The sequence below is a fragment of the Halomonas stenophila genome, from assembly GCF_014192275.1.
GTDB classification, from domain to species: domain Bacteria; phylum Pseudomonadota; class Gammaproteobacteria; order Pseudomonadales; family Halomonadaceae; genus Halomonas; species Halomonas stenophila.
Genome location: NZ_JACHXR010000007.1, coordinates 1 through 51,634, shown reverse-complemented (window position 1 = coordinate 51,634; position 51,634 = coordinate 1). Strand labels below are relative to the sequence as shown.

Genomic DNA, 51,634 nt, shown 5'->3' with positions numbered 1-51,634 from the left:
CCGAGGCGACAGAAGCCGAGCCGGTCGCCGAGCCTCAGGCCAATACCCCTGAAACGCGCCAGTTGACCGATGCCCAGCGCAAGGTGATGGGCGCCCGGGTGGCCTTCGTTCGCGAGATCGAGCGCATGACTCGGATGGTCAGCCAGCAGCGCGCCATCGAAACGTTAGTCGCCCTGGCTCAGGCCGACGATCTAACGCCGTATCTCGCCGAGCGGGTAGTGGTCGCCAACGATCGCAAGACCGACACCCGCACCCTTTCCGAGCGGACTCTCAAGCGTTGGGTGTCGGCCTTCAAGAAAGAGGGCGAGCGCGGCCTGGCCCCCAAGCGACGCAAGGCCGACATGAGCGTGCCGCCCTGGGCCGGCGACTTCCTCAAGCGCTACCAGCGCCCGCAGAAGCCGTCGGTCGAGGCCGCCTACCAGCAGCTGGTCGAGCAAACCGAGCCGCCGCACCCCAGCATCCACCAGGTGCGTCGCTGGCTGGCCAAGCTCAGCCCCGAGGCCCGCGAGCGCGGCCGCATGGGGCCGCGCGAGCTCAAGGCGCTGCAGCCGTTCAAGCGTCGCACCACCGAAGGCCTGTGGCCCAACGATGTGTGGGTCGCCGACGGCCACACCTTCGACGCCGAGGTAATCAACCCGCTGACCGGCCAGGCTTTCCGCCCCGAGGTCACGATGATCATCGACTGGGCCACGCGCCGCATCGTCGGCTTCGCCATCAACCTGGCGGAGAGCACCCTGGCCACCCTGGATGCCCTACGCGACGCCGTCAGCCGCGTCGGCATGTTCAACGTCTTCTACGTCGACAACGGCAGCGGCTTCGACAACGCCAGCGTCTACGAGGTGATCGATCGCCTGGGCGGCACCATCACCCACTCGCTGCCTTACAACTCCCAGGCCCGCGGCGTCATCGAGCGCGCCCACCAGTCGACCCTGGTGCGACTCGCCAAGGACATGCCCAGCTATATCGGCGCCGACATGGACCCCGAGGCCGCCGGCCGGGTGCACAAGCTGTCGCGCCGCGACATCGCCCAGGGCCTCAAGCCGGCCCAGCTGCCCACCTTTCAGGAATTCTTCGATCGCCTCTGCGCCGCCCTGGCCGCCTACGACCATCGCCCCCAAAAGGGCCTGGCGAAGATCCGCGACCTGGAGACCGGCCGGATGCGCCACCAGAGCCCCATGGAGGCCTGGGCATCGGCCTGCGCCGAGGGCTTCGAGGCGCTGACCGCCCCGGCCGATGTGGTCGCCTCGCTGATGCGCCCCCAGGAGATCCGCAAGACGAACCGCGGCGAGGTACGCATCAATTCCGGCATCTACTTCCTGGACGCGCTGCGCGACTTCCACGGCGAAGAGGTCAAGGTGGCCTGGGACTACCGCGATACCGCGGCCGTGGGCATCTACACCCTGGAGGGCGAGTGGATCGGCGAGGCACACCTCGACGGCAATGCCACCCCGGCGATGCCGGCCAGCATGATCCAGCGCGCCGCCGACAAGCGCGAGCAGGGCCAGCTCAACCGCCTGGTCAAGAAGGCCAAGACCATCACCGGCCAGGACGTGGAGATCCGCACCCTCGAGCCGGCGTCCCCGGCCGCGAGCAACGATCGGCAGCTCGAGGCCGGCCGCGCCAAGGCACGCGAGCTGGCCGCACCCCAGGCGCCGACCTTCCAGATTCCGCAGGACCCCACCCAGCGCTATCGGCTGTGGCAACAGCTCGATGCCCGGCTGAATGCCGGCGAAGCGCTGGGGGAAAGAGAGCAGCAGTGGTGGCAGAGCTACCCGAAGACCCCTGGATTCCGGGCGATCAAGAAGCTGCACGAGTTGGATGCCGGGGGACGGCAATCCCCCGGCACCCGGCGGGCCATGTAAGGGCATGGCCCATGACACCCAAGACCTCAAAAGGATGATGAGATGAGCGTCAATACCATTGTACCACTGACCAACGTGGGCCTCCTGGCGCAAGCCGTGGAGAGCGCCGCCAGCCGGCCGCCGGAACTGCCGGGCCTGGTGGTGATGTACGGCCCCAGCGGCTACGGCAAGAGCCTTGCCGCGGCCCGCTCCGCCAACCTGCATCGCGCCTACTACGTGGAGTGCCGCGAGAGCTGGACCAAGAAGGCCTTCCTGACCGCGATCCTGCGCGAGATGGGGATCATCCCCACGCGCACGCTCAGCGAGATGGTCGACCAGGTCGCCGAGCAGCTCAGCCGCTCCGGCCGGCCGCTGATCGTCGACGACGTCCAGTACGTGATCGACAAGGCCGCCGCCAACGTCCTCACCGACATCTACAACGCCAGCCAGGGCACGCTGATCCTGATCGGCGAGGAGCGCGTGCCGGCCTCCATGGCTCGCCTGGAACGCCTGCACAACCGGGTGCTGGAGTGGGTGCCCGCCCAGCCGGCCAACCTCGACGACGTTCGCCAGCTCGCCGAGAGCAGCTACCCCGACCTGGAGATCGACGACGACCTGCTCGACACCGTGGTGGCGAGGGTGCGCGGCTGCCTGCGCCGCGTGGCGGTCAACCTCTACCAGATCCACAGCGAGGCCCTGGCCAACGGCTGGAACCGGGTCGACCTGGACACCTGGGGGGATCGCGAGATCCACACTGGCCAACCGCCGGCGCGGAGGGGGTGAGCATGAGTCGCAAGCCCGTGCATCTCGAAGCGCAAGGCCCCAAGGGCAGCCGCCAGGCGATGTGGGAGGAAATCCGCCGCCTTCACCTGGCCGGCGAGCCGATCAACGCCCCCGACGTGCGGGGGCACCTCCAGGAGGTGGTGCCGGTCGGCCGCGTTCGCGACTACCTGACCGGCCTGGAGAAGGCCGGCTACCTGGGCCGCATCGCCGAGCCCCGGAAGAGCGGTCAGCCGGTGCAATACACCCTGGTGCGCGACGTGGGCGTGGAGGCCCCCCGCGTGCGCCGCGACGGCAGCGAGCCCGCCCAGGGCCGCGGCCGGGAACAGATGTGGCGCACCCTGCGCATCCTCGGCGAGTTCAGCGCCCGCCAGCTGGCCAGCGCCGCCAGCACCCCGGCGGTACCGGTGGCCGAGGCCACGGCCAGCGAGTACTGCCGCTACCTCAAGGCCGGCGGCTACCTGCAAACCGCCCGTTCGTCGGCCCCCGGCCAGGCGGAACGCTTCCGGCTGGTGGCCAGCCGCTGGAGCGGCCCCCGGGCGCCGATGATCCAGCGGGTCAAGCAACTCTACGACCCCAACACCGGCAAGGTTGTCGTGACCCGCGGCCTCCAGGGAGAGAACGGCGACAACGGCGACGGAGGTGACGCATGACGGCAACCGCATCGCATCGCACGCGTCCCGTGGACACCTCCGCCTGGGGCGACGAGCCCCCGCGTTGGATCCAGCTGCTGGCCGCCGAGGTGGAGGCCACCAGCCGCACCCTGGCCGGGCAGCGGATCGGCATGTCGCGCAGCGCGGTGTCTTTGGCACTGGCCAACCGCTACCCGAGCCCCAGCACCGCCGGGGTAGAGCGGCGCGTGCTCGCGGCCCTGGACGGCATCGAATGCCCCGCCCAGGGCGAGACCATCAGCACCCAGCAGTGCCGGGAGTACCGCGATCGCCCGGCCCCCACCCACAACCCCATGGCCATGCGCATCTGGCGTACCTGCCAGAGCTGCCCGCACAACCCCGACTGCCAGCAGGGAGGTGAGTCATGAACACCGTGCAGCCTCAGATTCAGCCCCGCACCAGCTACGCCGTGATCGGCGAGCCCGGCAATACCCACGGCACCCCGATCGGCCTGCTGATGGGACGAGACGGCGATGGCCAGAGGGAGCACGCCCTCTACGACCTGAGCCTCGAGCAGGCCAAGCGCCTGGCCGCCGAGCTGCAGAACACCATCTGGACTGCCGAGATGGAGATGGCAGGCCGTCGGGGAGGTGATTCATGAGCATCCGCGGTATCTGCCCCGAGTGCGGCTTCGGCGCCGACATGGCCGCCTTCGTCGCCCAGGGCGAACACAACCAGGCGCTGGCGGCGGCCCTGGAGATCCCCGCCCCGCTCGGCCCGCGCATCGTCCGCTACCTGGGCCTGTTCCGGCCGCCGAGCCGGGCGCTGGCCGGCGCCAAGGCGCTGCGCCTGCTGAGCGAACTGCGCGACACCATCGCCAGCGGCCAGATCGAGCGCAAGGGGCTCACTCGCCCCGCGCCGGTACCGGTGTGGGCCGCCGCCCTGGACCAGATCCTGGAGCGCCCGCCGACCAAGCTGCCGCTGAATGGCCACGGCTACCTGTTCGAGGTGGTGATGACGATGGCCGACAAGGCCGACGCCGAGCGCGAACGCAAGCGTGAGGAGGCGGCCCGTGGCGGTGCCAAACAGACCGTGAACGCCACCCCCGCGGTGACCCGCCATGAGCGTTCCACCGAGGACGTGCTCGCCGAGCATCGCCGCCTCGCCGGCCAGGGGCAGGCCAAGCCCCAGCCGCAACCGGGTGGCCCAAAACGGCTTGGCCAGCTGCTGGAGGACGCGCCGCGTCAGGAAGAACAACAAGAGGAGCGTGAGTCATGAGCATCGAGTCGGTTCCGATCATCCGCAATCCGTACAACCCACTGGCGCCGGCCGCCCGCCGCCCCCGCTACGCCTGCCCCGAGCATGGGCCGCTGGGCAGCAACGAGTACGACCTCGACCACCGCTGCACGCACTGCGGTCGGCCGATCCTCGCCATCCGCAAGCTCCGCGAGCGCCACGACAGCCTGGCACTGCCGCGCCACGACCTGGAGCGGATCCTCGACGAGTGCCGCTGCGCTCACACCGCCAACGCCCTGCGCGAGCTGATGGAGGCCCACGATGAGCATCTATAGCAACCCCGCGGTGGAGCACTACGCCGACCGCTTCATGCTGCTCGGCTTGGCCCGGGCCGGCATCAACCTGCTGCAGTACTTCGCCAATCCCAAGCGCTGCGAGGCCTGGGCGCGCTACCAGCAGCTGCGCCTCGAGCGGCACGGCTTCAGCTTTGACCAGTACCTGGCCGACCCCGAGCTCGGTGAGGAGCGGGCCCTGGAGCCGGAGCCGCCGCTGCAAGCCCAGCACGCCGCGATCCTGCGGCTCTGGGCCGGGCAGGACACCGGCTTGGCGCCGCGCGGCCACGAAGAGGGCGCCGCCACCCTGCCGGCCGGCTACCCGCCGCACCCCGAGGACTACCAGGACTGGCGCGAGCTGCTCGCCCAGTGGCGTGCCGAGGCCGAGCACGCCGAGCGGCCGCTGGCCCATCTGCCCCAGCGCAACGGCGCCTATGTGGAGCCGCTTCACCACCACCGTCATTGCCGCAGCGCCGCGGCCAACTTTGCCAAGCGAGGTGCCTGAGATGACATCCGTCAATCCCGCCCTGCGCCTGATCGAGGCCACCGAGATCGGTGAGGCCAGCGTCAGCCAGATGCTGCGCGACCTGGGGGCCGAACAGCGCGAACAGATCGCCGTGGCCATCGTCAGCAGCCACCAGTTCCAGCCCCGTGCCGCCTTCGTCTGCCTGCACGGGCCGCATACCCAGCGCTACCTGGACGCCATCGAACAGGTACGCCGTGACATCAAACTCGACCAGCGATATGGAGGTGCCAAATGAACGCCCCGAACCCTAAACGAGAGCAACAGATCCCCGAGGGCTATCGCCTGGATGCCAAGAGCCGCCTGATCCCCGAGGACCAGATCAAGCCGGTCGACAAGCTCCGCGACGAGCTGGTGCTGGCCATCGTCGGTCGCGCCACCGAGCTGCGCGACCAGCTGCGCGACTTCAAGGGCGACACCTTCACCGAGATCGAGGCCTTCGTGGAGACCTCGGCCAAGGAGTACGACGTCCAGATCGGCGGCAAGAAGGGCAACGTCCAGCTGGTCAGCTTCGACGGCCGCTACAAGGTGGTCCGCGCCATCCAGGAGAGCATCACCTTCGACGAGCGCCTCCAGGCCGCCAAGGGGCTGATCGACGAGTGCCTGCGCGAGTGGACCGCCGATGCCCGGCCCGAGGTGGCCACCATCGTCCAGGACGCCTTCCGGGTCGACTCGGCCGGCAACATCCGCACCGGCCAGGTGCTCGGCCTGCGCCGCCTAAACATCCAGGACAAGCGCTGGCTCAACGCCATGGACGCAATCAGCGATGCCGTCCAGGTGACCGGCTCCAAGAGCTACGTGCGGATCTACGAGCGGGTCGGCGACAGCGACCAGTACCGTCCGATCAGCCTTGATATTGCGGGGGTGTGAGATGGGACGCGAGCAACACAAGGGCGCCGACCTCAAGGCGAACTACCAGCGCCTGCGCGCCGATGTGCAGGCCGCCCGCGACAAGATCGGCGACACCCCGATGCCGTCCGCCGGATCCACCGCCGTTGCCCTGCTCGAGCAGGTGCTGCAGCGCCACCCGATCCACCCCATGGAGGACCAGCCGTCATGAATCCGATCGATCAACCACCACTCGATATGCGGGCCGATCCCGAAGAGGTCTCTCAGGCTTTCCAGGCGGCTACGCCCATCACCATCCGCGTGCGCCGCGCCGGCGGCGATGGCTACGCCGCCAGCGGCGGCGGGAAACGTGCCACCTGCACCTGGAGCCAGGAAGAGGCCGCCAAGCGGGTCGCCGGCAAGCTCTACGGCGAGGGCGGCTTCGAGCTGTTCCCCGCAGAGCTCACCGAGCGTGATGCAGAGAAGGGCGTGCTGAACATATACCGCGCCAACCTGCGACAGGACTCCTGAGCGAAACGCCCCCGCGCGGGGCGTCGTCCGGCGGTGGTGCGCTGGGCCTGATGAGCAGCCAGAGAGGTGACGTGTGAACAAGTGGCAGCAGCTCGAGGAGCAACTCAAGGGCGTATTCGGGGGCGCGACGATCCTGGCCGATGGCCACGAGGTGACCCTGCAGAAGCGCCTCGACGGCGAGAAGCTGGTGATCCAGGTCGGTGTGGACGGCTGGATCAGGGGCAAGTGGATGGACGTCGACGACCAGGGCAACCCGACGCACCCCGAGGGGCGCTTCTACTGCCCAATGCGCCGTCGCGCCTGGAAGCTCAAGGAGTACGCGAAGCTCAAGCGGGTGTTCGGCAAGAAGAAGGCCGACGAGATGACGGCACTGCGTACCGTGCTTGTCGCCCCTCACTGGAACAGCCCGAAGACGCTGATCAGCCACCTGCGCAAGCACTTCCCCGATCTCGAGCTGAAGGCACGCGACGAGGTGGCGTCATGAGCAGGGTTCGATTCACCGAGCTGGGACCTGAGCGCTGCTGCAGCAAGTGCGACGAGTGGTGGCCGGACGATGCCGAGTTCTACTACCAGAGCCGCGGCAAGAGTCGCCAACCGTGCAAGGCCTGCTATGAGCAACTGCCCTCTGTGATTGCCAAGAAACAGCGCCGCATGGTGGCCCAAGGAGTCCGCTCATGATCTCCCGCGGCAAGCTGGCCCAGATCCATATCGCCAAGGCGCAGCTGGGCCTCAGTGACGACGAGTATCGGGCGATCCTGGCGCGCACCGCTGGGGTGAGCAGTGCCAAACAGCTCACCAATCGCAACGTGGGCGCGGTGCTGCATGAGTTCCGGCGCCTGGGCTGGCAGCCCAAGCCGGCAAAGAAGGCGGGCCGCAAGGCGCCGCGCCCGCCGGCCACCCGCCGGGTGGTGATGGGCAAGATCGAGGCGCTGCTGGCCGATGCCGGGCGCCCCTGGGCCTACGCCGACGGCATGGCCCGGCACATGTTCCGGGTCGAGCGGGTCGATTGGCTCGACGACGACCAGCTGCAGCGCCTGATGCAGGCGCTGATCATCGACAACAAGCGGCATGGAGGTGAAGGCTGATGGCGGACGACAACCTGGACATGGGTTTCGAGATCCCCGAGGACGCCCTGGAGCGCCTCCAGGATCCCGAGATCCTGCGCAAGTGGCCGCAGGGGCTCTCGGACATGGTGACGGTGATCAGCGCCGCCCACCGCCGCGCCGGCGACGACGAGACCACCGCCCGGGCCCGCGCCTTTCGGGCGGTGCGGGCGCTGGCCCAGTATGCCGGCGGCCGCAGCCTCTACGTGCCCAAGGGCGAGGCGCTGGATCGCGCCCTGCGCGACCGGGGCATCTGGGAGCACTTCGACGGTACCAACATCACGGCGCTGGCGGCCCAGCACGACCTCACCGAAGTGCAGATCTACGCCATCCTGGCCGAGCAGCGAAAGCTGGCCCGGGCCCGGGTGCAATCCGAGCTGTTCTGATACGCTCAATTAGGTAGGCATCACAAACAGAATTCGGCAGGGGGCTTCACCATGAGTCACAGCGAGCGAGAGCGGCGTCACGGTATCAAGGGGCTCGATGTGATGGGCATCGTGCTGATTCTGCTGAGCGTGGTGCTGCTGCTGGCCTTCGGCCAGCCACAATCGGATCCGGTGCTGGGCGGCTATAGCCCTGGCGAGCTTGCGCCGCTGCTCCCCGCCGTGATCGGGGGCTGCCTGGTGATCGTGGCCCGGTTCAAAAAATAGACGTCACCTACAGGTTCCGATCAATTAGCATCAAGATGATGCCAATTCCCATCGATAGAAAACCTAGCCGTTCACGCCTGGTGTAGGCTCTCAGCATTTGCCTTGCTTTTTCGAGGGCGTCACCAGTTTTTTTAACTACAACAGTATCTTCTGTGCTTGCATCGTTGTTTCGAGGGATGCCAAATACTGCTACAAGGGCGACCCCCATTGCCTCGAGTACCATCCCGGCATTCGTCAAGTCGGAAAAAAAATCTGCGACGATCCAAACAATTTCCATGTCTGCGCCCTTACCCTGAAGTTAGGCATACCTTAGCTCAACAGGTATTGCCCCCGCAGCCTCGCCGCCAGACGCTCTAATACTTACGGTGCTTCTTGCATAAAGCGCCTGAATTCCGCGCCATCCCGAATCCTCCCTAGCCTGAAGGCTCACGACACCCGTTGAGCCATCTCCTTCCTCATCAGGCGAGGGCACCATGCTTCCCCATACACCTATCAACATGCTGTGCGCCGCCCCCCAGCCAAATGGCGTGGGGGTGTGATGTGGCCATTGATCGCCGGACCATTCTGGCCGCCATCGCCGCCGAGACCGCCGAGCGCAGCGGCCCCATGCCGGCCTGGCTGGTGCCCATCGCCGTCAACGCCAAGAGCAAGGCCGAGCAGAACGCCGTGGATGCCGAGCTGGTCGCCCTGCGCGCCGCGGGCCTGATCGACTATCACCGCGACGGCGGTACCGGCAGTGGCCTGGAGCTGACCGCCGAGGGTCGCCAGGCCCTCAAGGACCTCAACCAGGGCAAGCCAGAGATCACGCCACAGCCCAAGGCCGAACCGAAGGTGAAGCCCGATGCAGCCCGGCGTCAGTCGGCCGTCTCGGCGGTGGACCAATCGCCGGTCCCGCCCAAGAAACTAGGCCAGTACGCCTCCAAGCCATTGACTCGCCAGGGCTCCGAGGTGGACGAGTCGTCACCGGCCCCTGCACCGGCACCACCGCCGCCCCCTCCCGAGCCACCGGCGCCGCCCGCCGATCCCGAGCGGGTCGACCCCGAGCATCAACCCGAGCTGGCCGTGCTGCTCTGCGATATGGCCGGGCATCTCGCCGACGGCCTGCGCTCGGCCAGGATCGCCGGCGACCTCGAGCAGACCCAGCGCCTGAGCCAGCTGGCTCGCCGCCTGCAACGCCACACCGGAGGACCACGACCGTGACGCTTTCTACACACTTCTCGCGTAGCGAATTCGCCTGCGGCTGCGGCTGCGGCTTCGACACCGTCGACGCGGCCACCCTCGAGATCCTCGAGGCGGTGCGCACCCACTTCGGCGCCCCGGTGATCGTCACCAGCGGCTGCCGCTGCCCCGACCATAACGCCGCCGTGGGTGGGGCCTCCCACAGCCAGCACCTCTACGGCCGTGCCGCCGACATCAAGGTGCGCAACGCCACGCCCGCCACCGTGCATGGCTATATCGCCCGCCACTTCCCCGACGCCAGCCTGGGGCTGTACGGCACCTTCGTCCACGTCGACACGCGCAGCGATGGCCCCGCGCGCTGGGAGGGATGAGATGGATGAGTGGAACTGGAAGGATGCCGTCGCCGAGGTCGCCAAGGTCGCGCCCGCCGTGGCCACTGCGATTGGCGGGCCTCCTGCTGGTGGCATCACTGCTGGCGCCGCCCGCATGGTCACTGGCCTGCTGGGTGTCGAGAACGCTCCTGGCGGCCTGGTGGCAGCGGCTCAGGACCCGCAGAAACGCGCCGAACTGATCCGCATCGACCAGGAACACCGCCGCGAGCTGGAGAAGCTGCGCCTGGAGGCCGAGGCCGCCCAGGCCCAGGAAGAGACCAAGCGGCTCGCCGAGATCAATCAGACCATGCGCGCCGAGGCCGCCAGCCAGGACGGCTATGTGCGCCGCTGGCGACCGACCTTCGGCTACCTGGTGGCCATCGCCTGGGCGGTGCTCACCCTGGCCATCGCCGGGTCCATCGTCATGGCGCCGGGCGAGGCCGGCATCGTGGCCCAGGCCATCACCGCGCTGACGCCGATGTGGTCGGTGGCACTGGCGATCCTGGGCATCAACGTGAGCAAGCGCAGCCAGGACAAGCAGGTCGCCGCCGGGCAGTCGCCGGCGCCGGGCTTCATGGGCGCGATCGCCACCCGCCTGGCGGGCCGGCCGAAAGAACGATAACCAGGGACGCGGGGGAATGATGGATTCGATCGACTGGACAGCCGCCAAGTTTTTGTTCGACGTGCTCCAGGCGCTGTTCATGGCCGGGTTGGGCTTCTACGTCTGGTGGGCCAACAAGCACCGGGCCACGGGCAAGGCGATCGCGGAGGTCAATGGACGCATCGACGACCTCGACAAGCACGTCTCCCGGATCGAGCAGACGCTCGACAACCGACCGGGCTACTCCGAGATCGAGCAACTGCGCACCGAGATGGCCACCATGAACCGCGGCGTGGCCGAGCTGGCGGCACAGATGCAGAGCACCACGTCGCTGCTCAACCGCGTGCACGAGTACCTGCTGACCGAGAAGGGGAATCGACAGTGAACGACTACCAGGACTTCGAGACAGAGGGCCGCCGCTTGGGGATCCTGCGCATCCTGGCCCGGCGCAACCAGTACACCACCAACGAGTACTCGCTCAACGACGAGCTCAAGGGGGCCTATGCGCATATCGTCTCCCGGGATCGGCTGCACGCCGACCTGGCCTGGCTGGAGGAGCAGGGCCTGGTGATCACCCAGCAGCCCCGCGCCGGCTGGGTGATCACGCTGACCGCTCGCGGGGCCGACGTGGCCGAGGGCAACGCCCAGGTGCCCGGGGTGGCTCGTCCGCGCCCGGGCATCACCTGAGGAGGCCGCCATGCCCCCACGCAACAAGGTCTACGACCTGCCGCCGGAGATCCGCGAGGAGCTCAACGAGCGCCTGGTCAGCACCGGCTTCCAGGGCTACACGTCGCTGGCCGAATGGCTGGAGGAGCGCGGCTATAACGTCTCCCGCAGCTCGGTGCATCGCTATGGCCAGGACCTCCAGGAGGAGTTCGAGGAGGCCATGGGCGACGTGCGCAAGACCACAGAGCTGGCCCGGGCCATGACGGCGGAACAGGACGACGAGGGCGGCGCGCTGATCGACGCTACCGCCCGCATCGTCCAGGACCAGCTGCTGCGCATCACCATCGCCATGCGCAAGGCCGAGCACGAGCCGGAGAAGGCCGCCAAGCACCTGGCCAGCGTGACCCGCGCCCTGGCCGACATCGGCCGGGTGAGCCTGGGCCAGAAGAAGTGGGCTCGGGAACTGCGCCAGGAGGTCGCCCAGGAAGCCGCCGAGGCCGCCGAGGGGGCGCTGGCCGGCCAGGGCATGACCCGCGAGGCCATCGACAGCATCAAGCGCGACATCCTGGGGATCGCCTGATGACCCAAGCCCTTGCGGAAACAGCCATGCCCGAATCCGTCCTGCTGCCCTACCAGCAGACCTGGGTCGAGGACGAGGCCGACCTCAAGATCGCCGAGAAGAGCCGCCGAACCGGTATCACCTGGGCCGAGGCGGCCGATGCCGTGCTCTCGGCCAGCGCCTCCCGGGCCGCCGGCGGTACCAACCACTTCTACGTCGGCTCCAACAAGGACATGGCCATCGAGTTCATCGATGCCTGCGCCATGTGGGCCAAGGCGTTCGATCGGGCGGCCTCGACCATCCAGGAGGAGGTCCTCGAGGACGAGGACAAGGACATCCTCACCTTCAACATCCACTTCGCCAGCGGCTTCAAGATCCAGGCGCTGAGCTCGCGGCCCTCCAACATGCGCGGCCGCCAGGGCAACGTGACCATCGACGAGGCGGCCTTCCACGAGCAGCTCGCCGAGGTGCTCAAGGCCGCCCTGGCGCTGACCATGTGGGGCGCCAAGGTGCGGCTGATCAGCACCCACAACGGCGTCGACAACCTCTTCAACGAGCTGATCCAGGACAGCCGCGCCGGCAAGAAGCGCTACAGCGTGCATCGCATCACCCTGGATGACGCCTGCGAGCAGGGTCTCTACCAGCGCATCTGCCAGGTGCGCGGCAAGCCCTGGAGCCAGGCCGCGGAGGACGAGTGGAAGGCCAACCTGCTGGCCGACACCGCCACCCGCGAGGACGCCCTAGAGGAGTACTACTGCGTGCCCAAGGCCGGCGGCGGGGCCTACCTGTCCCGGGCGCTGATCGAGGCGCGCATGGTCGAGGCGCCGGTGGTGCGCTTCGAGGGCTCGGCGGAGTTCAACGCGGTACCGGAGCACTACCGCGCCTTGGAGATCGAGGACTGGTGCCAGCGCGAACTCGCCCCGCTACTCGAGCAGCTCAACCCCCGCGATGCCCACGCCTTCGGCGAGGACTTCGGCCGCACGGGCGACCTCACGGTGATCGCCCCCATGGCCATCACCGCCCAGCTGCTACGCCGCGTGCCCTTCCTGGTGGAACTGCGCAACGTGCCCTTCAAGCAGCAGGAGCAGGTGCTGTTCTATGTCGTCGATCGGCTGCCGCGCCTCCAGGCCGGCGCCCTGGACGCCCGGGGCAACGGCCAGTACCTGGCCGAACAGGCCGTGGATAGCTACGGCGCCGGGCGCATCGAGGCGGTGATGCTCTCCCAGGGCTGGTACCTGGAGCACATGCCGCCCTTCAAGGCCGCCTTCGAGGACGCCGGCATCGAGATCCCCCGCGATCGCGACGTGGCCGACGACCTGCGGGCCCTGCAGGTGATCAAGGGCATCCCCAAGCTGCCCGACGGCAAGACCGGCGACGCCAAGGCCCGCCACGGCGACGCGGCCATCGCCCTGGCCCTGGCGCACAGCGCGAGCCTGATGGATACCACCGAGATCGACTTCATCCGAGTGCCGCGCGGCGGCCCCGCGGATCTGCATGACGAGGACGACGATATGAGCGACGGCTTTGGCATAGGAGGTGGCGCATGGTAGCCATCAAGGGGATGCTCAATCGCCTGTTCGGCGGCGGCCGCGAGGCCCTCGAGCAGCAGCAGACCGAGGAAGAGGACGGCGTCGGCGCGGCCCGGGTGGGCCAATTGAAGCGCGAATTCGCCGAGCACCCGAGTAAGGGCCTGACCCCGGCGCGTCTCTACCAGATCCTCGAGGAGGCCGAGCAGGGCCACCTCAAGGCCCAGAGCGAGCTGTTCGAGGACATGGAAGAGAAGGACGCCCAGATCGGCGCCGATCTCGGCAAGCGCCGCCAGCTCGCCGCCGAGCTCGAGTGGCAGATCGTGCCGCCGGACAACGCCTCCGCCGCCGAGCGACGCGCCGCCGACCAGGCCGCCGAGGTGTTCGCCGGCCTCGAGGTGGAGGACCTGATCCTAGATCTCGGTACCGGCATCGGCCACGGCTGGGCGAATCTCGAGCTGCCCTGGGCGCGCGACGGCGCCATGCGCTATGTCGATCAGCCGATCCTGCGCCCGCACTCCTGGTTTCGCTTGCACCCCGACGACCAGAACGTCATCACCCTGCGCGACCACTCTGCCACCGGCGCCGAGCTGTGGCCGCTGGGGTGGATCGAGCACCGCCACCGCGCCAAGCCGGGCTATGTGGCGCGCATGGGCATCCACCGCATGCTGGCCTGGCCCTATCTGTTCCAGAACTACGCCCTGGGCGACCTGGCCACGCTGCTGGAGATCTACGGCATGCCGGCGCGGCTCGGCAAGTACCCCAAGAACGCCACCGACCGTGAGAAGGCCACGCTGCTCAAGGCCGTGGTGGCCATGGGCAAGGATGCCGCCGGCATCATCCCCGACGGCATGTCGATGGAGTTCCTGGAGGCGGCCGGCAAGGGCAGCTCGGCGGACGTCTACAAGGTGATGATGGACTGGTGCGAGCGCGCCAAGGCCAAGGCGATCCTCGGCGGCACGCTCACCTCCGGGACCGGCGAGGGCACCAACACCAACGCCCTGGGCAACGTCCACGAGCGCGGCCAGGCCAGCCTGATCCGCTCGGACGTGCGCCAGTACGCCGGCGGCATCCAGCGCTATGTGCTCTGGCCGATGGCCGCCTTGAACTTCGGCATCGAGGATCGCCGCCGGGCGCCGCGCTTCTACCTGGACCTCGGCGAGACCGAGGACTTCAAGGCCCTGGCCGACACCCTGCCCACCTTCGTCGACATGGGGGCGCGGATCCCCACCTGGTGGTTCCACGAGAAGACCCGCATCCCCAAGGCCAGCGACCAGGAGGAGATCCTCCAGCCAAGGGCCAAGGCCCAGCCGGTGCCCTCGGCGGCGACCTCGCGGCGCCTGGCCGCCGCCCGTGAGGCACTGCCGACGGTGCGTGACGTCTCCGAGGCCCAGCGCGAACGCCTGCAAGCCGAAGGCGACGCCGCCCTGGAGCCCTGGATCGAGCGGATCCGCGACGCGGTGGAGGCCGCCGCCGACCTCGAGGACCTGCGCGATCGGCTGGCCGGGCTGGCCGACGAGTTGCCGCTGGAGGACTTCGGGGCAGTGATGACCGAGGCCCTGGCCGCCGCCCACCTGGCCGGTCGCTACGACATCCTGGAGGGCGCCTGATGGTCGCCGCCCGCTATGGCTCGCTACCGTTCCGCGAACAGATCGCGGCCTTCCGGGAACGGGTATCGATCCCGACCCGGGCCTGGGACGACGTCTACGGCCGCGAGAACGACCAGGCCTTCGCCGTCGCCGGCGCCTCACGCCAGGCGATCGTCGAGGACTTCGCCGAGGCGGTGGGCCGCGCCATCGAGGAAGGCCGTACCCTGGAGGACTTCCGCCGCGACTTCGACGATATCGTCGCCCGTCACGGCTGGGCCTATAACGGCAGCCGCGGCTGGCGCAGCCGGGTGATCTACGACACTAACTTGCGCCAGAGCTACGCCGCCGGGCGCGAGGCGCAGATGGCCGATCCCGACCTGCGCCGCGCCCGGCCCTATGGCCTCTACCGCCATGGCGGCAGCGAGAACCCTCGTCCACATCACATCGCCAAGGACGGCTGGGTGGTGCCGATCGACGACCCCTGGTGGGATACCTGGACGCCACAGAACGGCTGGGGCTGCAGCTGCAAGAAGTTCATGCTGAGCCAGGCCGACGTCGATCGCCTGGGCCTGGCGGTGAAAGACGCGCCCGAGATCGAGTACGAGGAGCGCGTGGTCGGTGCCAACGGCCCCAACCCGCGCACCGTGGAGGTGCCGGTGGGCATCGACCCCGGCTTCGAGCATCGCCCCGGCGTGGCCCGCCTGCGTGGCATCACCCCCCGGCTGCTGCGCGAGCCGGTACCGACGGCGCGCACCGCCCCGGCACGGCCGGCGGTCGATCCGCCTCCGGTACCGCGCCCGGCCCCGGAGCCACCGGCGGTAAGCGGCGCCGAGGCCGAGGTGGGCGCCTTCCTGGCCCGGTTTGGTGTGGAGAGGGGCGCCGATGCCGACGGCGTGACCTTCCACCCCGACGCCCTGGGCGAGATCCTGCCGCTCTCCCGCCAGCTGTTCGTGGACGACGCCGGCGAGTTGGCTCTGGAGCAGCTCACCGGCAACCTCTACTTGGTGGCCGAGACGCTGGCCACCCCGGACGAGATCTGGACGGCGCTAGTCTATGACGAGGCGGCCAGCCGCTGGCGACTGCGCCGCCGCTACCTGGCGTGGTTCCAGGGCGGGGCGGTGATGATGGACTGGGGCCGCGCCGGATGGGCCGCCTGGATCGGCAGCCCGGGCAGCGCGCGATTCGATGAGTGGCGCCGTGGTGTGCGGCTATATAGACGCGGCGAGGAGGACTGACATGGCCGGTGCCCGCATCCAGCTCGACATCGAGGCCCGCTCGGCCCTCGAGGCCCTGGGCGAGCTGCTCGACCGGGTCGAGGATCCTCGGCCCGCGTTCCGCGAGATCGGCGAGTACCTGGATCTCGCCCATCGCGATCGCTGGGACGCCCAGCGCGCCCCGGACGGCACGCCCTGGGCGCCACTGAGCGACGCCACCAAGGCGCGCAAGAAGAAGAACCGCGACAAGATCCTGGTCCAGGATGGCCACCTGCGTGACCTGCTGCGCTACGACGTCTCCCTCGAGGAGCTGCTCTTCGGTACCGACCGCAAGTACGGTGCCGTCCAGCATTTTGGCGCCGAGCAAGGCGCATTCGGCCAGACCAGCCGCGGCACGCCGATCCCCTGGGGCGACATCCCCGCCCGCGAGTGGCTGGGCCTGGCCGACGACGAAGAGCAGCCGGTGCTGGAGATCCTCGAGCGGCATCTGCTCGGCGGCTGATTGCGGCGCTAGGGCGAAAGGACGAGAATGGCCCTGTAAGCCTCTCAGGGCCCTCATGCGCTACGCTGGCCCGCCCTGGTAGGGGCAAGCGGCACAGGCGAAATTCTAACGCGCGTCTAACGCCATCCCGACCTCGTCGCCCCCCTTGCCGGCGCATCACTTCCCCTCGAAAGCCCTTCGAAAACTACCAAGACGCTTTAAATCCGGCCCCCGCGCATGACCCGCCATGCTGCGGGCATGATCACTCAGCGCACCATCTCACCCCTGGCCGCCTCGCCGGCATCCCGCCCCGGGCATCCGGTGGCGGTGTGTGCCCTGGCCGTCACCAGCGGCGCCGACAAGACCCGGCTGATCCCTGCCGGGCAGTTCGACGCCCCGCGCGGATCGATGCGGGGCGGTGGCCCCTGGCGCCTCGAGGAGGCCCAGGCGCGGCGGATCATCCAACTGGCCGCCAACCGCAACACCGACATCGTCGTCGACTACGAGCACCAGACGCTGCTCAGCGAGCAGAATGGCCAGCCGGCACCGGCGGCCGGCTGGGTCGACCCGCAATCGCTGGAGTGGCGAGCCGATGGGCTCTACGGCCGCATCCAGTGGACCGCCGCCGCCAAGACGGCGGTCACGCCGGGCCCGGAGGGCGAGCCCCCGGAGTACCGCTACCTCTCTCCCGTGTTCCCGTATGACGCCGAGACCGGCGCCGTACAGGACCTGCTGCACCTGTCCCTGACCAACAATCCCGCCATCAGCGATGGCGATGCCGTGCTGGCTGCCGCCCGGCGGGCGTCTGCCGCTCCCCAGCAAGATGAGGATTCCACCGTGAACCGCGAGCAACTGATCAAGGCGCTGGGCCTCATGGCCGACGCCACCGACGAGCAGATCGACGGCGCCATCGCCGCGCTGAAGGCCAAGGCCGGCGAGGCCGATGGCGTGCGCCAGGCGCTGGCGCTGAAGGACGACGACAAGCCCGCCGAGGCGGTCGCCGCGCTCAAGTCCAAGGTCGATGCTCAGCCGGCGGCGGCCGAGCCAGACCCCGCCAAGTTCGTGCCCAAGGCCGTCTACGACGAGGCCGTGGCCGCGCTCTCCGCCGCCAAGCAGGGCGAGGACCAGGAGATGGACCGCCTGATCGACGAAGGCCTGAAGGATGGCCGGATCGCCGGAAAGGCCACCGCCGACTGGCTACGTCAGCAGGGGATGGCCGCCCTCAAGGCCCACATGAAGGACGCGCCGAGCATCGCCGCGCTCAAGGGCGGTACCCAGACCGCCGGCAAGTCGCCCCAGGCAGGCGACAAGCCGAAGGACGGCGAGCTCTCCGAGGCCGAGCTGGCCGTCTGCAAGTCGATGGACCTCACGCCCGAGCAGTACCGCCAGGCCAACCCGGTCGAGGACGCCGAGTAACGGCCCGCCACGTCACTGAGAGGAGAGCGAGACCATGGTCGCCGCTACCAAGAACCGCAACACCCCGACCCGCGCCGGCAACCGGCGTAGCGCCCCCGTCGCCGCCGGGGCCCTGTGCTACGCCGGCGCCATCGCCGTAGGCAACGCCACCGGCTACGCCGAGCCGGCCAGCACCGCCACCGGCCTCACCGCCCTGGGCGTGTTCCACCACTACCAGGACAACGTCGGTGGCGCCGATGGCGACCAGGCCGTCGAGATCGAGCGCGGCTATTTCCACTTCGCCAACGACGGCGGCGACCCGATCGATCGCACCATGATCGGCTCGGCCTGCTACCTGGTCGACGACCAGACCGTGGCCGCCACCGATGGTACCGGCACCCGCTCAGCCGCCGGCGTCGTCGACGACGTCGACGACAACGGGGTCTGGGTCCGCATCGATCCCACCGCCTGATAGGAGCCCGACATGGATCTCACATCCGCCAATCTCCAGGCCCTGTTCAAGGCCTATCGCACGAACTTCCAGCAGGGCTTCAACAGCCTGGGCGAGGAAGGCGCGCTCTACGAGCTGTTCTGCACCACGGTCAACAGCACCACCGCCGTGGAGGTCTACCCCTGGCTCAAGACGCTGCCGCGCATGCGCGAGTGGCTGGGCGACCGGGTCGTGCATGGCCTCGAGGGCGCCGACTTCAGCATCAAGAACCGCAAGTTCGAGCTGACCGCCGGCGTGCCCCGTGATGCCATCGAGGACGACACCTACGGCCTCTATGCGCCCACCTTCGAGGAGTTCGGCCGCAGCTCCCGGGAACATCCCAACGAGCTGTCCGTCGAGGTGCTGGAAGCCAACCCGCTCTGTTACGACGGCCAGAACCTGTTCGACACCGACCACCCGGTGCTGGACGCCAGCGGCGCCGAGACCTCGGTCTCCAACGACATGGGCGGCAGCGGCCCGGCCTGGTACGTGATGGACCTCTCGCGGGCCATCAAGCCGATGATCTTCCAGCGCCGCCGCGCTTACGACTTCCGCGCCCTGACCGACCTGATGGACTCCAAGGTGTTCCTCACCGACGACTTCCTCTTCGGTACCGACGCGCGGGTCAACGCCGGCCCGGGGCTGTGGCAGCTGGTGGTGCGCTCCAAGCAGACGTTCAACGCGGCCAACTACAAGGCAGCCCGCGAGCGCCTGACGACCCTCAAGGGAGATCACGGCCGCCCGCTGGGGCTGCGCCACACCCACACCATGGTGCCCAACACCCTGGAGGGCGATGCCCGCGTGATCCTCATGAACGAGCGCGACGCGGCCGGTGCCACCAACCCCTGGCAGAACACCTCGCAGTTGGTTCTCAACGCCTGGCTGGCCAACGCCTGACGTTGAGCGACGCCCGAGGCTGAGCGTCAGCCAATGACCCGGCGCCACGCCCGCCTGATGCGGGCGTGGCTTGAGGAGAGAGACGATGACGACCCGCAAGCCGACCAGCAAGACCGCCTCCAAGGCTGCCCAGCCCAAGGCGCAGGCCGCCGAGGAGAAGGCCCAGCCGCAGGGCCAGGATACCCAGGCCGCGCCCGTCCAGGACGAGGCCACCCAGACCAAGGACGCCGCCACCCAGGAATCGGCCACGAATGCGCCCGCCAAGGATGGCCCCTCACAAGGCGAGGCTATCCAGGTCGATGCCAAAACGGCCGCGAAGGACCCGAAAGACAGTCGCACCCCGGGCGAGATCCCCGCGGTATTCGTGCGCACCCGCAAGCGCTATGGCTCACGCCGGCGGGCCGGCTTCCGCTTCACTCGCGAGGGCCACGGCATCGCGCTCTCGGCGCTGACCGACGAGCAGCTCGAGCAGCTGCATGCCGACCCCACCCTCGAGGTCGAGGAATGCACTTTCCCGGCCGAGGACGACGGCGAGCCGGAGGCCTAACCGATGCCGTACATCACCCTCCAGGATCTCATCGATCGCTTCGGCCAGGACGAGCTGCTGCAGCTCGCCGACGACGGGGCCGGCGCCATCGACCAGGGCGAGATCGATCTGGCCATCAGCGACGCCGGCGGCGAGATCGACGGGCGGGTGGCGGCCGGGGGCTACGACGTGCCGCTGGATCCGGTGCCGAGCATCATCCAGGCCTACGCCTGCGACATCGCCCGCTACCGGCTCTACGACGAGCACGCCACCGACCAGGTCACCAAGCGCTACGAGGATGCCATCAAGTTCCTGCGTGCGGTGGCCAAGGGCGAGGTGCTGCTGGGGATCGGCGGCGACGCTGACGAGCCCACCGCCGGCAGCGCCGACTTCCAGAGCGCCGGCCGGGTGATGCCGGGAGGGGGCTTCTGATGAACAGCGATTACCTTGCCGCCGAGCCGGCGATCATTGCCCGCCTCGAGAGTGAGCTGCAGGGCGTGACGATCCTTACCGCGCCGGATCTCGCCGGCGTCGCCCAGGGCCGGCAGGTCACCCCGGCGGTGATCGTGCTCTACGCCGGCGACCAGGTGCCCGGCGGCGATGCCGTCGACCAGGGCGACTACCACCGCATCACCCAGCGCTGGATGACCGTGGTCTCGGTGCGCTCCGCCAAGGGCCAGCACAGCGGCGAGGGCGTGCGCGAGGCCGCCGGGCCGCTGATTACCAAGGTCATCCAGGCCCTGGGCGGCTGGAAACCGGCCAAGGGGTTCGGGCGCATGGTGCGCGAGAGCGCCCCACGCCCGGCCTTCACGCCGGGCGGCTATGGCTACTTCCCGCTCCAGTGGGGCATCGACCTGCTGACCAACCAGTCCGTGGACTGAGGAGACCGACCGTGAGCACCAAGACACCCACCCCCGCCCCGCGCCGCGAGGTCACGCTGGCCAAGCCGCTGATCCAGGGCAGCAAGCGCTTTGAGCCCGGCGGCGACGAGAAGCCACGGCTGACCGAGCGCCAGATCGAGCGGCTGACCCAGAGCGGCCACATTTCCGCCACCCCGGCCACCGGCGGCAAGGCCGCCAAGCAGGAGGGCTAAGTCATGGCCAAAGACGCCAACATCGTCATCCCGGCGGGCAAGTGCTACTTCAACCCGAAGAAGGCCGACGGCAGCGGCTACGAGGGCCTGCGCTACTTCGCCCAGACCCCCGCCTTCGCGATCACCGCCCAGAGCGAGAGCATCACCGTCGATGACAGCGACGGCGCGATCGCCGAGCAAATCCGCGACATCCCGATCCGCGTGACCCGCTCCGGCCGCATGACCGGCCGCGACATCAACCCCGACAACCTGGCGCTGTTCATCGTCGGCGACGTCAGCGACGTCACCCAGGACGGCACGGTCGTGACCGACGAGGCCATCGCCGTGCAGCCCGGGCGCTTCTACCAGTTGGGGGCCTCGACCGCCAACCCGGGCGGGGTGCGCAACGTCTCGGCGGTGGACGTCCAGGACGAGACCGACACCACCACCTACGTGGCCGGTACCGACTATGTGGTTCATGCCGAGATCGGCCTGCTGGAGATCCTCGAGGGCGGCACCATCGCCGAGGAGACCCTGCACGTCGACTACACCCCGGCGGCCGAGACCCGCTCCCGGGTGGCCAGCCACAACGAGTCGCCGCGCGAGGGCGAACTGCGCTTCTACGCCGACAACACCGACGGCGATGCCAGCGACGTCTTCATTCCCGGGGTGCGCCTCACCCCGGACGGCGAGCTGGCCCTCAAGGGCCGCGACAACCCGGTGGAGATGGCCTTCAACCTCGCGGTGCAGAAGCGCGACGGCTACGCCCAGGTCTACATCGACGGCCGCGCCGCCGGTTAACCAGGAGGACAGCAGCGCATGAGCGACCATCGCCCCGAGCAGGACCCCGAGATCCTCTTCCCCGACGAGACTCTGCGCATCGGCGGGGAGAAGATCCGGGTCCGCGAGTTCCGCTATGCCGAGGGCCTGCGGGCGATCGCCCTGGGGCGGCCGATCCTGGCCGCCCTGCGTGAGCACCTGGAGGCCGACGACATCGAGCCGGAGGTACTGGACGGCGTGATCGCCGAGCACAGCGATGCCTGGCTCCAGCTGATCGCCATGAGCATCGGCAAGGACGTGGCATGGGTCGAGCAGCTCGCCGACGCCGACGGCCTGTCGCTCTCCATGGCCTTCTGGCGGGTCAACAGCGCTTTTTTTATGCGGCGGCTGGTCCTCGGCGGGGGGCTGGCCGGGGGGCTCAAGAGTCTGGCGGCCAACCTGTCCCCCTCGCCGAGATCTTCGACGCCCTCATCCATGCCGGCTACGGATGCGACCCCGCCGACATCGCCAGCCGACTGACCTGGCGGCAGATCCAGCGCTTCTACCAACTGTGCCAAAGACGCCGCAATGAACACCGCGCCGACCTGATCGAGGCGGTGGCCGTGGCCTGGGGCGGCAAGCCCGCCGAAACCATCCGTCAACTGCGTGACCGGGAATCCTGATGGCCGATCGCAACCTCGAACTCGCATTGCGCATGCGCGCCGACCTCCAGCAGGCTCGGCGGCAGATCGGCGCGGTTGAGCGCGAGCTGGGCGGTATGACCCAGGGCGGTGATCGTGCCCAACGCAGCATGCGCAAGCTGGGGCGAGAGGCCGATCGCACCCAGCGGCGAATCAAGGGCGTCTCGGATGCCGCCGGTACACTGAGAAATGCGCTGGCCGCCGTGGGGGCTGGCCTGGTGCTGCGTGCGTTTGTCCGGGCGACCGATACCTACACCAACCTGGAGAGCCAGATCCGCCTGGTCACCGACAGCCAGGCCGAGCTCAACGAGGTCCAGCGCGAGACCTACGAGCTCGCCAATGAGACCCGCCAGCGACTCGGGGCCACGGTCAACCTCTATGCCCGGCTGGCCCGGGCCACCGAGGAGCTCAACCTCTCCAACGACCAGCTCCTCACCCTGACCCGGGCCATCAACCAATCCTTCATCGTCTCCGGCGCCAGTGCGACCGAGGCCGAGGCCTCTATCCTGCAGCTCAGTCAGGGCATCGCTTCCGGCACCCTGCGCGGCGAGGAGCTCAACAGCGTGCTCGAGAACAGCCCGCGCCTGGCCAGGGCGCTGGCCGAGGGGCTGGGCGTGACGATCGGCGAGCTCCGCAAGCTCGGCGAGGAGGGACGGCTCACCGGCGAGACAGTGACCCGGGCACTGCTGAGCACCGCCGACGGCATCGAGCGCGACTTCCAGGACATGCAGCGCACAGTCGGCCAGGCGCTGACCCAGCTGCGCAACGATCTGATCCAGACCTTCGGCCCCAGTGAGACCCAGGGCTTCGTCGACGCCATCGACGAACTGCGCGATATCATCACCGACCCGCAGTTCGCCCAGTCGATGGTCACTCTCGGCACGGCAGTGGCCGATCTCGCGGGGTATTTGGGCCAGGCCACCACCAATGGTGTCGAGTTCACCAAGTGGTTGAGCGAGGAGGCCGCGTCCCGCCTGCACGGCGTGGCCGCCGACGACCTGCCCCGGCTCAATGCTCGCGTCCAGGAGATCCGCAAGATGCTGGACACCCCCAGCCGCAGCCTGGTGGGTCAAGGGCAGCGTCTGCGCCTGTTCGGTCCTACCGGGCTGATCGAGTACTGGGACGACGAGGAGCTCCAGTCCGAGCTAGGCCGGCTGCAGGGACAGATCGCCGACTACTGGGCGCGGGTGGGCGGCGGGCCGGGTACCGACACCCCCGGTGCGCCGCCTTCTCCCGCCGGCGACGACGATGATGATGGCTCCAACAAGCCCATCATCCCGGGCGGCGGCAGCGGTACCAGCGAGGCCCAGAAGGCCATGGAGCGGGCGCTGTCCACGCTGACCAACCTCGACTCGGGCCTCCAGCAGCAGATCGCCACCTTCGGCGAGGGCGAGGCGGCGGTGCTCAAGTACCGCCTGACCGTCGGCGACCTGGCCGACGACGTCGCCCGTCTCGGCGTCGAGGGCGAGACGCTGGCCGCCTCGATCGTGCGTCAGGCCGAGGAGGTCCAGGCCCTGGCCGAGGCCGAGGAACGCCGCGCCGAGGCCGAACGTGAGCGCCAGCAGGCTCAGCAGCAGGCTGAGGAGGATCTCCAGCGGATCCTCGACCAGGCCGACCCGGCACGCTCCCTGGAGCGTCAGCTGGCGCTGATCGAGCGGCTCAAGGCCGAGTTCCCCGAGTACGCTGCCGCCCTCGAGCATGCCGCCGAGCAGGTGCGGGGCCGCATCGCCGAGATGAATCAGGGCCTGATCAGCGCCCAGGCCATCAATGCCGAGTTCGCCTATGGCGCCGCCGATGCGCTCGGCAACTTCGCCTCCGACATCGCCCAGGGCAAGGACGCCATCGACAGCCTGGGCGACACCTTCGCCCAGTTCGCCGCCGACTTCCTGCGCCAGATCGCGCAGATGATCATCCAGCAGGCCATCTTCAACGCCCTGCAGAACAGCAGCGGCGGCGGCATCGGCGGCGCGATCGCCGGGGCACTGCAGTTCCACGGCGGCGGCGTGGTCGGCCAGGGCGGCACGCCTCGCGATCTGTTTGGCACCGCCCCGCGCTACCACACCGGCGGTATCGCCGGCCTGGCCCCCGACGAGGTACCAGCGATCCTGCGCAAGGGCGAGGAGGTGCTGACCAGCAACGACCCGCGCCATCGCGACAACCAGCGCGGCGCCTCTGGCGAGCCCCCGGTGGTGCACAACTACAACATGTTCGACGCCGGTGAGATGACCTCCGCCGGCCTGGCCACCCCGGCCGGAGAGGCGGCGATCTACAACCACGTATCGCGCAACCGCAGCAAGTACCAGGCGCTGTTCGGCAGCAACAGGAGATGACATGACGGCCTATGTGACGGGCACCGCGACGGATCACCTGGATCTGTACAACCAGCTCTACGCTTTCCTGACCGCCAACGCCGACCTGGTCAACGCCGGCGAGGCGTGGACGGAGGAGTGGACCCATCCGGATGCCGCGCACCCTGTGGTGGGGGCCGATAGCGCCTCGCAGTTCCTGCTGCGCGGGCCAGGGCTGGCCGGGGGCGACAACATCTACGTGTCGTTCAACCTGCATGCCGACGCCACCAACGACGTCTATGGCGTGGCGCTGTGCGGCCACGACGGGGTGCTGGATACCTCGCTGGCCTACGACGACCACATCAACACCTCGCCGCGGATGTGGACGCCGGCGTTTTCCAGCGCCATGCCCTATTGGTTCGTCGCCAACGGCAGGCGCTTCGTGGCGATCTGGAAGTGCTCGACGGTCTACGAGGCCTGCTACGGCGGCCTGGGCCTGGCCTTCTCCACCCCGGCGGGCTACCCCTACCCGCTGGTCATCGGCGGCAGCAGCGAGACCTATGCCCTGCGCTACTCGGTGGACACCTGGTTGCATACCAACTTCGTCGACCCGGGGCCGCGCGACAAGACAAGCGAAGATGCCTTCAACAGCAGCGCCACGGGCGGCCGTTCCCTGCTGGTGCGGCTGCCCGGGGGAAGCTGGCAGTACTTCGATAACGGTGACTACAACGGCCAGCGTGCCACCACCTACCCCTGGGCGGGGGCGGGGCTCATCGGCAACAACTTCCTGGAGCAGGCCAGGCCCTTGCTGGGCGGCGGCTATCTGCTCTCGCCGGTGACCACGATCATCGATCGCAGCGAGGCCAAGGGCGCGCTGATGGCCCTCGACGGCGTCTATCACGTCCCCGGGATCGGCAATGCCGCCGAGGATCTGATCACGGTCGGCGGGGTGGATCACCTCGTCGTCCAGAACGCCTACCGCAGCGACTTCGAGGGCTTCTGGGCCCTCGCGCTGGACTGACCCTGGAGAGTAGCCATGGCCTTTACCTCCTTTGTACCGGCGACCGTCGGCGAGGTGCTCTCCGAGCTGGTCGATTTCACCAGCGTGCAACTCGGCTGGACGGCGAGCTATGACAGCGGCAACGAGATTGCCACCATCGACCCCAAGGCCAGCGAGGCTACCTTCGTGCTCGGCCACGCCGACAACGATCCCCACGGCAGCGAGATTTCCTGCCAGGTCACCAAGGGCGCCGACACCTTCACCGCCCACGTCGACACCATCAGCGGGTTGGCCAACGTCTGGCTGTTCGGCGGCAACAGCCCCGAGCCTTGGTGCCATATGGTGATCAACTCCCTGCCGGGGGACTACCACCACCTGCACTTCGGCTACCTGGAGCGCTACGGCGACTGGACCTGCGGGGCGGTGGCCGACGGCACCCTCTGGACCACGAGCAACTCGTCGTTCAGTAGCAACCACCGCCGGGCCTGGGAGTCGTCCTACAATCACATGCTGTTCGGCGGGGCCAATCGCTACGACGCCGGCAGCATCGCCGAGCGCATGGGCGGGGTGCTGCTGGACGGTGCCAATGCGCCATTGGGCGTCGGGCGCTTCGCCTTCAGCCATGCCGACGTCAACCAGAACAGCATCGTCGACACCGATGGCATCGCCGCCCTCTACGGCGGTTGCACCGATAACGACAATCGCCGGCTCATCCACCCCGGCTTGCCGCTGCACAACGCCGCCGCGCCCATGGCGCCCTTCCTGATCCGCGCCGATTTCGAGATCGACGACTTCTGGGTGCCGATCGGCGCGGTCGCCGGTGTGCGCATGATCCATATCGACGACTTCAACCCCGAGCAGGTGATCACCTTCGGCGCCAACGACTGGCAGCTCTTCCCGCTGGGCAACAAGACCCGCGGCACCAGCTACGACGCCGACCATCCCGACGGGGTGATCGGCGGTACCGAGTACATGGGCATTGCGGTGCTGAGGGCCTGATCCTATGCCGTCGGTGATCCCCAGCGTCTTCGTCGAGTGGTCCGATTCGCTCTACACCTCCGGGGCGGAGGCCATCCCGTTCGTCCAGCCGCCCGAGGTGTACGACATCGGCATCCCCTACCTCGAGGGTGCGCTGACCGACAACCTGCCCAACGCCGCGCTGCCCGATGGCCATGGCGGGGCGGTGGCGGCCAGCCCGGTGGGCGACGTCTACGACACCATCTGGGTGGTGCCCGGCGAGCTGCGCGTCGGCTCGATCACCGCAACGACACAGCGCGAGGTGGAGGTGTGGAACGCCTACCGCACCACCCGCCAACTCGACGACATCCTGGTCACCGCCGGCGAGGGCATCGACGTCTCCGGGCCCACGCTGCCCTACACGTTCGCCCCGCTGGAGAACTTCATCCTGGCGGTCGCCGTGCACCCCGATGGCCCGGCCAGCATTGATGCTCGGTATGACCTCGATTTCGCGACCGCCGAGGGCTCGCCGCACTTCACCGTGGTGGGTCAGCGCATCATCCAGTGGTCGATCGCCCCCAACTGGCAGCACCCCTACGAGGAGACCCTGGCCTGCCGCACCGAGATCCTCGAGGCCTTCGATGGCAGCGAGCAGCGCATCGCTCTGCGCCACCTGCCACGGCGCACTCTGGCCTTCACGCCGCTGGTCGATGGCGAGGGCAGCCGCCGGGCTAATCGCCTGCTCTCGACTTGGCAGAATCGCAACTACGCCATGGCCGACTGGGCCCGCGGCGTCGGTTTCGCTGGCCTCCCGGCCGGGGCGGAGATCCTCGAGCTCGACGAGACGATGCCCGAGCTCGAGGTGGGGCAGTTGATCGTGCTCCGCGGCGGCGGCAACACCCAGGCCATCGAGGTCGCCGACATCGTCGGCACCACCGTCACCCTCAACTCGCCCACGGCCTACCCCTACCCGGCGGGCAGCGTCGCCTATCCGGGGCTGATCGTGCACGCCGATGCCTCGCTCTCGGCGCGGCGCTACACCGCGGCGGTGGGCGAGATGTCGCTGGCCTTCACCGAGATGCACCAGACCGGGCAGCTCGACCTCCCGGCGGCCCCGGTCACCTGGCGCGACCGCGAGGTGTTTCTGGCGCGCCCCAATTGGGTGACCCGGCCTCAGGTCGACCACCGCTGGGCCTTCGAGTGGCTCGACAGCGGCCGCGGCCAGTTCGCCACCCGCACCCCACACGACGCGCCCAAGGACATCCGCAAGTTCGCCTTCACCCTCGAGGGACGGGACGCTGTGCGGGCGATCGAGCAATTCTTCCTGCGCATGCGCGGCCGGCGCGGCGAGTGCTATGCCCCCACCCAGGACGACGACCTGCCGTTGCCGGCCGCCACCACGCTGCTCGACGGCAGCCAGGCGCTGCCGATTCGCGACATCGAGGACGCCGATCGCATGGACGCCGAGCGCGTCTACCGCAACGTCTACGTGCGCCTCACCGATGGCACCGAGCTGTTCCGCCAGGTGACCGGGGCGGATCTCTCCGAGGCCGAAAACCCCAAGCTGGCGCTGGACGCCGCCTGGCCGCGCACCATCGAGGCCCACGAGGTGGCCAAGTGCTGCTGGCTGCCGCGCTGCCGCCTGGCCAGTGACGAGTTGCGGATCCGCTGGATCACCGCCGCCGTCGCCGAGACCACGCTCGCGTTCCAGGTGCTGGAGGACCTATGACCACCGAGACCATCGAGCTCAGCGACGCCCTGGGCGAGCCTATCGAGCTCTATCGATTCAGCTACGGCCCGGGGGTCGGCACCATCCTGGCCTACACCGATGCCGACTTCGCGATCACCCACGACACCATCACCTACCAGCCGGTGGCGGGACTCGACCGCGAGCCGATCGTTGCCTCGCAGAGCCTCGATCGCTCCGACATGGAGATCGAGATCGACGAGCAGGCCGAGATCGCCCAACTGTTCCTGGTCTACCCGCCCAGCGACGTGGTCGGCCTGACCATCTTCCGCTGTCACTGGGACGCCGAGGCCGGCGCCATCACCACGCCGATGGCGGTGTGGATCGGCAGCATCCTCTCGTGCAAGCGAAGCGGCTACCTGGCCGCCCTGCACGGCGAATCGGTGGACACCAGCCTGCGCCGCACCGGGCTGCGCTGGCACTGGCAGTACATGTGCCCGCACGTGCTGTATGGCCCGCAGTGCCAGGCCGATCGCAACGCCCACAGCATCACGGTGGGGGTCACCTCGGTGGACCCGCGCACCATCACCGTCAGCGGCCTGATCGAGGACCAGTACCGCGGCGGGGTCGTCTCCTGGCAGCCCCTCGGCCTGCCCCTGGAGCAGCGCACCGTGCTGGGCATCGTCCAGAACGCCCAGGCCGGCACCTCGACCCTGACGCTCGCCGGTGCGCCACGTCACCTGGAGCCCAGCGAGAGCGTGGAGCTTGCCAAGGGCTGCCGCCACACCCTGGGGGACTGTCGCGACATCTTCGCCAACGCGCCGCGCTACGGCGGGATGCCCTATATCCCGCTGGACAACCCCCACGGCACCACGCGCATCTACAACTGAGGAGGACCGGTCATGGGATTCTGGGTATCGCTCGCCGTCGCCTTCGTGCTCAACGTCATCGCCTACCTGCTGGTGCGGCCCAAGAAGGCCAGCCGGGCCCAGGCGCAGGACCTGCGCGAGCCCAGCGCCGAGGCCGGCAAGCCCATCCCGGTGGTGTTCGGCGAGATTACCGTCACAAACCCGAACGTCCTCTACTACGGCGATGTCGACAAGCGCCAGTACGAGGTGAGCGCATGAGGATCACCATCGACGACGTGCGGCGCTACCACTGCTGCTGGGGGGCCAAGCGCTGGTTCGATCGGCACGACCTGGATTTCCGGGCGTTCCTGGCCGAGGGCATCGACGCCGAGGCGTTCATCGCCGCCGGCGACTGGCGGGCCCGGCATATCGTAGAGGCCAAGAGAAAGGAGATCCGCGATGGGCAGTAAGGGCGGCAGCGCCAAGCAGCCAGTCACCGACTACTACATCGCGGCCCACTACGGGGTCTGCCATGAGGCGGACGAGATCCTGGAGATCCGCTACGGCGAGAAGCGCATCGTCGACACGCCGATCGCCGCCAACGGCTCGACCGGCGTCAGCAAGCCGAACCTGTTCGGCGGGCCCAAGCGCGAGGGCGGATTCGTTGGGGTGATCGACGTGATGTTCGGCGGGGCGGCACAGCTCGTCAGCGACGCGCTGGCGGCGAGTCTGCAGCGCAACGGCGCCTCCGACACCGCCGACCCCGACCAGCTCCCGGGCTACCGGGGGGTGCTGAGCTTCTTCATCCACGGGGGTTCCAGCGGGCGAGCGGGGGCCAACATCGGCTCCAATACCGCCATGGTCAAGTCGCTCTGGGCGAAAGTGCGGCGGGCCTGCAAGGGCTTGCCGAGTGGGCTCGACCCGGTGATCGTCGTCGACGGCATGCAGCTCGCCAACCCGGCGGCGATCATCTACGAGTGCCTGACCAACCGCGAGTGGGGCATGGGTCGCCCGGCTTCGCTGTTCGACGACCAGTCGTTCATCGATGCCGCCGCGACGCTCGCCGGCGAGGGCTTCGGGCTGGCCCTGTTGTGGCATCGCCAGCAGTCCATCGAGGAGTTCGTCGGCGAGATCCAGGACACCATCGAGGGCGCCCTGGGCCGCGACCCCTTCACCGGGCGCATCCGCCTCAAGCTGGTGCGCGACGACTACGACCCCGAGCAACTGCCCGTGTTCGGCCCCCACAACAGCACCCTGCGGGCCTTCGATCGCAAGGGTTGGGGCGACACCATCAACGAGATCAACGTCGTCTGGACCAACCCGGCCAACGAGCAGACCGAGACCGTCACCGTCCACGACACCGCCAACGTCAACCTGCAGGGCGGCGAGATCGTCAGTGACACCGTCGAGTACATCGGCATCCGTACCGCCGAGCTGGCCCTGCGCTGCGCCACCCGCGACCTGCTGGTGGGCTCCAGCGCCCTGGCCACCGCCGAGCTGGAGACCAACCGGGAGGGCTGGCGGTTGCTCCCGGGTGACGTCATCGCGCTGACCTGGCCCGACTACGGCTTCGAGTCGATCCCCATGCGCATCACCGACGTCGACTACGGCAAGCCGGGCGACAGCAAGATCACCCTCTCGTTGATCGAGGACGTGTTCGGCATGCCGGCGCAGTCCTACGTCGAGTCCGACGGCTCGGCCTGGGTCAATCCGGCCCGCGACCCCGAGCCGCTGACCTGGGAGCACATCACCTCGGTGCCGTATTTCGCCCTGGCCCAGCAGATCGGCGATGCCGCCGCCGAGGCGGTGGACGATACCAGCGATTTCGACCTGGTGTTCGGCGCCCACGACCTGGGCGGGGTGTTCGACTACGAGCTGATGCACCAGGTGCCCGACGCCAACGGCGACACGGTGTGGACGGGCGCCGGTACCGTCGATCTCGCCGGGCGCGGCCTGCTGCAGGCCGACATCCCCCGCGAGACCATCACCATCCTCGGGGGCCTGGACTCCTTGGCGGGTGGCGAGAACTTCGTGCAGGGCACACTGGTGTGGATTGGCCCCATTGACCCGACCGGCGAGCTCGGGCTGATCAAGGCCGTCGACACCGCCGGCCACCACATCGCCCGCGGCGTGCTGGATACCGTGCCCCAGGAATGGCCCGCCGGCACCCCAGTGTGGGCGTTGCACGGCGACGTGCTCGGCAGCACCGGCGTCGAGCGCGCGCTCAGCGAGACCGCCACCGTGCGCCTGCTCACCAACACCGCCAACGGCCAGCTCGATGTCAGCGCCGCCGCCGACGTGACCACCACCATGAGTGGCCGCCTGCACCTTCCGTACCGGCCGGCCAACGTCCAGGTCAACGGCGAGCTGTGGCCCGACCAGGAGATCCCGCCGGACTACCCGGCGCTGGTCACCTGGGCCGGCCGCAACCGCCTCGACGAGACCGCGGTGCTCAACAGCTGGAGCGATGGCCACGTCACCCCCGAGGCCGGCGTGACCTTCGAGGTGGTGCTCTACGGCGAGGACGGCAACGGCGTGCTCACCGAGTACCTGCGCCAGGACCTGGGCACCGACACCAGCTACAGCGTCGACATCGCCACCGACGAGCCGCCCTCTGGCTCGACCTACGTGGTGGTGGAGATCCGCTCGCTGCGCGACGGCCTGGCCTGCTGGCAATCCGCCACCCAGCGCCTGCGGCTGTTCTCGCCGGTGCAGATGATCGACGCCTACTTCCAGGCAGACGAGGTGTGATATGACGATTCTGACGATGGATGGGTTCGACAGCCCCCTCACCCCCGACGATGTCCTGTTCCAGGACTCGATCTGGACGTTTCGGGGCACAGCGGCCAGCATCCAGGCCGGAGGCGGCCGTTGGGGCGGCCAGGCCTTGCGGGTGACCGGGTCTAACGGGGAGGGTTTGCGCTCCGGTAACCTAAACACCAGTAACGGAATAGACTTCCGGGCGGGGTCGCAACTTGGGGTCCGTCTACACTTTCTCTTCAATGGCCTGCTCGGCGCCACCAACCGGGTGATCCGCTTATCTTACAGCCCCTCCACCTCTACGGCCTATGAGCTGGCTACCGTGTCCATCGCCAGCGACGGGTCGGTGACCCTCTACACCTCTGGAGTTGATCCCGAGATTTTTCCGGTGGGCACCATTGTTGAAGGCGGCTACTACTACCTGGCCCTTGACGTTCAGGGGGAATCATCCGGCGGTGCTGCGGACGGCTGGATCAAGGTGCGCCTCAACGGCACGACGGTGACGCTGAACGATCAGACTTTCGCGAGTACTTCGACCTATCTGCATATCGGCCTCGATATCGACTCCACCGAGCTGCTGGTGGATGACGTGGTGGTGGCCGACCACCACATGACCGACCTGGTGCCCCACCGCATCCATTCACTGGCGCCCAATGCCGATCGGGCCCAGGCCGACTTCATTCCGCTGAGCGGTACCGACGGCTTCGCGATGGTCGATGAGCAGCCGCACGACGGCGATACCAGCTACGTGGTGGCCAGCACCGTCGGCGATACCTCGGAGTACGAGTACGCGGCCCTGGGCACATCCCTAGGCATCTACGCCCTCAAGTTCCACGCTGTGGCCAAGCGCGACACCAGCGGCACCAACGACGCCCGTCACGAGCTGCGACTCAGCACGGGCACGGTGCTCGCCGGGGCCGATCAGCCTCTGCTGGACGACACCTACCGCTTCGACAAGTCGGGCGTCCTGGAGCAGAACCCCGATACCGCGAGCGCCTTCACCGAGACCGAGGTCAATGGTCTCTACTCACGGCATGAGGTGATCTGATGGCGAGCGATGACGTCCGCCTGACCTCGGCGGGGGTAGAGGTCCTGACCGACGACGTGCACGAGGGCGGGGCGCGTCTGACCTCGGCCGGGGTCGAGGTCCTGACCGACGACGTGCACGAGGGCGGGGCGCGGCTGACCTCGGCGGGGGTAGAGGTCCTCGCCGGCGTACCCTCCAAGCCCGGCATCGCGGTGCTCAACTTCGAGACCTTCAACGACAGCGAGGACGGCTTCGACATCTACCGCGACACTCAGCCTCTGGACCCCAACAGCCTGCCGGCGCCGATCAACGCCGCCACGCTGCAACGCGCCGACCTGGCGCCCCCGACAGGCGAATCTGGGCTGTGGTACGAAGACACCACCGTGGTACCCGGCACCAACTACCACTACATCATCGGCACCCACATCGGCAGCCTGGAGCGGCTGGGCGAAGAGTTCCAGGTGTTCGCCTACGAGATGGTGGAGAGTTGACGAACTGAAGAGGAGCGACCGCCCGGGGTGTGAGGGCTCCCAGGGCGACCGCCGCCCCTAAGAAACAGGCTGTTGAAGGAGGAGCGAGAAGCTAGGGTGGTAGGGCCAATCCACTGATGGAGCAACCTCATGGCATCAAGTTATTCGGTCACACGCATCTCGGACGCCGAGATCGGCACGGTGAAGGTCTCGGACTACCACATCATCGGCGCCATCGGCCGTGTCCAGGAGCTGCAGGCGGTAGGCGATGACCCACGCTCGGGCACCTACGTGGTCGTGAAGCCGGACAGGAGGATGCCGCCGCTGGTCTCCCGCGACCACCCAGGCACCGACATGACCCCGAAGATCCTGCTGATTGAGGTCGATGACCCAGACGACCAAGCCAAGATTGACCAGCTCAAGGAGGAGTTGGGGGTATAACGCTGGGAAGATGGTGAAGAGGAGCGACCGCTCGGGGTGGTGGAGCACCCAGGGCGGCCGCCGAACCCGCAGAGCATGCCTGCAAGCCGGCCAAGGCTCCCCACCTCGCGCGAGGCGGGATCGAGTCTAAGCCAAACGTTAGAACGTTAGAAGGCTTGATTAGGCGATGGACGAGATACGCTGCACCGAGTGCAACCGCAAGCTGGCCCGGGCCAGCCGTTACGACCGCATCGAGATCAAGTGCCCGCGCTGCGGGTACCTCAACCAGAGAGCCACGAGCTCCATACCTGTGCCAAAGGAGGCGCCTCGTGGCTACCCCGATCATTCCCTGGATGGGCGGCAAGCGCCGTCTCGCTGACAAGATCTTTCCGCTGATGCCGGCCCACCAATGCTACGTCGAGCCCTTCGCCGGCGGCGCCGCGCTCTACTTCCTGCGCCCGATACCGGCCGAGGTGGAGGTGCTCAACGACGTCAACGGCGAGCTGGTGAACCTCTACCGCGTAGTGCAGCACCACCTGGAGGAGTTCGTCAGGCAGTTCAAGTGGGCGCTCTCCAGCCGCCAGGTGTTCGAGTGGCAGAAGATGACCCGCCCGGAGACGCTGACGGACATCCAGCGAGCCGCCCGGTTCTACTACCTGCAGCAGAGCGCCTTCGGCGCCCGGATCGAGGGGCAGAGCTGGGGCACCGCCACCACCACGCCGCCGGGCCTCAACCTGCTGCGCCTCGAGGAGACACTCTCGGCGGCCCACCTGCGCCTGGCCAGCACCTACATCGAGCACCTGGCCTGGCAGGAGTGCATCCGCCGCTACGACCGGCCGCACTCGCTGTTCTACATGGACCCGCCATACTGGCAAACTGAAGGCTATGGCGTCGGCTTTGGTATCGAGCAGTATGAGGAGATGGCTGAGATCCTGGGGCGGCTCAAGGGCAAGGCGATCATCAGCCTCAACGACCACCCCGACATCCGCCGGATCTTCACCGGCTACCACATCGAGACCACCGACATCCGCTACACCGTCGGCGGCGGCAAGGGCTCGGAGGCCAGCGAGGTGCTGATCTTCAGTTGGGATGTCGAGGCCGAGCCCGCAGGGCTGTTCTGATGTCGCCAAACTTATGGTTTTTACAGGAGGGGATGGAATGATCGAAGTAGGAGCTGCTGTAACGGGCTTGAAGGCAGCGATACAAGCGGCCAAGGCCATCAAAGACGTGAATGATCAGGCAGAGCTCAATGCCGCGGTAGCCGAAATCATGGAGAAACTGGCCTCGTCGCAATCTGACCTGGGGGCCCTACTCGCGGAGCACCATGAGCTGATCGAAGAGAACAGGCAGCTCAAGGAGAAGCTTGAGAAGCAGCAGCGATTCAATAAGTACCGGCTAGAGTGGACGGAAGGTGGTTACTTGATCATGCCGCTCAGGGATGAGTATGTGACCGATGTTGAGCCCTCTCACGTGATCTGCCCTAAGTGCAAGGAGGATGGTCGACTTTCCCCGATGAATGACGATGGACTCTGGTACAAGTGTATTTCCTGCGGTTACCTCGCCTGTAGAGAGGGAAAGACACGCCAACCTCGAACCAACAGGTTCAGTGGATAGGGGACATGGTGCCAAATGCACTGCGATATCCATGCCCTCTCGTGCTTTTTGGTTGTGCCAAAGAGGGTGTGGCTCGGTGCCAAAGCTGGCGCGCGGTTACAGAAGGCTGTCCACGCGCTGTAGACAGACACAAAAAAACCGCCTCGATGGGCGGCCTCTTGTGCTCTGCAACGCTTTGATTTTCCCGACGTCTCGATGGTGCCGGCACCAGGAGTCGAACCCGGGACCTACTGATTACAAGTCAGTTGCTCTACCAACTGAGCTATGCCGGCTCGGGACCAACTGCGGGTCGAGATGCAGAACGGAAACGGGGTTGACGTGGCTGGGGTAGCAGGATTCGAACCTGCGCATGCCGATACCAAAAACCGGTGCCTTACCGCTTGGCTATACCCCAGCATTGTGGTGGCCAGAGACGGAATCGAACCGCCGACACGGGGATTTTCAATCCCCTGCTCTACCAACTGAGCTATCTGGCCCTCGCCAACGGTGCGTATTAAACCCCACCGGCCCGCTCGCGTCAACCCTTTCCGTTTCAAAAAGATGGCGGTGCCAGTGGGATCCTCCAGCGGTCACGATTCGGGGGGAACATAGCCCTCGGCCTGGTCGGTTTCCTCGTTGTCGAGGAAGCGTTCCAGCTGCTCCATCAGGTATTCCCGGGCGGAGGGCTCGAGCATGTTGAGGTGCTTCTCGTTGATCAGGCGGGTCTGCAGCGCCTGCCACTCCTCCCAGGCCCGCTTGGAGACGGTGGCCTGGATCTCCTGGCCCTTCTTGCCGGGCAACGGCGGAAATGGCAGGGCTTCCAGCTCCTGCTGGTACTTGCGGCAGAAAACGGTCTGGCTCATCGGTCACTTCTCCTGGACATCGGAATGGGGACTCTCGGGTGCGGACAGGGTGAAGGGCCGCAGCGACTCCAGCAAGCCCTTCACCGGGGCGGCCAGGCCGATGCTGTCCGGCGCCTCGGGATCGAACCAGCGGCGGCTCTCGCCCACGGCGTCGAGCCGCGTCACTCGAGCCGGCCGCGGGGTGATCTCGAGGCGGAAGTGGCTGAACACGTGGGTGAACGACGACCAGGCCGCGTCGAGCTCGGCCCGGGGCGCATGCTGGTCGAGCCAGCCAAGCAGGCCCGCCTCGTCCTCGAACTGCGGCAGGCTCCAGAGCCCGCCCCACAGGCCGCTGGCGGGACGCTGCTCGAGCAGCACCCGGCCCGCGTCGTCCTGGAGCAGCAGCATGGCGGCGTGCCGCGTGGGGATGGCCTTCTTGGGCTTGGACTCGGGGAAGCGGCGCTGCTCACCCCGGGCATGGGCTCGACAGGCATCGTTGAAGGGGCAGGCCACGCAGTCGGGGCGGCCGCGGCTGCACAGCGTGGCCCCCAGGTCCATCATCGCCTGGGTAAAGTCCACCACCCGGTGATCGGGGGTGTAGTGCTCGGCCAGCGCCCACAGACGGCGCTCCACCGCCGGCCGCCCCGGCCAGCCCTCCACGGCATGCAGGCGAGCGAGTACTCGCTTGACGTTGCCGTCGAGGATCACCGCACGCCACCCGGTACTCTGGGCGATGATCGCCCCGGCGGTGGAGGGGCCGATGCCCGGCAGCGCGGCCATGGCCTCGAGGCTGCCCACCGGGAACTCGCCGCCGTGCTCGGCCACCACGGTGCGCGCCGCCTTGTGCAGGTTGCGCCCGCGGGCGTAGTAGCCGAGCCCGGTCCACAGGTGCAGCACCTCGTCCCGGGAGGCCGCCGCCAGGGCCTGCACGTCCGGGAAGCGCGCCATGAAGCGCTCGAAGTAGGGAATCACGGTGGCCACCTGGGTCTGCTGCAGCATGATCTCCGAGACCCATACCCGGTAGGGCGTGCGGTCCTGCTGCCAGGGCAGGTCGTGGCGACCGTGGAGCTCGAACCAGTCGAGCAGGCGCCGCTGGAAGGCCTGGGAGGCGAGGATGGCGGGCGGATGATCCGTCATGGGGCGATCTCGACACGAAAAAAAGCGCCGACGGGACGTCGGCGCAGGACTGGCTTACTAGATGCTCATTCGAATAGACCCTCGAGGGTGTCACGAAGTTCACTGCCTGAGCCCTCACCGAGGCGCTCGTCGAGCTTCTTCACGGCGTCGTCGAGACGCTCCTCGACCTCCTCGTCGGCCCGCTCGCTGACCTCACGGCGCAGCAGGCCGGCCAGGATGTCCTGGAAGGCCTCGCGGTCGAAGCGACACCACTCGCCGCTGTCGCCACCGAGCTGGCCCTCGCAACGCACCGGGAAGGGCACGTCGACGAGCCGCGGATTTACCTCGCAGGCGGCATCCACGGAGTCGGTGAAGCGGGCGGCGGCCTTGAGGTCGAACTGTTCGCTGGCGAGATCCAGCTGGCCCTCGCCATCCAGGGCGACCCCGGGGATGGTCACCAGCAGGTCGTCGCTCTCGGCCACGCCGTCGCGGATCCGGAAGCTGGCCTCGGCGCGTTCGAACTCGGTGTCCTCGCGCCACTCGCGACTCGGGGTCTCGCCCTCCAGACGGGCCGCGGCGGTGCACAGCTCCTGGGAGACGTTGACGCCGGCGATGCGGCCCTCGGCCACCCGGGTGACCAACCGCCCGCTCAGAGCACGCTTGAGCTCGGCCATGCTATTGCCCTGGCTCTCGAGCTCGCCCTCACCCTGCAGGCGACCGCCCAGCGGGGCGGGCTCGCTGCTCAGGCTATCCAGCAGCGAGTCCAGGCGGACGTTCTCTACCCGCGGTGCCAGCCGCCAGCGCAGCGGCGTCTCGCGCACATCGAGCTGGCCGCTGGCAGCGAGGTGGCCATCGTGGAAGTCCGATTCGAAGGCCTTCAGCCGGTGACGGCCTTCGGTTCCCTGGAGGGTCAGCTCGACGTTCTCGAAGGTCTGCTCCATGAGCGTGAGCTGGCCGAGCAACAGGTGGGCGTCGAGGTCGAGCTCGCCCAGCCACTCGGCGGGCACCAGGCCGCCGGTCTGCTCCTGGGCGACGGCGCGCTGGATGATCGCCCCCCGGGAGGCGGTCTTGGGCGCCCCGTCCGGGGGGGGCAGGTAGTCGTCCAGGGTCAGGCTGTCGCCCTTGAGGTCGGCCTCGAGGCGCGAGCCGTCGAAGCGCCCGGCCAGGTGGCCGTTGAAGGTGCTGCCGTCGAGGCTCAGCGTCAGGTCGTCCAGGGCGAGGGTCTCGAGGTCGCCCTCGACCGAGCTGGCCAGGGCCACCTCGCTCAGTGCCTCGTTGCTGGCCGTGGTCGGCATCGCCTGGAAGCGGATCAGCCAGGGCCGCAGCGACAGCGAGGCCAGGCGCAGCTGGCCCTCGTAGCTGGGCGCCTGACGCAGCTCGTTGATGGCCAGGTTGCCGCTGGCCTCGAGGCCGTCGGGGCCGGTCAGCTGCATCTCGCGCAGCCGGGCGGTGTCCTCCTGGAGGCTGGCGTCTAACTGGAAGGCCAGCGTCAGCGGCAGGCGCTTCTCGCCGAGGCGCGGATGGAGCAGGTTGAGCTCCAGCTGGCTGCCGCTCGACTTGATCTGCCCGCCGGCAAGATCCAGTACCAGTTCCTTGGCGTTGAGCCGGGCCTCCTGGGCCTCCTCCTCGTCGCCACCGGCGAGGCGCGTGGAGGTGTCGAGGATCAGGTCGCTCAGCACGTGACGGCCCTCGGCCAGCCCCAGGTTGACCTCGGTCTCGAGCTCGACCTGGCTGACCTGCCCGGCGGCGCCCTCGGCCCGGGCCTCGGTGCCGTTCTCCACCGCCACCTGCAGGCTCGCGCTGAGCGGGAAGGGGGTATCGGGACTGACGTTGCTGCCGGAGATGTCGACCTGCTCGAAGGCCAGCTCGCGGCCGGCCTGGGCATCCCGGTAGTTCACCCGGCCATCGCGAATCTGCACGCTGGCGATGTTGAGCGCCACGGCCAGGCCGCCGGCGTCCTCCGGGTTGGGGCCGGCACTGGCCGGCGCCAGCACGGCCTCGGCCTCCTCGCCGCGCTCCTCGAGACGCTCGATCAGCGTCTCCCAGTTGCCGCGTCCCTCGGCGTCGCGTTCCAGGTTGAGGGCCAGGCCGTCGAGGGTCAGGCCGTCGATGGCAATCTCGCCACGCAACAGCGGCGCCATGGCCAGGCTGACCTCGGCATGATCGAAGGCGGCGAAGGGCGTATCGTCGGCGGCCTGGGACGCCAGGCGCGCCTGGGCCGATTCGACGCTGACCCCCAGGCGAGGATAGAAGGACCACGCCAGTGGCCCCTCCAGGTCCAGCTCGAGGCCGCTGTGTTCCCGCACCACGTCGACGAGGCGCGGCTTGAGATCCTCGGGGTCGAAGAAGGTCGTCACGAAGACCACGGCCCCCACCACGACCAGCCCGAGCACACCGATGGCGGCCAGCAGGGTTCGCAAGATTCGCTTCATTGCCCGGCTCCTTTGGGCGGCAGATCCAGTTCGAAGTAGTCACCGGTCTTGGTCAACCGGTAACCGAGACGACTCAGCAACAGCTGGTCGGCCAAGGGCAGCTGGGGGTTGGCCACGCACAGTCGCAGTCCCTCGGCATGGGCGGCCTCGCCGGTCAGGGTCAGCAGGCGCGTACCCACGCCCCGGCGGCGGGTGGTCTTGCGCACGCACAGGTGCGAGAGCCACCAGGCCTCGTGGTCGCGCTGCACCGCCAGGGCGCCCAGCAGGCGGTCATTGAAGCGGGCGCAGCAGAAGAAGCGGTCCGCCGCCAGGTGGCGGCTGATGAAGTCCTCCGGGGGGAGCGGCAGACGCTCGGGAGGGGCGTCGGCATAGATGCGCATCAGGTCCTGCTGCACCTGGGCATCCGCGTCCCAGGCCGCTTGGTCGACTCGGTGGAGCGTTACCGGCATGCGAGATTCTCCCTGAGGGGTGGCCGTTGCCGCCACCGCTGAAGTGGCAGGCATTGTAGCGGATGGGGGCGGCGTTTCACTATAATGGCAGTTCTGCGACGGCAGGCACGTCCCTGCCTTCCAGGTCCCCGACGGCGCCCGGCGTCAGGGAGCCCGCCCTCACCCCGAAAAGCGCCCAGGCGCTGGAGACCCGACATGTCCGAGCGTATCGCCACGGTCACCCGCGACACCAAGGAAACCCAGATCACCGTCACCGTGAACCTCGACGGCGAGGGCCGGCTGACCTGCGAGACCGGCGTGCCCTTCCTCGACCACATGCTCGACCAGGTGGCCCGCCACGGCCTGATCGACCTGGACATCAAGGCGGTGGGCGACCTGCATATCGACGACCACCACACCGTCGAGGATCTCGGCATCACCCTGGGTCAGGCGTTCGACAAGGCGGTCGGCGACAAGTGCGGCATCTACCGCTACGGCCATGCCTATGTGCCCCTCGACGAGGCGCTGTCCCGGGTCGTGGTAGACTTCTCGGGTCGCCCGGGGCTGTTCATGGACGTCGAGTTCACCCGCGCCAGCATCGGCCGCCTGGATACCCAGCTGTTCTGGGAGTTCTTCCAGGGCTTCGTCAACCATGCCCGGGTCACGCTGCATATCGACAACCTGAAGGGCTTCAACGCCCACCATCAGGCGGAAACCATCTTCAAGGCCTTCGGCCGGGCGCTGCGCATGGCCGTCGCCGAAGACCCACGCATGGCCGGCCAGATGCCGTCCACCAAGGGCAGCCTGTGAGACCGCCGACCGTTACGAGGAGCGCCCCATGACCATTGCCGTCATCGACTACGGGATGGGCAACCTGCATTCCGTCGCCAAGGCTCTGGAACATGTCACCCACGAGCATGTGGTAGTGACCCGCGACGCCCGCCGCATCCATGGCGCCACCCGCCTGGTCCTGCCCGGCCAGGGCGCCATCCGCGACTGCATGGGCGAACTCGAGCGCACCGAGCTGCGCGGCCTGGTCGAGGAGCAATTGGACCAGCAGGCCAAGCCGCTGCTGGGGATCTGCGTCGGCCAGCAGATGCTGCACGACCACAGCGAGGAGAACGGCGGCATCGACTGCCTGGGCTTCATGGGCGGCGAGGTGCGTCGCTTCCCCGCCGACATGCGCGACGACCAGGGCCACCGCCTCAAGGTGCCGCACATGGGCTGGAACCTGGTCCGTCAGCACCACGCGCACCCACTATGGCGGGGCATCGACGACCAGGAGCACTTCTACTTCGTGCACAGCTACTACGTGGACGCCGCCGACGACGCCCAGGTATTCGGCACCACCGACTACGGGCGGGTCACCGCCCACGTGGCCACCGGCCGCGACGCCACCTTCGCCGTGCAGTTCCACCCGGAGAAGAGCTCCCGGGCCGGCCTGAAGCTGCTGGAAAACTTCGTACAGTGGACGCCCTGAACGGCGCCGCCGAGTGCCCGGGCGCCGCTCATCGCGCCCGTGACGACTTTCCAGGGCGCCCGCTGCCGCGCCCATGACAACAGGGCGCCCGCTGCCGCGCCCCAAGAGGACTGGACATGCTGGTAATCCCCGCCATCGATCTCAAGGACGGCAAGTGCGTCAGGCTCAAGCAGGGCCGGATGGACGACGCCACCACCTACGGCGACGACCCGGTGGCCATGGCCGCGCGCTGGGTCGAGGCCGGCGCCCGGCGGCTGCACCTGGTCGACCTCAACGGCGCCTTCGAGGGCGAGCCGATCAACGGCGAGGCGGTCACCGCCATCGCCCGCGCCTATCCCGAACTGCCGATCCAGATCGGCGGTGGCATCCGCTCGGCCGCGACCATCGAACACTACCTGGAGGCCGGCGTCTCCCAGGTGATCATCGGCACCAAGGCGGTCAAGGAGCCGGCCTTCGTCACCGAGATGTGCCGGGCCTTCCCCGGCCACGTGATCGTCGGCCTGGACGCCCGCGACGGCTTCGTCGCCACCGATGGCTGGGCCGAGGTGTCCAAGATCAAGGCCACCGACCTGGCCAAGCGCTTCGCCGATGACGGGGTCTCGTCGATCGTCTACACCGATATCGCCCGGGACGGCATGATGGGCGGCGTCAACGTCGAGGCCACCGCCGAGCTGGCCCGCCAGGGTGGCCTGCCGGTGATCGCCTCCGGCGGCGTCACCAACCTGGACGACCTGCGCGCGCTGATCGCCGCCGGGGAGCCGGGCATCCTCGGCGCCATCACCGGCCGCGCCATCTACGAGGGCAGCCTGGACGTGGCCGAGGCCCAGGCACTCTGCGACGAACTCACCGGCCAACGAGACGGGAGCTGACCATGGGACTCGCCAAGCGCATCATCCCCTGCCTGGACGTCGACGCCGGCCGCGTGGTCAAGGGCGTCAACTTCATCGGCATCCGTGACGCCGGGGACCCGGTGGAGATCGCCCAGCGCTACAACCAGCAGGGCGCCGACGAGATCACCTTCCTCGACATCACCGCCAGCCACGAGGACCGCGGCACCACGGTGGAGATGGTCGAGCGCATCGCCGGCGAGGTGTTCATCCCGCTGACCGTGGGCGGCGGCATCCGTACCTGCGACGACATCCGCACCATGCTCAACGCCGGGGCCGACAAGGTGTCGATCAACACCGCGGCGGTGAACACCCCCGAGTTCGTGCACGAGGCGGCCGAGCGCTTCGGCAGCCAGTGCATCGTGGTGGCCATCGACGCCAAGCGGGTCTCCGCGGAGGGCGAGACGCCGCGCTGGGAGATCTTCACCCACGGCGGCCGTCGCCCCACCGGCCTCGATGCCGTGGAGTGGGCGAAGAAGATGGTGGAACTCGGCGCCGGCGAGCTGTTGCTCACCAGCATGGACCGCGACGGCACCAAGGCCGGCTTCGACATCGGCATCACCCACGCCATCAGCGAGGCGGTGAGCGTGCCGTTGATCGCCTCGGGGGGCGTCGGCAACCTCGACCACCTGGTGGAGGGCGTCAAGGACGGCGGCGCCGATGCGGTGCTGGCCGCCAGCATCTTCCACTTCGGCGAGTACACCATCCCCGAGGCCAAGCGGTATATGGCCGAGAGAGGGATCGAGATGCGGCTGTAGCTCCGTCCCCCGTCGCCACAAGGCAAGGGCCCGCCATCCGGCGGGCCCTTGTCGTTGGTCTCTCTCGCGACGGCGCCCTACTCCTCGGGGCCGAGCCCCAGGTTGCTGACGCCCTCGTTGCGGCCCAGCCGGCGCAGCGCCTTGAGGCCGTCGCGGTCGAGCTCGCCTTCCACCGCCTCGAGCACCGCGTCCTGGAAGTCGTTCTCGTCCGCCATCAGCGGATGCTCACGCACCAGGGCGGCGAGGCGCTCGCCGTCCTCCTCGCCCTCGGTCAGCTCGATGAAGGCCCGCACGCCCCCTCGAGACGTCCTGCTCACTTCCAGGACCGCTTCCGGGGCCTCGCCTTGCAGGGTGTCGAGCAGCGCCGAGATCGCCACCACCGCCTCCAGGGCCCGGCGGGCGCCGAAGCTGTCATCCTCGGCGGGCGGCTCCAGCTCGGCCAGTTTCTCCGCCTGGCGCTCGAAGTCGATGCGCGCCTCCTTGACCGCCAGGCGCTCCCAGACCAGGTCGAGCACGGCGCGCAACCCCTTCACATCGCCGTGGCCGGTGGTCTCGGCGTAGAGGGCATAGTTGGGCAGCAGCCGCTCGCAGAGCGCCGCCATGAAGGCCTGCTGGCGACGGGGTGATAGCGCCTGCAGGCGCTGGAAGAAGCCGCCGGATGACTGGCTCATGGAGTCTCCTCGTGATTTATCGGTCTCAGGGCCAAAGGCGTTCGCTGGCGACTCTCCCCCGGTGATCGAAGGCCACGCCTTCGTCGATCAATCGCCGGCGCTGTTCGTCGGCCCCCGGATGGTCGGCCAGGCGCCGCGAGGCGGTGATCACCCGGAACCAGGGCAGCTCGTGCCCCGCCGGGAGCTCGCGCAGCGCCCGGGCCACCAGCCGTGGCGTGCCGCCCTCGGTCATGGCGGCGATGCGCCCATAGGTGGTGACCCGCCCCGGGGGGATCGCGGCGATGATGGTCAGTATCTGTTCCTTCAGCGCTGGCTTCATGTACCCTTCCGCAGCTTTCCCTTGTTCAGGCAACCGGCGAGATCGCGCATGCACTTCCACCTGCTTCAGCACAGCCCGCACCGCGGGCCCGCTCGCATCGGCGACTGGCTCGACAGCATGGGTCATAGCCATACCGTCTTCCATCTGGACCAGGGCGAGCTGCCGCCGCGGCTGGCCGATGGCGATGCGCTGATCGTGCTCGACGGGCCCGAGGACGGCACCCCGCCCCCGGACTGGGAGCGCCGCGAGCGCAAGCTGATCGACCAGGCCCTGGACGGCCGCAAGCCGCTGCTCGGCATCGGTTACGGGGCACGGCTGATCGCCGAGGCCCTGGGCGCTACGGTGGCCCGGGGCACCTATGCCGAGACCGGCTGGCACCGGGTCGTGCAGGCCCCGGAGAGCCCCTTCGACCTGCCGGACCACTTCGATGCCTTCATGTGGCACCGCGAGGTGTTCGCCCTGCCCGAGGACGCCCTGCCGCTGGGTGGCAGCCAGGCCAGCCCGCTGCAGGGCTTCAGCTGGGACGACGGCCGGGTGGTGGGCCTGCTCTGCCACCTGGAGGCCACCCCGGAGAGCGTGACCGCCATGCTCGACCACCTGCCCCGCCCCAGCGGCGACGACACCAGCTCCCACCACCAGGACCGCGGGGCGATGCTGGCCGATCCCAAGCGCTTCGACCGGCTGGCGCCGTTGCTCGACCGGCTGCTCTCCCAGTGGCTGCGCGCCAGGCCGGCGAGCTGAGGGTCAGGCCGGCGTGGCCGGGCGCACGTCATCGCGGCGGGCGGCCTCGGCGCTCCACTCCCGGGCGGCGGCCAGGCAGCTCTCCCAGTCGCCCACGTGGAGAAAGCGCTGGCCGTCGTGCTTCTGCAACTGGTGGCGGTACATGGGGTCGTAGTACTCGGTGAGCAGCGGTGCCAGCCAGGCCTCGTGGGCCTGGCGATTGCCCGCTTCGTGCTCGCGGAAGGCCAGCGCCTGGAGGCGCTGCAGGCGGGCCAGCCGCGCACTGCCCAGCCGCTTGCGCAGCCGCCCCAGGGCGGTGGAGAGCTGCTTGCGCATCAGCGCCCAGCCCAACCAGTCGCCGAAGTGGTGGCGATAGACCTCCCAGAGGTCGTCGATGTAGTCCTTGTGGATCTGTGCCAGGCGCCAGTCCAGCGACATCTCGACCCGCACCCGGGGCGCCTGCTCCATGCTGCGCCAGAAGGCCAGTGGCACGTTGGCCGCGCCGATATGGCGCGACTCGTCCTCCACCACCACCGGCCCCGGCAGCGCCAGCAGGCGCCGGCCCAGGGCGTGCTCGAAGTCGATCTGCGACGGCGCCGGCAGGGGATGGCGGCCGAAGGCCGAGCCCTTGTGGCGGGCGCAGGCCTCCAGGTCCAGGCCGCTGTCGAGGGCCTGGATCAGGCTGGTCTTGGCGCAGCCGGTGAGGCCGCCCACCACCACCAGCGGCTGGCCGGCCGCGGCGTCGATGCGCTCGCACAGCGCCTGGCGCATGGCCTTCCAGCCGCCGCGGATGCGCGGCCGCTCGAGGCCCGCCTCGGCCAGCCACTGCTGGGCGACCTGGGAGCGCAGCCCGCCGCGAAAGCAGTAGATGACGGCATCGGGATGGGCCTCGAGCAGGCGCCGCCAGGCCGCGACCCGGGCGGCCTTGATGCCGCCGCTGACCAGCCGCTCGCCCAGCACGATGGCGGCCTGCTGGCCGGCGTGCTTGTACTCGATGCCGACCCGGTGGCGTTCCTCGTCGTCCATCAGCGGCAGGTTGACCGCCCCGGGCAGCGCGCCCTGGGCGAACTCCACCGGCGCACGCACGTCGATCAGCACCCGCTCCTCCCGAAGCAGGTCCAGCGACGGCTCGACCAGCGGCAGGTTCATCCCTTCACCTCGATGCGCGCCTCGCCCTTGGCGGCGACGACCTGGCCGAAGGGCTCGAGCTCGAGGCCGTGGTCACGGCCGACGCGCTCGACGTCGTCCTCCCAGGAGGGATGCACCGACAGCAGCAGGCCGCCGGAGGTCTGGGGATCGCACAGCCACTGCCAGTGGACGTCGTCCATGGCCGGCAGGGCCGCGCCCAGGGCGTCGCGGTTGCGTTGGGTGCCGCCCGGCACCGCGCCCTGGCGACGATAGGACTCGGCCTCGGCCAGCCGCGGCAGGCGACGGAAGTCGATCCGGGCGGCGACGCCGCTGGCCTCGCAGACCTCGGCCAGGTGGCCGGCGAGGCCGAAGCCGGTGACGTCGGTCATGGCGTGCACGCCACGGATCCTGGCCAGTTCGGTGCCGATGCGGTTGCTCTCCAGCATGGTGCGCCGCGCCAGGCCCTGGTGGCCGGCCTCGAGCAGCCCCCGCTTCTCCGCGGTGGTCAGCATGCCCACGCCCAGCGGCTTGGTCAGGTAGAGCAGGTCGCCGACCTGGGCGCCCTTGTTGAGCTTGAGGTGCTCCAGGTCGACCAGGCCGTTGACCGCCAGGCCGAAGATCGGCTCGGGGGCGTCGATGGAGTGGCCGCCGGCCAGCGCCAGGCCGAGCTCGCGGCACACCGCCTGGGCCCCGGCCACCACGTCGCCGGCGATGTCGGCGCCGAGCTTGTCCAGGGGCCAGCCGAGGATGCCCAGCGCCATCACCGGCGAGCCGCCCATGGCGAAGACGTCGCTGATGGCATTGGTAGCGGCGATGCGCCCGAAGTCGAAGGGGTCGTCGACGATGGGCATGAAGAAATCGGTGGTGGCGATCATCCCGCGGCCGTCGCCCAGGTCGTAGACGGCGGCGTCCTCGCGGCCCTGGTTGCCGACGATCAGCCGGGAATGGCTGGCGCCCGGCCCGGCCTTGGCGAGGATGCCGTCCAGGACGTCGGGGGCGATCTTGCAGCCACAGCCCGCGCCGTGGCTGTACTGAGTCAGGCGGATGGCACTCATCTCGTTCTCCTTGGCGTCGTTACCGGCATTCTACAACACAGCGCCCCCGCCCCGTCGCTGGACGCCGATTTCACGCTCGCCGACGGGCGGGGCGCCAAGAACTACAGGGCTTCCAGGGCTTCGGCCAACTTGTCCACGGCCACCACCTCCATGCCCTCGGGCGAGTGCTTGGGGGCGTTGGCCCGGGGCACGATGGCGCGGCGAAAGCCGTGCTTGGCGGCCTCGACGATGCGCTCCTGGCCGCTGGGCACCGGGCGGATCTCGCCGGACAGGCCCACCTCGCCGAACACCACCAGCTCGCGGGCCAGGGGCCGGCTCTGCAGGCTCGAGACCACCGCCAGCAGGACCGCCAGGTCGGCGCTGGTCTCCAGCACCTTGACCCCGCCCACCACGTTGAGGAAGACATCCTGGTCGCCGGTGAACAGGCCTCCGTGGCGGTGCAGCACCGCCAGCAGCATGGCCAGGCGATTCTGATCGAGGCCCAGCGCCACCCGCCGCGGGTTGCCTAGCGCCGAGTCGTCGAGCAGTGCCTGGACCTCCACCAGGATCGGCCGGGTGCCCTCCCAGACCACCATCACCAGGCTGCCCGGGGCCTGCTCCTCGGTGCGCGACAGGAAGATGGCGCTGGGATTCTTCACCTCCTTGAGGCCGTGTTCGAGCATGGCGAAGACGCCCAGCTCGTTGACCGCGCCGAAGCGGTTCTTCTGGCCGCGCAGGGTGCGGAAGCGCGAGTCCGCCCCGCCCTCGAGCAGCAGCGAGGCATCGATCATGTGCTCGAGCACCTTGGGGCCGGCCAGGGTGCCGTCCTTGGTCACGTGGCCGACCAGCAGCAGCACGGTGCTCGACTGCTTGGCGAAGCGCGTCAGCGCCGCGGCGGACTCGCGCACCTGGGCCACCCCGCCCGGCGCCGAGGCGATATCCTCCAGATGGGTGGTCTGGATGGAGTCGATGATCAGGATATCCGGCCGCTCGCGCTCGGCCACGCCGAGGATGGTCTCGATGCTGGTCTCGGCGAGCATCTTGAGGCCCTGGGTCGGCAGCTGCAGGCGATGGGCGCGCATCGCCACCTGGGACAGCGACTCCTCGCCGGTGACGTAGAGCACCCGGCGCTGCTGGGCCAGCTTGCAGGCGGTCTGCAGCAGCAGGGTCGACTTGCCGGCGCCGGGATGGCCCCCCAGCAATACGGCGGAGCCCGGCACCAGCCCGCCGCCCAGCACCCGGTCGAACTCCTCGAAGGTCGAGGACAGCCGCGGCACCTCGCTGAGGTCGACCTGGGCCAGGTCGACGACCTCCCGGGACAGGCTGCCGGCATAGCCGCCGCGGCCCGCCGTCCCACCGCCGCTGGCGGCGCCGGGCCGGGCCGCCGAGAGGCGAACCTCGCTCAAGGTGTTCCATTCCTGGCAGCTGCTGCACTGCCCCTGCCACTTGCGGTATTCGGCACCGCACTCGGTGCACACGAAGGCGCTCTTCGCTTTGGCCATGGGCTCCCCGGGAGGTGACATTCGCGACTCGGGCCACCGGCTGGTGGCCCGCAATGACGAGGGGCGGCCCGCTGGCCGCCCCTCGAGACATGCGTTGCCGATGGCCTCAGAGGCGTTTCAGGCGCAGCATCTCGTTGTTCTGGAAGCGACGACGCTGGGGGTCGATCAGTTCCAGGGTCTGCGGGTCGAGGCGCAGGAAGTAGTAGACCTGGCCTTCGCCGCTCGGCGTGAGCTCGTAGACGGTGGCCTCGGGGTTGTCGGCGGTGCCGCTCAGCACCTCCCAGTTACCCTCGTAGTTCTCGTCCGGCGGATTCTGGGGGTGCGCCCGATAGGAGGCCTGCAGGTCGAAAGTACGATCCTGGGGGGCACTCTCGGCATCACCGACCAGGGTCACATCCAGGTCGATGCCCTCACAATTGCGGCACGGCAGCGTGCCCTGATAGGTCGCTTGCGCGGCCTCCATCCCGTCATCGGCGGCTCCCTGGCCGGTGGGGCCGGTGGCGCAGCCCGCCAGCACGGCGAGCATGGCAGAGCCAGCCAGCAAGGTCCTGATTTGCATCTTCGTCCTCCTAACCAATGGGCATGACGCCGCAATCCACGGCAGCCTGCCTGACAGCATAACCTCTCGTGACAATGGCGGACAGTCTCGACGCCGCCGGTTTCGCCCTCTCATGATGCCATCGGTTGGACGTGCTCGAACACCAGCATGGGCACGAAGAGCTCCATGTTGAGGGTGTTGAGGCCGCGGATGTCGGGACGACGATAGCGTCCGTAGAGGGTCCCGCAACCGGTGATCAGGAACACCGGCAATAGCGTGGCGAGGATCGGAGAGTTTCCGTAGCAGGCGAAGAGACGAGGGCTCAGTCTAGCATGGCTCGCGGCTTGCGCGGGCACGCCGGGCGGGCGACCATGGCGGCATTGCCCCCACACCCTGAGAGTGACCATGAGCAAGTTCTGGAGCCCCAAGGTCCGTGAGCTGACGCCCTATGTCCCCGGCGAGCAGCCGCGCGAGCGTCTGATCAAGCTGAACACCAACGAGAACCCCTACCCCCCGGCACCGGGCGTCGAGGCGGTGCTGCGGGAGTTCCCGGCCGATCACCTGCGTCGCTACCCGGATCCGGAGTCCCGCGCCCTGCGCGAGGCCCTGGCCCGGGAGTTCGGCGTCGAGGTGGAGCAGGTGTTCGTCGGCAACGGCTCCGACGAGGTGCTGGCCCTGGCCTTCCAGGCCTTCTTCTGTCACGACCGGCCGCTGCAGATGCCGGCCATCACCTACAGCTTCTATCCGGTGTATTGCCGGCTGTATGACGTGGAGCGTCGCGCGCTGCCGCTGGACGACCAGTGGCGGGTCGACCTGGACGCCTTCACCCCGGACAGCGCCGGGGTGATCTTCGCCAACCCCAATGCCCCCACCGGCCACGGTCACGGCCGGGAGGCCATCGCCGGGCTGCTCGAGCGGATCACCGAATCGGTGGTGCTGGTCGACGAGGCCTACGTGGACTTCGGCGGCGAGAGCGCCGTGCCCCTGGTGGCCCGTCATCCCAACCTGCTGGTCACCGGCACCTTCTCCAAGTCGCGCAGCCTGGCCGGCCTGCGGCTCGGCTATGCGGTGGGGTCCCGGGAGCTGATCGAGGGGCTGGAACGGGTCAAGGACTCCTTCAACTCCTACCCCATCGACAGCCTCGCCAGCGCCATCGGCATCGCCGCCCTGGAGGACCGCGAACACTTCGAGGCGTGCCGTGAAGCGGTCATCACCACCCGGGAGCGCACCCGCACCCGGCTCGAGGCCCTGGGCTTCCGGGTCCTGCCCTCTCAGAGCAACTTCCTGCTGGTCAGCCACCCGGAGCACGATGCGGCCCAGCTGTTCGTCGGCCTGCGCGAGCGCGGCATCCTGGTGAGGCACTTCAACATCGATCCCCTCAGCGAGCAGCTGCGTGTCTCCATCGGCACCGAGGACGAGATGGACAGCCTGGTCGAGGTCCTCGAGACCCTCTGCCGCTGAGGCGCGGTCACCACCGTCGGCGCTCCCTCGGGGCGCCCTACCCCGCCATCGACGAGGTCCGCATGGACGCAACACGAGAGCCGCTGCCGTTGACCCGCGTGCACCACGTGGCCCTGATCACCGCCGACTACCCGCGCGCCCGGCGCTTCTACCTCGAGGTGATGGGCGCGGAGATCCTCAACGAGGCCTACCGGGAGGAGCGCGATAGTCACAAGCTGGACCTGCGCCTGCCCGGCGGCATCCAGCTCGAGCTGTTCTCTTTCCCCTCGCCCCCGCCGCGACCGAGCTACCCCGAGGCCTGCGGCCTGCGCCACCTGGCGCTCGCCACCCCCGACCTCGACGCCTGCATCGCGCTGCTCGAGGCCCGCGGGGCCCGTCCCGAGCCGATCCGCGTCGACGAAACCACCGGGGCCCGCTTCACCTTCCTCGCCGACCCCGACGGAACACCGATCGAGCTCTACGAGGTGGGCGGCTGAGCCCGGATAACGGCCCGACACACCGGCTCCAGACATGACACACCCCCGCTGCCTGCGCAGCGGGGGGTATCGGAATAGGTGCCTGAACGTGAAAAAGCCCCGACCTCTTTCGAGATCGGGGCTTTTCCGGAATAAGTGCCTGACGATGATCCGGCCGGCGCTCCGGGACTCTCCATGGGGAGACCCTTGCCGGTGCTATCGGCCCAACATGAAAAAGCCCCGACCTCTTTCGAGATCGGGGCTTTTCCGGAATAAGTGCCTGACGATGACCTACTCTCGCATGGGGAGACCCCACACTACCATCGGCGCTGAGCGGTTTCACTGCTGAGTT

68 protein-coding genes, 3 tRNA genes, 1 rRNA gene, 1 other RNA gene and 1 pseudogene (1 of these 74 cut by a window edge) are annotated in these 51,634 nt (G+C 68.6%); 58 read left to right on the top strand and 16 right to left on the bottom strand.

The window, feature by feature from the left end; translation table 11 throughout:
• From FHR97_RS12860 to FHR97_RS12775, 18 genes are all read left to right on the top strand, one after another.
• On the top strand, positions 1-1,862 hold the 3' portion of the coding sequence (locus FHR97_RS12860; protein WP_183384215.1) for a DNA-binding protein. The gene continues 226 nt to the left of window position 1, outside the view; the window shows 1,862 of its 2,088 coding nt (coding positions 227-2,088); the start codon falls outside the window, past its left edge; it ends in the stop codon at positions 1,860-1,862.
• A 42-nt stretch (positions 1,863-1,904) separates the two neighbouring features.
• Positions 1,905-2,624, top strand: a complete 720-nt coding sequence (locus tag FHR97_RS12855; RefSeq protein WP_183384214.1) for an AAA family ATPase — start codon at positions 1,905-1,907, stop codon at positions 2,622-2,624.
• Positions 2,625-2,626: 2 nt separating this feature from the next.
• Positions 2,627-3,274: a hypothetical protein gene (locus FHR97_RS12850; RefSeq protein WP_183384213.1), complete on the top strand. Its 648-nt coding sequence runs from the start codon at positions 2,627-2,629 to the stop codon at positions 3,272-3,274.
• The gene (locus FHR97_RS12845; RefSeq protein ID WP_183384212.1) at positions 3,271-3,660 is read left to right on the top strand and encodes a hypothetical protein; all 390 of its coding nucleotides are present in this window, start codon (positions 3,271-3,273) and stop codon (positions 3,658-3,660) included. Before FHR97_RS12850 ends, FHR97_RS12845 begins: the two co-directional genes overlap by 4 nt.
• Positions 3,657-3,893, top strand: coding sequence for a hypothetical protein (locus FHR97_RS12840; RefSeq protein ID WP_183384211.1), 237 nt, complete (start codon positions 3,657-3,659; stop codon positions 3,891-3,893). Before FHR97_RS12845 ends, FHR97_RS12840 begins: the two co-directional genes overlap by 4 nt.
• Entirely contained in the window at positions 3,890-4,510 is a 621-nt protein-coding gene (locus FHR97_RS12835) for a hypothetical protein (protein WP_183384210.1), read from the top strand. Before FHR97_RS12840 ends, FHR97_RS12835 begins: the two co-directional genes overlap by 4 nt.
• Positions 4,507-4,803 carry a hypothetical protein gene (locus tag FHR97_RS12830; RefSeq protein WP_183384209.1) on the top strand — a complete coding sequence of 99 codons (297 nt, stop codon included), beginning with the start codon at positions 4,507-4,509 and terminating at the stop codon, positions 4,801-4,803. Before FHR97_RS12835 ends, FHR97_RS12830 begins: the two co-directional genes overlap by 4 nt.
• Positions 4,790-5,305 (top strand): hypothetical protein, encoded by a 516-nt coding sequence (locus FHR97_RS12825; protein ID WP_183384208.1) that lies wholly within the window; start codon positions 4,790-4,792, stop codon positions 5,303-5,305. Before FHR97_RS12830 ends, FHR97_RS12825 begins: the two co-directional genes overlap by 14 nt.
• 1 nt (position 5,306) lies before the next feature.
• Positions 5,307-5,561, top strand: a complete 255-nt coding sequence (locus FHR97_RS12820; protein ID WP_183384207.1) for a hypothetical protein — start codon at positions 5,307-5,309, stop codon at positions 5,559-5,561.
• Positions 5,558-6,193 carry a DUF3164 family protein gene (locus tag FHR97_RS12815; protein ID WP_183384206.1) on the top strand — a complete coding sequence of 212 codons (636 nt, stop codon included), beginning with the start codon at positions 5,558-5,560 and terminating at the stop codon, positions 6,191-6,193. The genes FHR97_RS12820 and FHR97_RS12815 overlap by 4 nt, the downstream gene beginning before the upstream one ends.
• A 1-nt stretch (position 6,194) precedes the next feature.
• Positions 6,195-6,383 (top strand): hypothetical protein, encoded by a 189-nt coding sequence (locus FHR97_RS12810; protein WP_183384205.1) that lies wholly within the window; start codon positions 6,195-6,197, stop codon positions 6,381-6,383.
• Complete coding sequence (locus FHR97_RS12805) at positions 6,380-6,682, top strand: hypothetical protein (protein ID WP_183384204.1); 303 nt, start codon at positions 6,380-6,382, stop codon at positions 6,680-6,682. The genes FHR97_RS12810 and FHR97_RS12805 overlap by 4 nt, the downstream gene beginning before the upstream one ends.
• An RNA gene (locus FHR97_RS12800) (hammerhead ribozyme type II) lies at positions 6,681-6,746 on the top strand. Before FHR97_RS12805 ends, FHR97_RS12800 begins: the two co-directional genes overlap by 2 nt.
• 9 nt (positions 6,747-6,755) lie before the next feature.
• The gene (locus FHR97_RS12795; protein WP_183384203.1) at positions 6,756-7,166 is read left to right on the top strand and encodes a hypothetical protein; all 411 of its coding nucleotides are present in this window, start codon (positions 6,756-6,758) and stop codon (positions 7,164-7,166) included.
• Positions 7,163-7,360 (top strand): hypothetical protein, encoded by a 198-nt coding sequence (locus FHR97_RS12790; protein ID WP_183384202.1) that lies wholly within the window; start codon positions 7,163-7,165, stop codon positions 7,358-7,360. Before FHR97_RS12795 ends, FHR97_RS12790 begins: the two co-directional genes overlap by 4 nt.
• Complete coding sequence (locus tag FHR97_RS12785) at positions 7,357-7,767, top strand: gp16 family protein (RefSeq protein WP_183384201.1); 411 nt, start codon at positions 7,357-7,359, stop codon at positions 7,765-7,767. The genes FHR97_RS12790 and FHR97_RS12785 overlap by 4 nt, the downstream gene beginning before the upstream one ends.
• Positions 7,767-8,171, top strand: coding sequence for a Mor transcription activator family protein (locus FHR97_RS12780; RefSeq protein ID WP_183384200.1), 405 nt, complete (start codon positions 7,767-7,769; stop codon positions 8,169-8,171). Before FHR97_RS12785 ends, FHR97_RS12780 begins: the two co-directional genes overlap by 1 nt.
• A gap of 51 nt (positions 8,172-8,222) precedes the next feature.
• A complete protein-coding gene (locus FHR97_RS12775) occupies positions 8,223-8,435 on the top strand; it encodes a hypothetical protein (RefSeq protein ID WP_183384199.1) in 213 nt (70 codons plus the stop codon).
• 7 nt (positions 8,436-8,442) lie between these two features.
• Here FHR97_RS12775 and FHR97_RS12770 read toward each other — a convergent pair whose 3' ends face one another.
• The gene (locus tag FHR97_RS12770) at positions 8,443-8,712 is read right to left on the bottom strand and encodes a nucleotidyl cyclase domain-containing protein (RefSeq protein WP_183384198.1); all 270 of its coding nucleotides are present in this window, start codon (positions 8,710-8,712) and stop codon (positions 8,443-8,445) included.
• Positions 8,713-8,975: 263 nt separating this feature from the next.
• Between FHR97_RS12770 and FHR97_RS20620 the strand changes: the two genes are divergently transcribed.
• The 33 genes from FHR97_RS20620 to FHR97_RS12605 all read left to right on the top strand — a co-directional run bounded on the left by FHR97_RS20620 (position 8,976) and on the right by FHR97_RS12605 (position 35,532).
• Complete coding sequence (locus FHR97_RS20620; protein WP_183384197.1) at positions 8,976-9,635, top strand: hypothetical protein; 660 nt, start codon at positions 8,976-8,978, stop codon at positions 9,633-9,635.
• Positions 9,632-9,985 (top strand): D-Ala-D-Ala carboxypeptidase family metallohydrolase, encoded by a 354-nt coding sequence (locus FHR97_RS12760; RefSeq protein WP_183384196.1) that lies wholly within the window; start codon positions 9,632-9,634, stop codon positions 9,983-9,985. The genes FHR97_RS20620 and FHR97_RS12760 overlap by 4 nt, the downstream gene beginning before the upstream one ends.
• Before the next feature lies 1 nt (position 9,986).
• A complete protein-coding gene (locus FHR97_RS12755) occupies positions 9,987-10,607 on the top strand; it encodes a 3TM-type holin (RefSeq protein WP_183384195.1) in 621 nt (206 codons plus the stop codon).
• Positions 10,608-10,623: 16 nt separating this feature from the next.
• Positions 10,624-10,971, top strand: coding sequence for a hypothetical protein (locus FHR97_RS12750; RefSeq protein ID WP_221187791.1), 348 nt, complete (start codon positions 10,624-10,626; stop codon positions 10,969-10,971).
• On the top strand, positions 10,968-11,273 hold the full coding sequence (locus FHR97_RS12745) for a VpaChn25_0724 family phage protein (protein ID WP_183384194.1): 306 nt from the start codon (positions 10,968-10,970) through the stop codon (positions 11,271-11,273). The genes FHR97_RS12750 and FHR97_RS12745 overlap by 4 nt, the downstream gene beginning before the upstream one ends.
• A gap of 10 nt (positions 11,274-11,283) precedes the next feature.
• Complete coding sequence (locus FHR97_RS12740) at positions 11,284-11,832, top strand: DUF3486 family protein (protein WP_183384193.1); 549 nt, start codon at positions 11,284-11,286, stop codon at positions 11,830-11,832.
• Between the two features lie 26 nt (positions 11,833-11,858).
• On the top strand, positions 11,859-13,361 hold the full coding sequence (locus FHR97_RS12735) for a hypothetical protein (RefSeq protein WP_221187790.1): 1,503 nt from the start codon (positions 11,859-11,861) through the stop codon (positions 13,359-13,361).
• Entirely contained in the window at positions 13,355-14,947 is a 1,593-nt protein-coding gene (locus FHR97_RS12730) for a DUF935 domain-containing protein (protein ID WP_183384191.1), read from the top strand. The genes FHR97_RS12735 and FHR97_RS12730 overlap by 7 nt, the downstream gene beginning before the upstream one ends.
• On the top strand, positions 14,947-16,161 hold the full coding sequence (locus FHR97_RS12725; protein ID WP_183384190.1) for a PBECR2 nuclease fold domain-containing protein: 1,215 nt from the start codon (positions 14,947-14,949) through the stop codon (positions 16,159-16,161). The genes FHR97_RS12730 and FHR97_RS12725 overlap by 1 nt, the downstream gene beginning before the upstream one ends.
• Before the next feature lies 1 nt (position 16,162).
• Positions 16,163-16,642: a phage virion morphogenesis protein gene (locus FHR97_RS12720; RefSeq protein ID WP_183384189.1), complete on the top strand. Its 480-nt coding sequence runs from the start codon at positions 16,163-16,165 to the stop codon at positions 16,640-16,642.
• Between the two features lie 216 nt (positions 16,643-16,858).
• Entirely contained in the window at positions 16,859-18,037 is a 1,179-nt protein-coding gene (locus FHR97_RS12715; RefSeq protein WP_183384188.1) for a phage protease, read from the top strand.
• 34 nt (positions 18,038-18,071) lie between these two features.
• Positions 18,072-18,488: a hypothetical protein gene (locus FHR97_RS12710; RefSeq protein WP_183384187.1), complete on the top strand. Its 417-nt coding sequence runs from the start codon at positions 18,072-18,074 to the stop codon at positions 18,486-18,488.
• A 12-nt stretch (positions 18,489-18,500) separates the two neighbouring features.
• Positions 18,501-19,403, top strand: a complete 903-nt coding sequence (locus FHR97_RS12705; RefSeq protein ID WP_183384186.1) for a Mu-like prophage major head subunit gpT family protein — start codon at positions 18,501-18,503, stop codon at positions 19,401-19,403.
• Positions 19,404-19,488: 85 nt separating this feature from the next.
• Positions 19,489-19,950, top strand: coding sequence for an HI1506-related protein (locus FHR97_RS12700; protein ID WP_183384185.1), 462 nt, complete (start codon positions 19,489-19,491; stop codon positions 19,948-19,950).
• Positions 19,951-19,953: 3 nt separating this feature from the next.
• Positions 19,954-20,361 carry a gp436 family protein gene (locus tag FHR97_RS12695; protein WP_183384184.1) on the top strand — a complete coding sequence of 136 codons (408 nt, stop codon included), beginning with the start codon at positions 19,954-19,956 and terminating at the stop codon, positions 20,359-20,361.
• Entirely contained in the window at positions 20,361-20,810 is a 450-nt protein-coding gene (locus FHR97_RS12690; protein ID WP_183384183.1) for a phage tail terminator protein, read from the top strand. The genes FHR97_RS12695 and FHR97_RS12690 overlap by 1 nt, the downstream gene beginning before the upstream one ends.
• 11 nt (positions 20,811-20,821) lie before the next feature.
• Positions 20,822-21,022, top strand: a complete 201-nt coding sequence (locus FHR97_RS12685; RefSeq protein WP_183384182.1) for a hypothetical protein — start codon at positions 20,822-20,824, stop codon at positions 21,020-21,022.
• A gap of 3 nt (positions 21,023-21,025) precedes the next feature.
• A complete protein-coding gene (locus tag FHR97_RS12680; RefSeq protein ID WP_183384181.1) occupies positions 21,026-21,802 on the top strand; it encodes a phage tail tube protein in 777 nt (258 codons plus the stop codon).
• Positions 21,803-21,820: 18 nt separating this feature from the next.
• Positions 21,821-22,300 carry a DUF6631 family protein gene (locus FHR97_RS12675; RefSeq protein ID WP_183384180.1) on the top strand — a complete coding sequence of 160 codons (480 nt, stop codon included), beginning with the start codon at positions 21,821-21,823 and terminating at the stop codon, positions 22,298-22,300.
• A gap of 142 nt (positions 22,301-22,442) precedes the next feature.
• Entirely contained in the window at positions 22,443-24,791 is a 2,349-nt protein-coding gene (locus tag FHR97_RS12670) for a tape measure protein (RefSeq protein WP_183384179.1), read from the top strand.
• 1 nt (position 24,792) lies between these two features.
• Entirely contained in the window at positions 24,793-25,770 is a 978-nt protein-coding gene (locus FHR97_RS12665; protein ID WP_183384178.1) for a hypothetical protein, read from the top strand.
• 15 nt (positions 25,771-25,785) lie between these two features.
• Entirely contained in the window at positions 25,786-26,748 is a 963-nt protein-coding gene (locus FHR97_RS12660) for a hypothetical protein (protein WP_183384177.1), read from the top strand.
• A 4-nt stretch (positions 26,749-26,752) separates the two neighbouring features.
• Entirely contained in the window at positions 26,753-28,435 is a 1,683-nt protein-coding gene (locus FHR97_RS12655) for a hypothetical protein (protein ID WP_183384176.1), read from the top strand.
• Positions 28,432-29,283, top strand: coding sequence for a baseplate hub domain-containing protein (locus tag FHR97_RS12650; protein ID WP_183384175.1), 852 nt, complete (start codon positions 28,432-28,434; stop codon positions 29,281-29,283). Before FHR97_RS12655 ends, FHR97_RS12650 begins: the two co-directional genes overlap by 4 nt.
• Positions 29,284-29,295: 12 nt before the next feature.
• Positions 29,296-29,520 carry a hypothetical protein gene (locus FHR97_RS12645; protein ID WP_183384174.1) on the top strand — a complete coding sequence of 75 codons (225 nt, stop codon included), beginning with the start codon at positions 29,296-29,298 and terminating at the stop codon, positions 29,518-29,520.
• The gene (locus FHR97_RS12640) at positions 29,517-29,711 is read left to right on the top strand and encodes a hypothetical protein (RefSeq protein WP_183384173.1); all 195 of its coding nucleotides are present in this window, start codon (positions 29,517-29,519) and stop codon (positions 29,709-29,711) included. The genes FHR97_RS12645 and FHR97_RS12640 overlap by 4 nt, the downstream gene beginning before the upstream one ends.
• Entirely contained in the window at positions 29,701-31,992 is a 2,292-nt protein-coding gene (locus FHR97_RS12635) for a phage tail protein (protein WP_183384172.1), read from the top strand. The genes FHR97_RS12640 and FHR97_RS12635 overlap by 11 nt, the downstream gene beginning before the upstream one ends.
• Position 31,993: 1 nt before the next feature.
• Positions 31,994-33,049 (top strand): hypothetical protein, encoded by a 1,056-nt coding sequence (locus tag FHR97_RS12630; RefSeq protein ID WP_183384171.1) that lies wholly within the window; start codon positions 31,994-31,996, stop codon positions 33,047-33,049.
• Positions 33,049-33,519, top strand: a complete 471-nt coding sequence (locus tag FHR97_RS12625) for a hypothetical protein (RefSeq protein ID WP_183384170.1) — start codon at positions 33,049-33,051, stop codon at positions 33,517-33,519. Before FHR97_RS12630 ends, FHR97_RS12625 begins: the two co-directional genes overlap by 1 nt.
• A gap of 129 nt (positions 33,520-33,648) precedes the next feature.
• Positions 33,649-33,939 carry a hypothetical protein gene (locus FHR97_RS12620; RefSeq protein ID WP_183384169.1) on the top strand — a complete coding sequence of 97 codons (291 nt, stop codon included), beginning with the start codon at positions 33,649-33,651 and terminating at the stop codon, positions 33,937-33,939.
• A gap of 166 nt (positions 33,940-34,105) precedes the next feature.
• Positions 34,106-34,297, top strand: a complete 192-nt coding sequence (locus FHR97_RS20710) for a Com family DNA-binding transcriptional regulator (protein ID WP_183384168.1) — start codon at positions 34,106-34,108, stop codon at positions 34,295-34,297.
• Positions 34,248-35,039: a DNA adenine methylase gene (locus FHR97_RS12610; RefSeq protein ID WP_183384167.1), complete on the top strand. Its 792-nt coding sequence runs from the start codon at positions 34,248-34,250 to the stop codon at positions 35,037-35,039. Before FHR97_RS20710 ends, FHR97_RS12610 begins: the two co-directional genes overlap by 50 nt.
• 37 nt (positions 35,040-35,076) lie before the next feature.
• Positions 35,077-35,532, top strand: coding sequence for a hypothetical protein (locus tag FHR97_RS12605; protein ID WP_183384166.1), 456 nt, complete (start codon positions 35,077-35,079; stop codon positions 35,530-35,532).
• Between the two features lie 196 nt (positions 35,533-35,728).
• Here the strand turns inward: FHR97_RS12605 and FHR97_RS12600 are convergent.
• The 7 genes from FHR97_RS12600 to FHR97_RS12570 all read right to left on the bottom strand — a co-directional run bounded on the left by FHR97_RS12600 (position 35,729) and on the right by FHR97_RS12570 (position 40,350).
• Positions 35,729-35,804 (bottom strand) — tRNA-Thr (locus tag FHR97_RS12600).
• Between the two features lie 47 nt (positions 35,805-35,851).
• Positions 35,852-35,926, bottom strand: a tRNA-Gln gene (locus FHR97_RS12595).
• 6 nt (positions 35,927-35,932) lie between these two features.
• Positions 35,933-36,008: transfer RNA gene (locus FHR97_RS12590), tRNA-Phe, on the bottom strand.
• A 93-nt stretch (positions 36,009-36,101) separates the two neighbouring features.
• Positions 36,102-36,374 (bottom strand): oxidative damage protection protein, encoded by a 273-nt coding sequence (locus tag FHR97_RS12585; protein WP_183384165.1) that lies wholly within the window; start codon positions 36,372-36,374, stop codon positions 36,102-36,104.
• Positions 36,375-36,377: 3 nt separating this feature from the next.
• On the bottom strand, positions 36,378-37,490 hold the full coding sequence (gene mutY / locus FHR97_RS12580) for an A/G-specific adenine glycosylase (protein ID WP_183384164.1): 1,113 nt from the start codon (positions 37,488-37,490) through the stop codon (positions 36,378-36,380).
• 65 nt (positions 37,491-37,555) lie between these two features.
• Complete coding sequence (locus FHR97_RS12575) at positions 37,556-39,901, bottom strand: AsmA family protein (protein ID WP_183384163.1); 2,346 nt, start codon at positions 39,899-39,901, stop codon at positions 37,556-37,558.
• Complete coding sequence (locus FHR97_RS12570) at positions 39,898-40,350, bottom strand: acetyl-CoA sensor PanZ family protein (RefSeq protein WP_183384162.1); 453 nt, start codon at positions 40,348-40,350, stop codon at positions 39,898-39,900. Before FHR97_RS12570 ends, FHR97_RS12575 begins: the two co-directional genes overlap by 4 nt.
• 195 nt (positions 40,351-40,545) lie before the next feature.
• Between FHR97_RS12570 and hisB the strand changes: the two genes are divergently transcribed.
• The 4 genes from hisB (at position 40,546) to hisF (ending at position 43,454) form a co-directional block, all read left to right on the top strand.
• The gene (hisB, locus tag FHR97_RS12565) at positions 40,546-41,139 is read left to right on the top strand and encodes an imidazoleglycerol-phosphate dehydratase HisB (protein WP_183384161.1); all 594 of its coding nucleotides are present in this window, start codon (positions 40,546-40,548) and stop codon (positions 41,137-41,139) included.
• A 28-nt stretch (positions 41,140-41,167) separates the two neighbouring features.
• The gene (gene hisH, locus FHR97_RS12560) at positions 41,168-41,809 is read left to right on the top strand and encodes an imidazole glycerol phosphate synthase subunit HisH (RefSeq protein ID WP_183384160.1); all 642 of its coding nucleotides are present in this window, start codon (positions 41,168-41,170) and stop codon (positions 41,807-41,809) included.
• Positions 41,810-41,925: 116 nt separating this feature from the next.
• Complete coding sequence (gene hisA, locus FHR97_RS12555) at positions 41,926-42,678, top strand: 1-(5-phosphoribosyl)-5-[(5-phosphoribosylamino)methylideneamino]imidazole-4-carboxamide isomerase (RefSeq protein WP_183384159.1); 753 nt, start codon at positions 41,926-41,928, stop codon at positions 42,676-42,678.
• 2 nt (positions 42,679-42,680) lie between these two features.
• Positions 42,681-43,454: an imidazole glycerol phosphate synthase subunit HisF gene (hisF, locus tag FHR97_RS12550; RefSeq protein WP_183384158.1), complete on the top strand. Its 774-nt coding sequence runs from the start codon at positions 42,681-42,683 to the stop codon at positions 43,452-43,454.
• A 77-nt stretch (positions 43,455-43,531) separates the two neighbouring features.
• Here hisF and FHR97_RS12545 read toward each other — a convergent pair whose 3' ends face one another.
• On the bottom strand, positions 43,532-44,125 hold the full coding sequence (locus FHR97_RS12545; protein ID WP_183384157.1) for a YjaG family protein: 594 nt from the start codon (positions 44,123-44,125) through the stop codon (positions 43,532-43,534).
• Positions 44,126-44,150: 25 nt separating this feature from the next.
• Positions 44,151-44,444 (bottom strand): MGMT family protein, encoded by a 294-nt coding sequence (locus tag FHR97_RS12540; RefSeq protein WP_183384156.1) that lies wholly within the window; start codon positions 44,442-44,444, stop codon positions 44,151-44,153.
• A gap of 48 nt (positions 44,445-44,492) precedes the next feature.
• Here FHR97_RS12540 and FHR97_RS12535 point away from each other — a divergent pair, with 48 nt between their 5' ends.
• Positions 44,493-45,185: a type 1 glutamine amidotransferase gene (locus tag FHR97_RS12535; protein ID WP_183384155.1), complete on the top strand. Its 693-nt coding sequence runs from the start codon at positions 44,493-44,495 to the stop codon at positions 45,183-45,185.
• A 3-nt stretch (positions 45,186-45,188) separates the two neighbouring features.
• On the opposite strand, the gene mnmH is transcribed toward FHR97_RS12535, so the two are convergent.
• The 5 genes and pseudogenes from mnmH to FHR97_RS20705 all read right to left on the bottom strand — a co-directional run.
• Positions 45,189-46,313, bottom strand: coding sequence for a tRNA 2-selenouridine(34) synthase MnmH (gene mnmH, locus FHR97_RS12530; RefSeq protein ID WP_183384154.1), 1,125 nt, complete (start codon positions 46,311-46,313; stop codon positions 45,189-45,191).
• Entirely contained in the window at positions 46,310-47,347 is a 1,038-nt protein-coding gene (gene selD, locus FHR97_RS12525; protein ID WP_183384153.1) for a selenide, water dikinase SelD, read from the bottom strand. Before selD ends, mnmH begins: the two co-directional genes overlap by 4 nt.
• 101 nt (positions 47,348-47,448) lie before the next feature.
• Entirely contained in the window at positions 47,449-48,828 is a 1,380-nt protein-coding gene (radA, locus tag FHR97_RS12520; RefSeq protein ID WP_183384152.1) for a DNA repair protein RadA, read from the bottom strand.
• A gap of 106 nt (positions 48,829-48,934) precedes the next feature.
• A complete protein-coding gene (locus FHR97_RS12515) occupies positions 48,935-49,387 on the bottom strand; it encodes a copper resistance protein NlpE N-terminal domain-containing protein (RefSeq protein ID WP_183384151.1) in 453 nt (150 codons plus the stop codon).
• 137 nt (positions 49,388-49,524) lie between these two features.
• Positions 49,525-49,653, bottom strand: a pseudogene (locus FHR97_RS20705) (AEC family transporter); the annotation flags it as partial.
• 118 nt (positions 49,654-49,771) lie between these two features.
• Between FHR97_RS20705 and hisC the strand changes: the two are divergent.
• Together hisC and gloA2 are read left to right on the top strand one after the other, a co-directional pair.
• Positions 49,772-50,827 carry a histidinol-phosphate transaminase gene (gene hisC, locus FHR97_RS12505; RefSeq protein WP_183384150.1) on the top strand — a complete coding sequence of 352 codons (1,056 nt, stop codon included), beginning with the start codon at positions 49,772-49,774 and terminating at the stop codon, positions 50,825-50,827.
• A gap of 62 nt (positions 50,828-50,889) precedes the next feature.
• Complete coding sequence (gloA2, locus tag FHR97_RS12500) at positions 50,890-51,303, top strand: SMU1112c/YaeR family gloxylase I-like metalloprotein (protein WP_183384149.1); 414 nt, start codon at positions 50,890-50,892, stop codon at positions 51,301-51,303.
• A 257-nt stretch (positions 51,304-51,560) separates the two neighbouring features.
• Here gloA2 and rrf read toward each other — a convergent pair.
• Positions 51,561-51,634, bottom strand: a 5S ribosomal RNA gene (gene rrf / locus FHR97_RS20700); the annotation flags it as partial.

What these genes read in the sequence shown, in the direction of transcription:
- FHR97_RS12855 (WP_183384214.1), top strand. Translation starts at nt 1,905, where the DNA reads ATGAGCGTCAATACCATTGTACCACTGACCAACGTGGGCCTCCTGGCG.
- FHR97_RS12850 (WP_183384213.1), top strand. Translation starts at nt 2,627, where the DNA reads ATGAGTCGCAAGCCCGTGCATCTCGAAGCGCAAGGCCCCAAGGGCAGC.
- FHR97_RS12845 (WP_183384212.1), top strand. Translation starts at nt 3,271, where the DNA reads ATGACGGCAACCGCATCGCATCGCACGCGTCCCGTGGACACCTCCGCC.
- FHR97_RS12840 (WP_183384211.1), top strand. Translation starts at nt 3,657, where the DNA reads ATGAACACCGTGCAGCCTCAGATTCAGCCCCGCACCAGCTACGCCGTG.
- FHR97_RS12835 (WP_183384210.1), top strand. Translation starts at nt 3,890, where the DNA reads ATGAGCATCCGCGGTATCTGCCCCGAGTGCGGCTTCGGCGCCGACATG.
- FHR97_RS12830 (WP_183384209.1), top strand. Translation starts at nt 4,507, where the DNA reads ATGAGCATCGAGTCGGTTCCGATCATCCGCAATCCGTACAACCCACTG.
- FHR97_RS12825 (WP_183384208.1), top strand. Translation starts at nt 4,790, where the DNA reads ATGAGCATCTATAGCAACCCCGCGGTGGAGCACTACGCCGACCGCTTC.
- FHR97_RS12820 (WP_183384207.1), top strand. Translation starts at nt 5,307, where the DNA reads ATGACATCCGTCAATCCCGCCCTGCGCCTGATCGAGGCCACCGAGATC.
- FHR97_RS12815 (WP_183384206.1), top strand. Translation starts at nt 5,558, where the DNA reads ATGAACGCCCCGAACCCTAAACGAGAGCAACAGATCCCCGAGGGCTAT.
- FHR97_RS12810 (WP_183384205.1), top strand. Translation starts at nt 6,195, where the DNA reads ATGGGACGCGAGCAACACAAGGGCGCCGACCTCAAGGCGAACTACCAG.
- FHR97_RS12805 (WP_183384204.1), top strand. Translation starts at nt 6,380, where the DNA reads ATGAATCCGATCGATCAACCACCACTCGATATGCGGGCCGATCCCGAA.
- FHR97_RS12790 (WP_183384202.1), top strand. Translation starts at nt 7,163, where the DNA reads ATGAGCAGGGTTCGATTCACCGAGCTGGGACCTGAGCGCTGCTGCAGC.
- FHR97_RS12785 (WP_183384201.1), top strand. Translation starts at nt 7,357, where the DNA reads ATGATCTCCCGCGGCAAGCTGGCCCAGATCCATATCGCCAAGGCGCAG.
- FHR97_RS12780 (WP_183384200.1), top strand. Translation starts at nt 7,767, where the DNA reads ATGGCGGACGACAACCTGGACATGGGTTTCGAGATCCCCGAGGACGCC.
- FHR97_RS12775 (WP_183384199.1), top strand. Translation starts at nt 8,223, where the DNA reads ATGAGTCACAGCGAGCGAGAGCGGCGTCACGGTATCAAGGGGCTCGAT.
- FHR97_RS12770 (WP_183384198.1), bottom strand. Translation starts at nt 8,712, where the DNA reads ATGGAAATTGTTTGGATCGTCGCAGATTTTTTTTCCGACTTGACGAAT.
- FHR97_RS12755 (WP_183384195.1), top strand. Translation starts at nt 9,987, where the DNA reads ATGGATGAGTGGAACTGGAAGGATGCCGTCGCCGAGGTCGCCAAGGTC.
- FHR97_RS12750 (WP_221187791.1), top strand. Translation starts at nt 10,624, where the DNA reads ATGATGGATTCGATCGACTGGACAGCCGCCAAGTTTTTGTTCGACGTG.
- FHR97_RS12740 (WP_183384193.1), top strand. Translation starts at nt 11,284, where the DNA reads ATGCCCCCACGCAACAAGGTCTACGACCTGCCGCCGGAGATCCGCGAG.
- FHR97_RS12735 (WP_221187790.1), top strand. Translation starts at nt 11,859, where the DNA reads ATGCCCGAATCCGTCCTGCTGCCCTACCAGCAGACCTGGGTCGAGGAC.
- FHR97_RS12730 (WP_183384191.1), top strand. Translation starts at nt 13,355, where the DNA reads ATGGTAGCCATCAAGGGGATGCTCAATCGCCTGTTCGGCGGCGGCCGC.
- FHR97_RS12725 (WP_183384190.1), top strand. Translation starts at nt 14,947, where the DNA reads ATGGTCGCCGCCCGCTATGGCTCGCTACCGTTCCGCGAACAGATCGCG.
- FHR97_RS12720 (WP_183384189.1), top strand. Translation starts at nt 16,163, where the DNA reads ATGGCCGGTGCCCGCATCCAGCTCGACATCGAGGCCCGCTCGGCCCTC.
- FHR97_RS12715 (WP_183384188.1), top strand. Translation starts at nt 16,859, where the DNA reads ATGACCCGCCATGCTGCGGGCATGATCACTCAGCGCACCATCTCACCC.
- FHR97_RS12710 (WP_183384187.1), top strand. Translation starts at nt 18,072, where the DNA reads ATGGTCGCCGCTACCAAGAACCGCAACACCCCGACCCGCGCCGGCAAC.
- FHR97_RS12705 (WP_183384186.1), top strand. Translation starts at nt 18,501, where the DNA reads ATGGATCTCACATCCGCCAATCTCCAGGCCCTGTTCAAGGCCTATCGC.
- FHR97_RS12700 (WP_183384185.1), top strand. Translation starts at nt 19,489, where the DNA reads ATGACGACCCGCAAGCCGACCAGCAAGACCGCCTCCAAGGCTGCCCAG.
- FHR97_RS12695 (WP_183384184.1), top strand. Translation starts at nt 19,954, where the DNA reads ATGCCGTACATCACCCTCCAGGATCTCATCGATCGCTTCGGCCAGGAC.
- FHR97_RS12690 (WP_183384183.1), top strand. Translation starts at nt 20,361, where the DNA reads ATGAACAGCGATTACCTTGCCGCCGAGCCGGCGATCATTGCCCGCCTC.
- FHR97_RS12680 (WP_183384181.1), top strand. Translation starts at nt 21,026, where the DNA reads ATGGCCAAAGACGCCAACATCGTCATCCCGGCGGGCAAGTGCTACTTC.
- FHR97_RS12675 (WP_183384180.1), top strand. Translation starts at nt 21,821, where the DNA reads ATGAGCGACCATCGCCCCGAGCAGGACCCCGAGATCCTCTTCCCCGAC.
- FHR97_RS12670 (WP_183384179.1), top strand. Translation starts at nt 22,443, where the DNA reads ATGGCCGATCGCAACCTCGAACTCGCATTGCGCATGCGCGCCGACCTC.
- FHR97_RS12665 (WP_183384178.1), top strand. Translation starts at nt 24,793, where the DNA reads ATGACGGCCTATGTGACGGGCACCGCGACGGATCACCTGGATCTGTAC.
- FHR97_RS12660 (WP_183384177.1), top strand. Translation starts at nt 25,786, where the DNA reads ATGGCCTTTACCTCCTTTGTACCGGCGACCGTCGGCGAGGTGCTCTCC.
- FHR97_RS12655 (WP_183384176.1), top strand. Translation starts at nt 26,753, where the DNA reads ATGCCGTCGGTGATCCCCAGCGTCTTCGTCGAGTGGTCCGATTCGCTC.
- FHR97_RS12650 (WP_183384175.1), top strand. Translation starts at nt 28,432, where the DNA reads ATGACCACCGAGACCATCGAGCTCAGCGACGCCCTGGGCGAGCCTATC.
- FHR97_RS12645 (WP_183384174.1), top strand. Translation starts at nt 29,296, where the DNA reads ATGGGATTCTGGGTATCGCTCGCCGTCGCCTTCGTGCTCAACGTCATC.
- FHR97_RS12640 (WP_183384173.1), top strand. Translation starts at nt 29,517, where the DNA reads ATGAGGATCACCATCGACGACGTGCGGCGCTACCACTGCTGCTGGGGG.
- FHR97_RS12635 (WP_183384172.1), top strand. Translation starts at nt 29,701, where the DNA reads ATGGGCAGTAAGGGCGGCAGCGCCAAGCAGCCAGTCACCGACTACTAC.
- FHR97_RS12630 (WP_183384171.1), top strand. Translation starts at nt 31,994, where the DNA reads ATGACGATTCTGACGATGGATGGGTTCGACAGCCCCCTCACCCCCGAC.
- FHR97_RS12625 (WP_183384170.1), top strand. Translation starts at nt 33,049, where the DNA reads ATGGCGAGCGATGACGTCCGCCTGACCTCGGCGGGGGTAGAGGTCCTG.
- FHR97_RS12620 (WP_183384169.1), top strand. Translation starts at nt 33,649, where the DNA reads ATGGCATCAAGTTATTCGGTCACACGCATCTCGGACGCCGAGATCGGC.
- FHR97_RS20710 (WP_183384168.1), top strand. Translation starts at nt 34,106, where the DNA reads ATGGACGAGATACGCTGCACCGAGTGCAACCGCAAGCTGGCCCGGGCC.
- FHR97_RS12605 (WP_183384166.1), top strand. Translation starts at nt 35,077, where the DNA reads ATGATCGAAGTAGGAGCTGCTGTAACGGGCTTGAAGGCAGCGATACAA.
- FHR97_RS12585 (WP_183384165.1), bottom strand. Translation starts at nt 36,374, where the DNA reads ATGAGCCAGACCGTTTTCTGCCGCAAGTACCAGCAGGAGCTGGAAGCC.
- mutY (WP_183384164.1), bottom strand. Translation starts at nt 37,490, where the DNA reads ATGACGGATCATCCGCCCGCCATCCTCGCCTCCCAGGCCTTCCAGCGG.
- FHR97_RS12575 (WP_183384163.1), bottom strand. Translation starts at nt 39,901, where the DNA reads ATGAAGCGAATCTTGCGAACCCTGCTGGCCGCCATCGGTGTGCTCGGG.
- FHR97_RS12570 (WP_183384162.1), bottom strand. Translation starts at nt 40,350, where the DNA reads ATGCCGGTAACGCTCCACCGAGTCGACCAAGCGGCCTGGGACGCGGAT.
- hisB (WP_183384161.1), top strand. Translation starts at nt 40,546, where the DNA reads ATGTCCGAGCGTATCGCCACGGTCACCCGCGACACCAAGGAAACCCAG.
- hisH (WP_183384160.1), top strand. Translation starts at nt 41,168, where the DNA reads ATGACCATTGCCGTCATCGACTACGGGATGGGCAACCTGCATTCCGTC.
- hisA (WP_183384159.1), top strand. Translation starts at nt 41,926, where the DNA reads ATGCTGGTAATCCCCGCCATCGATCTCAAGGACGGCAAGTGCGTCAGG.
- hisF (WP_183384158.1), top strand. Translation starts at nt 42,681, where the DNA reads ATGGGACTCGCCAAGCGCATCATCCCCTGCCTGGACGTCGACGCCGGC.
- FHR97_RS12545 (WP_183384157.1), bottom strand. Translation starts at nt 44,125, where the DNA reads ATGAGCCAGTCATCCGGCGGCTTCTTCCAGCGCCTGCAGGCGCTATCA.
- FHR97_RS12540 (WP_183384156.1), bottom strand. Translation starts at nt 44,444, where the DNA reads ATGAAGCCAGCGCTGAAGGAACAGATACTGACCATCATCGCCGCGATC.
- FHR97_RS12535 (WP_183384155.1), top strand. Translation starts at nt 44,493, where the DNA reads ATGCACTTCCACCTGCTTCAGCACAGCCCGCACCGCGGGCCCGCTCGC.
- mnmH (WP_183384154.1), bottom strand. Translation starts at nt 46,313, where the DNA reads ATGAACCTGCCGCTGGTCGAGCCGTCGCTGGACCTGCTTCGGGAGGAG.
- selD (WP_183384153.1), bottom strand. Translation starts at nt 47,347, where the DNA reads ATGAGTGCCATCCGCCTGACTCAGTACAGCCACGGCGCGGGCTGTGGC.
- radA (WP_183384152.1), bottom strand. Translation starts at nt 48,828, where the DNA reads ATGGCCAAAGCGAAGAGCGCCTTCGTGTGCACCGAGTGCGGTGCCGAA.
- FHR97_RS12515 (WP_183384151.1), bottom strand. Translation starts at nt 49,387, where the DNA reads ATGCAAATCAGGACCTTGCTGGCTGGCTCTGCCATGCTCGCCGTGCTG.
- hisC (WP_183384150.1), top strand. Translation starts at nt 49,772, where the DNA reads ATGAGCAAGTTCTGGAGCCCCAAGGTCCGTGAGCTGACGCCCTATGTC.
- gloA2 (WP_183384149.1), top strand. Translation starts at nt 50,890, where the DNA reads ATGGACGCAACACGAGAGCCGCTGCCGTTGACCCGCGTGCACCACGTG.